Genomic DNA, 57,671 nt, shown 5'->3' on the forward strand with positions numbered 1-57,671 from the left:
GTGGAACCACACTGAACCCTTCCCGAACTCAGAGGTGAAACGCTGCTGCGGCCACGATAGTTTAGGGGTAGCCCTACGCAAAAATAGCTCGATGCCAGGTTTTATTTTAAAAACAAAAGCCTCCTCATAAATCAGGAGGCTTTTGTTTTTGAAAAACTTCTAGGCAGGCGTGGAAAATTTGCAGTAATGGATAACGCCAAATTGCACATACCCTGCTACATATTGCAGAAAAGTAAGGAATGTCATTTAATGTGATTAAATATGCTGTTGATATATTATTGGCATATGTTTTGGTGACTTGGTGAGAATACTTATTGTGTTTATTTACTTTAATATTTCTTTTACATTTTATTGTTAATTACTGCCCTAAAAGTAGCTAAACTTCATATTTGAGAATATAACCTATATTTTCACTATTGCTTAGAAAAACGTAATATCTTGCTTCATGATTACTTAATTCAAATGTCATTACTTATACCATTGTAGTAGCAGCTTAAAAGACTGATATTAGAGAAGTAATTTAAAAATATAGCTGGTTTGTCTACTACATGAATAAAAAATGGGCTGCTAAACGACTTACAATCAATCTCACATCAGGTGAGGCACAAAAGCTTGAACATTACTGTTCAATGACGGGGAGACCAGCAACGGACGTGATTCGGGAGTTAATTCGCTCTCTTTCTACTCAAGAGGAAAAAGTGTCTCAAACCTAGTAAATCATACTGGACAAAAAACAAAATCATGATAAGCACATCTCAATTCCTGAGTAAAATATAGTGTTTCACAGTTATCAGTGATGTTTATTTAGTCATGCACAATATGGATGGCTTTGAGCTATAGTTCAGCTACAAGCATCTGCTAATCTGTTCTATTTTCATCGTCTTTAGTGCCAACGTATTCTAGGAAAATCACTAGCGGAGTTTAGGGGCAGGAGCAACAGCATTCCTGCCCAAACCCCTTCAGCTCGACGAATTACTCAATAAGCTGCGATCGCTTTTGGGAGTGGATGTATGCTCAATCTCTATCTCAGCAGTCCGGTCAATTTGCGTTTTCCATGCTACTTTCTACCCTTCTCCGTCAGGAGAAGGGTAGAAAGTAGCATATTACCCGCCCAAAGTAGCGATCGCCACCCTGGAAATAACCATAAAAAGTTTTATGTCAGTTGGGGGACACAACATTATTTACATTGTCCATCCCATAGATCAGTGATGGCTTTGTCAGAACCTACCCTTTAGATTTACATACAGGAGTGTAGCGATCACCTCTTCGATAGCTAAAAATCTAATGAGAGAGTGCGTAAGCGTAGGTTACCGTAGATATTACTTCTTTTCAATCGCGACGGAAATTTCTTTTACGTTGTTTGTGCCTTGCGACTTCTTTGCGCTTGTGTTTTTCCAAAGGTGTTTCAAAGTGACGATGCTTTCTCATGTCTGGAAAAATACCTGCTTTAGAAACTTCCCTTTTAAAGCGACGTAAGGCTGACTCAATCCCTTCATTTTCGCCCACAAATACTTGGGTCATTTTCATCTCCTACTTAATTGGTACTGGGCAATTTCAAGCCATCCAGTAGACCGGAGAGCAAAAAGGGCAGATAATGATTCTGCCCTTAAGACGTTAAAACTTAATTTTTAATCTTAAAGCTTAGTAGCGTCCTCGAGAGTATCCACCACCACCACCGCCGCGACGGTCACCACCAAAGGAACCACCTCTATCTTCCTTGGGTTTAGCCTTGTTAACTTTGAGATCACGTCCCATCCACTCAGCACCATCAAGAGCTTCAATGGCAGCTGTTTCTTCAGCTTCTGTACCCATTTCTACGAAAGCAAAACCGCGTGGACGGCCTGTTTCACGGTCAGTAGGTAACTGAACCCGTTTTACAGAACCATGTTCGGCAAAAACAGAGGTGAGGTCTTCTTGTGTGACCTCGTAGGATAGATTACCTACATAAATTGACATGCGTTATCTCCAAAATCATAGGTGTGTAGAGATTTAGATTTCGGAGACAAGCTTGTTAAGACCAAAAGGGAAAAGCCTGTCAATACTAAAAACAAACGCTGTAACCGAATTTTATTCTCACTTAATTACCTTAGCACATCATTCAGTTCTTAACCTATCCTAAAAAGGAAGTAATAAGAGTCAGTGATCGCCTTACAGGCTTCTCAAACATATTCTAGGTGATAAATTCATAGGCAGTTCCGACATTGAGTAGCAGATATTCCCCAAATAATTGCAAAATAAATGCAGTTCGTCATTGTTACTACCTGGAAATGCCGAGTACACTTGCTGACGCACAAAATTTAATTTCTGACCTGATCGCCCGCTACTCAAAGCGTGTAGATTATCTAATGATCCGCCTTGAAGAAGCAGAAGGAACTGATATCTTGTTGCGTGGCGACAAGGTAGAAACCCTTAGTGAAGGCATCTCCATTGGTGGACATATTCGCGCCTGTTATAAAGGTGGGTGGGGTTTGAGCTGCTTTAACCAGCTAGCGACAATTAAGGATCGGATAGAAGAAGCGATCGCGGCTGCGCGGATGGTTGGTGATGAAGAAACTTTACTTGCACCTATTGACCCGGTGCAAGCAGTATGCATTCTACCCCTAAAAGGCACCGATCCCCGAAAAATCCCACTGTCGAAGAAAAAACAATTGTGCGATCGCTATACTGAATTGCTCAAAAGCGTTGATCGCCGGATTACTACTACTTCGGTGCGTTACGGTGACAGCGCCCAAAAAGTGATCATTGCTACCTCCGAAGGCACTTTGATCGAGCAATCTTGGGTGGATATGGAAATGCGCTTTGCGGCTACCGCCAAAAATGGCGAAACCGTGCAAACTGGACGGGAAACTACTGGCTCTCGCAAAGCTTACGAAGATTTAACTGATTTAGATGAACAGGTCAAAAGTGCAGCTCAAAGAGCGATCGCAGCTTTATCTCTGCCATCGGTGAAAGGCAATACTTATACCGTAGTCATTGATCCAATTTTAACGGGTTTGTTTGTCCACGAAGCTTTTGGACATCTTTCTGAGGCCGATATGGCTTACGAAAACCCCGATCTGTTGGAAGTTATGACCATTGGGCGGCGGTTTGGCCCAGAAGAACTCCAAATTTTGGATGGTGCTGCTCCAGAGGGACATCGCGGAAGCTATTTTTACGATGATGAAGGCACGCCTGGTACTACTACTCAATTAATTAAAGATGGAGTTTTAGTTGGACGTTTACATTCTCGTGAAACTGCTGGCAAATTGGAGGAAGCGCCTACAGGTAACGCTCGCTGCCTCAACTATCACTTTACTCCCATTGTGCGGATGACAAATACCTGGATTGAACGGGGTAAAACACCAGTCAAAGATTTATTCACCGATATTAAAGAAGGAGTGTATGCCCGCAATTGGTTAGGTGGGATGACGAATGGAGAAATGTTCACCTTTAGTGCTGGGGAAGCGTGGATGATTAGAAACGGCAAAATTGCTGAACCTGTACGAGATGTAACGCTTTCGGGAAATGTATTCCAAACATTAGCGGATATTGAGGCAATTGGTGATGATTTTTACTGGGATGAATCCGGTGGTTGTGGAAAAGGAGGGCAAAACGGTTTGTCAGTAGGTTGTGGTGGCCCTAGTCTACGAATTCGAGATGTAGTGGTTGGTGGAGAAACGTAAACACCCGCCGCGATACCCAATATTTTGGGTATCGCGGCAATTAATCAAAAAAATCAATTTGCTAGCCAGAAAGTGAAGAATACGAATTGGTTTTGCCATAACCTCTGCCAGATGAACACCACAATTGAGTATAGTGATCGCTTTGCACTATTGCTTAAATTTTTAAATTCCTCAACATCCCTCCTAAGTATGAAAATAAATCACAACTCTAGATAGTAGCGCTGGTAGTTGAGGATGGCTAATCTAGACAAAAGTGATTCGATATTCACTCCGGTTTGATTCACTACACGAATCCTCTGTGGCGCGTGCTGGGGATTTACTGCCTGTCTGAGTAAGCTGAATAACCTCAATTAAACGTTCCTTAACACAGCGACAGATATGAAAGTAGATCAACTCCTGAAAAACTATGCCGCAGGTGTCAGAGACTTTACTGGTGTCAACTTGAGCGAGGTAAACTTAAGGCAAGCCAATCTCAGTGGCGTAATTTTAGATAGAGCAATTTTAGATGGAGCTAATCTGAGTCACGCTAATTTAGCCCAAGCTAGTTTGATTGAAGCAGACTTGAATGGAGCAGATTTGAGCAATGCTAACCTCGGTGGTAGCAACTTAAGGGGAGCTATCTTGGATGGAGCTATCTTGGATGGAGCCATCTTGGATGGAGCTAATTTGAGTCAGGCTGATTTGACGGTTGCTAAACTGATTGAAACTAACTTGAGTGAAGCAGATTTGCAAGAAGCTAGTTTGATAGGAGCGAATTTAGATGGAGCCGATTTGAGCGGTGCAGACTTAACTGTAGCCGACTTATCCCAAGCAAACCTCACCCAAGCAGATTTAAACCAGACAAATTTGAGCGGAGCAAATTTGTCTGGAGCCAATATAGAAGGAACAATTCTGGATGAGAATGTGTAATATTCCCCGTCGCTAAATGAAGTATCGGCTATAACGACGGGATATAAGCTCGACTTTATCTAAAATTAAAAGCTATGCGTTACCCACATCTTTCTTTACAATCTTGAAACCCTGATTTTATAACTATTTTCAAAACTGAGGGGTTAGGCATACTTGACAAATTTGTGTTTAATACTTTCGCTCAAACTGCGTTTTTATTGAGAATCAATAACGAACGAATAGGGTTATAAAAACCTGAGTGAAGCTTTCGCAAATCTTAAGAAAGATCCAGGTAATGGATAGCCTGCTAGCGTTGGGGAGTAAGCCTTAAAGTCTTTCTTTTAGAAGGAGAGAGGCTTTGAGGTAGGTGAATATTTATTGCATCTATTTCTATAAAGCAGGGCCGGAAGCTCTAAAAGTTCCAACTTCTTTGGAGCGCAGGTTTCTGTCTATCAGGAATTCTCCTTAAGAGCGGGACGCCGCGCTAACGGGAGTAGTCTTGTCATTAAACATCGCTCTTTGCTAAGGGAATGACTGTGTGGCTAAGACAGCGCCCTAAAAAAATATTTGGATTGTTCTGAAAACTTGGAACTTCAAACTTAGAACTTGGAACGCCGAGATCAAAATATATAACTTGTGTGTATAGATTATCTGCTTACAAGAAAAAGTAATGTGGATATATTTTTATAGACAAAAATACTACTTTGAAAAAGTTTGCTACAAGTAGTGTTATTTATGATTGTCATAATTAAAAAAATTGACTCTCAACTATCAATGGTGAACTCTACCCTCGTCGTCACACTCTATGTCAACCCTATGACAGGGAATGATACCAATACTGGTTCACGGTTGAGTCCGTTTAAAACCCTCACCCGTGCTTTAAAAGTAACCAGAATACTTACGAGAATTCATCTTGAATCGGGGACTTACAGCGCTGCTAATGGTGAGGTGTTCCCACTGATCGTCCCTGAAGGGGCGACAGTGGTGGGTAACGAAGCGAACAAAGGTATAGAGATTGTAATTTCCGGAAGTGGCGAGTATCAAAGCCCCAGCTTTGGTATGCAAAATATCACGCTTCTCTTACTAAATAATGCCAGTGTTTTGGGTGTAACTGTCATGAATAACTCAGCCAAAGGTACTGGTATCTGGATTGAATCGGCTGCACCTACTTTAGCTAACAATACTTTGAAGGACTGTGGGCGGGAAGGTGTATTTACCGCCGGCACTGCCAAATCGGTAATTTTAGATAACATATTTGTACAAAATACTGCAAGTGGGTTAGTAATGGCAGGTCATAGCCAGGGAGAAGTACTGCGGAATCTATTTGAAAGAAACCCTTTAGGCATAGTAATTAGTGACTTTGCCGCCCCTGCGATCGCAAATAACAAATTATCAGAAAATCGTACCGCGATCGCACTTTCTCGCAACGCCCAACCTGTACTGCGTCAAAATCTGATTGCTAAAAATACCCAAGGTGGCCTATTAGTCAATGGCAATGCGATCCCTGACTTAGGTAATACCGAAGATCCCGCCGATAATATTTTTCGTGATAATAATGAATTTGATTTATACAATGCCACTACACAAAAGCTAGTTTCCGTAGGTAATCAATTAAATCCTGCTTTAGTCAAAGGCTTAGTCGAATTGATCCCAAGCAATGAAGTAGCGGTTAACACCAATTCCTGTGATAATCCAACAAAATCCCCATCGCAAAAACTCCCCACGTCTCTTCAACTAGATGGACATTGGGCAGAACCATTTATTCAGGCATTAGTCAGCATGGATTTAACTCATGCTTTTGCCGATGGAAGCTACCAGCTAGATAAACCTATGACTCGCGCCCAGTATGCAACTCTAGTAACGATCGCTTTTAACCCATTTCCCAAAATTCCAGCACCTGATTTTACCGACGTACCTAAAGATTTTTGGGCTTATAGCGCTATCCAAATCGCGGCTAGTGGTGGCTTTGTTGGCGGATTTAGCGATCGTACTTTTCGCCCTGACCAAAATGTGCAACGACTACAGGTGATTGTCTCCCTCGTAAACGGTTTGGGACTACCAGCTGTTGAGAGCGATGTTTTAGAAGTATATAGCGATCGCCATACCATTCCCGACTATGCCCGAAAAGCTGTTGCCACTGCCACACAAGGAGGAATAGTTGCCAACTATCCAGATCCCCAACTACTTGCACCTTCATGTCCAGCAACACGCGCCGAAGTTGCAGCAATGGTTTATCAGGCATTAGTCGCCATTGGGCGAACATCTGCGATTAAATCAGCCTATGTGGGGTTGCATTCTAGGAGTTGACAAGTAAAATAGGAAACACTGCCTATTGGCTTACTAACTCGTGGAAAAAACCATGTAGTTAAAAGCACGCTAGGCTAATATGCGATGGGTGACAAAATCTTAGACCTATTGCCTAAAGCTAATAGTTCCATGTTAACAACACTTCCAGACACCTCTGCCAACTTAGCGATCGCCTTATTAATTAACTATAGTTTCGATCTCAGTGGCTATACTGCCAATGAGCTAGTTGAGCGTTGGCAAACGCAATACCCGCTTAATTGGCTACACCTGGCAGTGATTGAGGCACTATATCAAGGTCGCTATAAAGCTGTTTCCGTGCAGCAAATTTTAGTATTTTGGCAGCGCCGGGATCAGGCTACATATCATTTCAACATGGAATTTGAACGGATGATTTGTAGCAAGTTTCCCCAAAGTTTAACCTCATCGCCTGCTCCAGTCTTACCGCTAGCCAAGAAAAACCCTATTGTAGAAAAAGTTACGAGTCCTGAATTACCACCTGCTAAGATTGGCAACGGCTATCAAAGAAACAATACTGCAACTCTACAACTGAAAAGTTACGAACAAAAAACATCTTTAGGTGAAGAAGGTAAGGAGGAAGCTAGGGACAATAAAACTGTCCTGAAGTCTCCCCTTTCTGGAAAATTTGCTTCTTCAACAACGCTTCAGTTATCGTCTGCTGTCAGCCAAAGGCAAGCTTCACAAGAAATACCGCCTTCACCATCACCAATTCCTCATCAACGAAAGCCAAAACTGCTCCCACCTGCTCCTATTCATGCCCCAATCGGGCAGTTTACTCCAGAAAAAAGCGGTAGCTCTGAGTCTTTTACATCTAAACTCAAAGCGATGTCTGGCGAACGGAATACGCCAGTTGGGGGGACTGGGGAGTAGGGAGCAGGGGGACAAGGGGACAAGAAGAATAACAATGCCCAATGCCCAATTAGGTTTTTATTCCGCAACTAACTGCTTGAAACGCTCATCATCGGCAATATCATCAAAATCTAGGTCAGTTGCTGCGTCTTCTTTATACCTGGGATTAAGTTCAATTGCTTGTTGTAGAGTTAGCAGAGATAGTTCAACTTGTCTTTGCAGTGCGTAACAGGCTGCTTTGTTGTAATAGGCACTGGCATAATCTGGCTTAATTTCTAACGCTTTGTTAAAACTAGCGATCGCTTCATCATCGCGTCCCAATCTCACCAAAGTATAACCGCGTTTATCCCAGATTTTGGGAGAGTTGGGTTGGAATTCCAAGGCTTTATCAAAAGAAGCTATTGCCTCTTCGTATTGTTCCAATGTTACTAAAGAAAGACCGCGATTCAACCAAGCAATTGCATCATCAGGCTTGATTTGTGTAGCTTTGTCAAATGAGGTAAAGGCTTGCTGATGCTGTTGTAAGTTCCCAAAAGCAACGCCGCGATCGCACCAAGCTTGATGATAATCTGGTTGAATCTTAATAGCTCTATCATAAGAAGCGATCGCATCTTTGTAACGTTTCAACCTTCCGAGAGTTAGACCTCGTTTTAACCAAGCCACAGGTTCATCAGGTTGAATTTTAAGCGCTTGGTTGTAAGCTGCGATCGCATCTTCATAGCGCCTTACAGAAAACAGTTCATCTCCCTGTTTTACATACTCATCAGCAGTGAATTCAGGTTGTTGTGGCTGTTCCTGTATTTCTTCCTCAACTTCATGATTCACCGCCTGTAAGATAGATTCAGGTGTTATTTCAGTTAGTTCTTGAAGTATGAGATCCTTTCTTTCTTGGGCATCCAATTGTAACTCAGAGAGTTGAGAGACAAACTCAGTTTCTAATCTTTCTAACTTCTCCAAAATGAGAATTTTTTGTTGTTGAGCATTCCATTGTAAATCTGAGAATTGCGAACTAAACTCAGAACCAGATTTTTCTAAATTCTCAATAATTAACTCTTTGCGCTTTTGAGCATCTACTTGTAATTCCGACAGTTGTTCAGCAAAGTCTGACTGTAATGCGGCTAAACTTTCAACAATTTTATTCTTTTGCTCTTGAGCATCTACCTGGAATTTAGATAATTGAGATTTAAATTCTTTATTTAATATTCCAAAGTTCTCAAATGCAATCTCTTTTTCTTTTTGAGCATCTCTCTGGAATTCAGATACTTTTTCAGCAAATTCTAACTGCAACTTTGTTAGATTTTCAATAGCTATATCCTTTTGGCTTTGAGCATCAGACTGCCATTCAGAAAGTTGAGATGTGAACTCAGACCTTGATACTTCTAAATCAGTAACAGCTAGTTCTTGCTGTTGCTGCACGCCTAAACTTAACTTAGAAAGTTCCTCTGCCATCACAGATGCTAATTTTCCTAGATTTTCTAGTGCTATATCTTTTTGTTGTTGAGCATCAAACTCTAACTTAGATAGCCCAGAAGCAAATTTTGATTCTAAATTTTCTATATTTTCTTGAGATTTTTTGAGTTCAGTTTCTAATGTACTTAATACTTGTGCTTTAGCTATAGCTAGCTCAGAAGTAAGGATGGATACATTTTCTTCTTGTTCATTTTTAATTTTTTGTTGTAAAGCAGTCTTTTCCTGCTCTAATTCATGATTAATTTTTTTAGCTTCTTGAATAACATTTTCAGCCTCTTGCTTAACAGTGGTTAGCTGATTTTGTAGATTTTCCATTCCGTGTATTTGTTGCATTGCACTATCAACAATTTCACGGATTACCACCCGTCGCAGAAGCCAAAATAAAGCAATGATTGCGACTGGAAATAGACTTAATATAACTAGCCAGATATTCATTAGAATAGTTGTACGGTTAAAAGCCCTCCTTAAATCAGATTGAACTTGCTTTTCGGCTCGTAATCGCGTCAATTCTTCCCGTTCTTGATTCGATAAGACTGGAGTAGGGCTTAGTGTTGGGGGGGCTAATGGTGCAGATTTCCCACTGGCAATAGTAGCAGGTAGCACTAAAGGGAAAAAGACAATAGTGCTTTTTACAATTAATGCGAAAATAGCTTGATTTTTGCTCTTCATAACAACCATCTGAGTCTGTTGGTCAGTTTTTGAAGCGGCGTGCCTCTTTCCAATCTATAACAGAATTAAGTAGTTAAATGTTGTAGAGGCAGTGAAAAATGCTTAATAATCCTTAACTAATGCGTTCCCTCGCCTCTTAGTGTACGTAAAACTTCAGTGATGGAATGCAGTCAATTTTTTAACATTCTTTTTGTGAGATATTATTATAACATTGCTAAGTTGTAGCTACTGCCAAAGACTTCAAAAACCAAGCAGCACAAATAAAACTTATCAACCTGTGGATGACAGATTACAGAAACATCGACGCTTTCTTAAACTATTCACTGAATTAGGTTCTGGGTTTGTTCCTACAGATGACAGTATGCAAAGTGCAAGTTTGCTTACTTCGCACTAACATTAGATTATCTATGGTAATCAGATTACTTGTTGTAAAATTTACTTAACAAAGGTGGTAAAAAATGGGTCGCATAAATCCTTATACACTACAATTGCAGATTACCCGAATGTTTGAGCAAGGGCAATCATTTTTTGCCACAACCAAGGTACAGGAATGGTTGAAAGAACGCAAACATAATCCAGAAGATTATGAGATTATTTTCCATAAAAAGCCCGCGCCTCCTGGTTCAAAAGAAGTAATGGTAGTAGAAATTGAATTACGCCGTAAAGATGGGCAACCTGTAGATCCTTGGTTGCAGGAACAAGCAAATCTCCATGCGTGATTTTAGCAACTAGTACCGCAAGGACGTTCGGCGAAGCTCAGTTGAGCCGAGGAAGTCAAAAATCACACATAATTGTATTCCAAGCTCTTGAGGCAATAGGGAATAGGGAAATAGGCAACACACAGAAGCAAGTGTGTGGAGCAAATTCATATATTCACCCAGCAATGCCTCTTTTCTGGAAAAGTGTTTATTTAGGAATAGATATTATCTGTGCGATTGCCCATATCAAAAACATTAAACTCAATCCCGTCTAACTTCAGCCTCAAAGCCTCTAATAAAAGATTTACTCTTTCTTCAATAAAAAGGGTTAGAGCGTTTTCAGGAAGTGCATCGGCTCTTGACCATTCAAGAATAATTGTCGGTATAAGATGAGAGTGTAGCACCGCCTCTAAACCAGGTTCGTCATATTCTTTCAGATAATCTAATGGATTTTTATCGCTAATTTTCAAATTAGTTATTTGAGACAGATAGGCAATATTCATCAAGCTGTCACATTCTATTTGACTAGCAATACCACTTTGTTTAATAAAGTTAACCGGAAATATGTGGTGCAAGTTAGGCTTATCTGTTAGTAGATAATAAATATCAGACAAAACATCTCTATGAGGTTTTGCCCAATCCTGCGGTTTGTGGTTTGCATAAAGTGATAGTATTGCTCTGGATAAACGACCTCTATAACTGTAAAAAGATTTTCTTATCGAATTCTTATCAATATCAAATTGATTGAACGAGTAAGTACTATTAGCCTTTTGTTGATTAACAAAGTATATATGTTCCCAGAGGTGAGTAGTGTTTGTTATTAACTCTGCATTATGAAAACTATAATACCAAAAATACTTAGTTAAAAAACTATAATCTGGTTTATCATTACGATAAAAGTATGCTGTGATAGTCAGGTATAAATATCGGTAAGGGATTAATCTTCCACCTTTAATATGCAAGATATTATCAAAGAAATCAAAAGTTTTAGCAACGGCTATTTTAAAATTAGACCATACAGCTTCAATATGTTCTGTTTTTAGCTTATTAAGATACATATCAGTAATATTTTGTATCCCAGCTTCGGGAAATTCAAGTTTTACCACTACAGCTAGCATCTGGAGCAATGTCCAATTATCAATACTGGCATATTGACTACTAGAAATAGTTTTTTTAAATTTATCAAATAATTCCCTAAGATAGAACCCAGAGATATTATTTGTCTTATTTTCAGAACGAAAGGTCTTAGCTACCACAATATCAAAGATATTCAAAAGTTTGCCAGCTTGATTAATCCGCTCAAATATTTGGCATACCTCTGCAACTTCAATACCTCGTAACTCAATAAAGGAAATTTTGTAATTAGCCAAAACTTCCCTGATTCTCCTAAATTGTTGCATATAAGGATGATCGAATTGTCCATTAACACTTACATAAATATTTCTTTCTATTTCCCCACGGTCTTTAATTATATCTATTAAGCTGACAATTAGTTTATCTTGATAACGTTGTTTTTTACCAATATTTGCTTTTAGCTGACCATCCCTATCATCGATTTCGTCCCAAAATAAAAACCTTTTTGCATAGCTTGTGTCATCAGTTGCATCAGTAAGTTCAATAGTCAAATCTATATATAGTGTTGGATCAAAATTTTCGTTATTAGCAATTTTACCTCCATGTATTGATGTTAATAAAGAAGTTGTTCTTTGTTGTCCATCTAAAATGTACTGATACTCATTAGAGTAAAAATTATCAGCAAATTTTATACCACCTATTTCTCTATGACTTTCTAGCTTTGTATTAGTTTTCCAAATTAGAATACTTCCTAAAGGATAAAACTTATAAATACTATCCCAAAGTTTTTTTACATTCTCTTTCTCCCAGACAACATCTCGTTGAAAGGTTGGAATTTGATACTTATGTGAGAGAAGATTTTCCAAATAGAGAGGAATACTCTGAGCATCCGGCTTAATGCGTTCAGTAGATGTAAACATTGAGTTAACCTTACCTAACGTTGAGTAAATATCAAGATTGGTGTGTGAATTTAACTTGTTTTAGTAAAATTCCATACAAAGGTAACTGATATTTAATTAAGTGGCAACTTAGATTTGAGAAAATCTCTGCAACCTTTCTTCCATGCCAATGTTGCCCTGTAAACCGCCTGTGTGTACTAGTAACAAGCGATCGCCTTTACAAAAAAATCCCTGCTTTAGTAAATCCATCACTCCGTAAAACATTTTGGCGGTATATACGTAATCGAGGGGTACGCCATGTTGCTCTGTGAACTGCTGGCTGAATAGTAGTAACTCATTGTTCACCTTTGCATAGCCGCCGAAGTGGTAATCACATACCAATTCCCAGGAAGCGGGAGAACTATATGGTGAGGGTAAACCAAAAGCGAGGTAATTTGTCAATAAACTTTCGATTTGTGGTGCAAGAAATGCGCCATTTTTCAATACTGGAAAAGCGATCGCTCTTTGTCCTTCATGCAACGAAAGCGCAATACCTGCTAGTGTGGTGGCTGTACCGCAGGCTACGCATATATGATCAAATGCGTAGGTGTAGCCAGCACTTCGACAAAGCTCAGTGACCACCGTAGGCATCGCATCAGCAATTATCTCTGTACAGCCGCGCACACCATTTAAATTACCCCCACCTTCGGGAATAATAAATACCTCGCCGAAACGTTGTTGCAGATATTCCTCTAACGCTGGTGTGTTGCGCTGTCGATACATCTCACGGTTTAGGTATACAATCTGCATACCCTGTTGTACAGCAAAACTCAGCGTAGGATTCAACGGTAGCCTCTCCTCGCCACGAATTACGCCGATGGTGCGAAAACCGAAAAGATTACCAGCCGCCGCAGTTGCATAGATGTGATTGGAATAAGCGCCGCCAAAGGTTAGCAGCGTTGTGAAATTTTTCTCTTTAGCGTCCAAAAGATTGTATTTCAGCTTGAACCACTTGTTGCCGTTAACGAACGGGTGCATGAGATCGAGGCGTAGTACATACAGATCAACACCTGCGTTACGGGCGATTTTGCTGTTGATTTGTTGTATGGGAGGAGCAATAAAGGTTAACGACACGTGTCAACATTCTAACTTATAATTTACATTCTCTCACGCTCATTAGTGAACATAAAAGTAATGATAAACATTGAGTAATTCAATGGTAAATCAATCAAAATGAGCAATAAATCTTTCTGATGATTAGCTTTAGAAATTGGCATTTTACTAATTGAGTATTTCAGGTAAATATAAGGAACATAACACTCGCTCCAGATAATATTCTTTTTGGAGAAAAGAAATGGTTGCACTCACACAGCTTGCTCAAGTTATTCCCAATCCAGGACGTTTGACAATTGAAACTGTTGAAATTGCTCCTCAAACTACAGCTATCCGTTGTCTCGACTGGGATCGAGAACGTTTTGATATCGAGTTTGGTTTACGGAATGGTACAACCTATAATTCTTTCTTAATTCAGGGAGAAAAAGTTGCTTTAGTTGACACATCTCACCGCAAGTTTGAGGAATTATATCTTGAGGTAGTGGCGGGATTAATTGATCCGGCTAAAATAGACTATTTGATTATCAGCCACACGGAACCAGACCACAGTGGCTTAGTGAAAGATATTTTGCAATTAGCTCCCTCAATTACTGTTGTCGGTGCAAAGGTGGCTATTCAATTTTTAGAAAATATGGTTCACCAGCCTTTTAAATCAATGCAGGTGAAAAGTGGAGAGCGCTTAGATTTAGGCAACGGACACGAATTAGAATTTATCTCTGCACCTAATTTACACTGGCCTGACACAATCTTGACTTATGATCACAAAACTTGCACTCTCTACACTTGCGATGTGTTTGGAATGCACTACTGTGATGACCACACCTATGATGAAAATATTACTTTAATAGAGGAAGATTTTCACTATTACTATGATTGTCTCATGGGCCCAAATGCCCGATCTGTCTTGGCAGCTTTAAAGCGGATTGAAAAGTTAGATATAAGAACAGTTGCCACAGGGCATGGCCCTTTATTACAACATTATATCTCCGAATGGCTCGGACGCTATCAAAACTGGAGTTTAGAACAAGCAAAAACAGAGACATTAGTGGCTCTATTTTATGTTGAAGATTACGGGTATAGCGAGCATTTAGTCCGTTCCATAGCACATGGATGCACGAAAACAGGTGTGGCAATAGAATTAGTAGACCTCAATAGTGCGGAGCCTCAAGAAGTTCGAGAATTAGTTGCACAAGCCTCTGGTCTAGTAATTGCAATGCCACCCCAATCTTCGGTGATGATTCAAGCTGCTTTAAGTACAATTTTAGCTGCTGTTCACAAGAAGCAGGCAATTGGTTTATTAGAGTCGGGAGGTGGAGAAGATGAACCTGTTTATCCTTTACGTAATAAATTTCAAGAACTAGGATTAACTGAAGCTTTTCCTCCTATCTTAGTTAAAGAAACTCCTACACAAGCAACGGAACAACTTTGTGATGAAGCGGGGACAGATATGGGCCAATGGTTAACCCGCGATCGCACCATTAAACAAATCAAATCTATCAATACCGAGCTAGAAAAAGCTTTAGGGCGGATTAGCACAGGATTGTATATTATCACCGCCAAAAAAGGAGAAATTCAGAGCGCAATGTTTGCTTCTTGGTTGACACAAGCGAGTCTTGAGCCTTTAGGAGTAGCGATCGCAGTATCCAAAGATCGGGCAATTGAATCCTTGATGCACGTTGGCGATCGCTTTGTTTTAAACGTTTTAGAAGAAGGCAAATATCAAGGATTAATGAAACATTTCCTGAAACGTTTTGCTCCTGGTGCAGACCGTTTTGCTGGAGTGAAAACATATCCAGCGAAAAATGAATCGCCCGTTTTAGCTGAAGCTTTGGCTTACATGGAATGTGAAATTACTAGCCGCATGGATTGTGGAGATCATTGGGTAATTTATAGCACAGTCCAAACTGGAAGAGTTGCCAACCTACATGCACTTACTGCCGCTCATCACCGCAAAATTGGTAATCATTACTAAATTGTCATTTGTCATTGGTCATTGGTCATTATTTTCCCCTTTCTCCCCACTCCCTAACTCCCAACTCCCCACTCCCTACAAATATGTATAAATCTGTTGAAAATACCCCGATTACCATGTACGAAATTAATCGTGGGCGCGTCGTGCGAACCTTGGAATTTATCCAAGATGTGATTGTAATTTCTTTGTGTATCGGTTTATTTAGCTTCATGGTGCTTCAGGTGAGAGATATGTTTCTCTCCTTACTTCCGCCTCTAGATTTTCATGCTGTTACTGCCGATATTCTCTTTTTACTTATCTTAGTTGAGCTATTCCGACTACTGATTATTTACTTACAGGAACATCGAGTATCTATTGGGGTAGCTGTTGAAGTTTCCATCGTTTCCGCCTTGCGAGAAGTAATTGTTAAAGGTGTTCTAGAAACAAGTTGGAGTCAAGTTTTAGCAACTTGTGCCTTTTTATTAGTCCTGGGAGTACTACTGTTCCTCCGAGTTTGGCTACCCCCTACCTTTGAAGGTATCGATCCCGAACAAGAAGTATCTAAACGCTATAGAAGCCGAGCCAAGTCTGAATTAATACAAAACAATGGTCATTAAAAAGAGGGAATGGGGAGTGGGGAAGAAGCAGGGGTGCAGGGAGCAAGGGAGAAGAATTTTCCCCCTCAGCAAGAGCAGCACCCCGCCCCTCTGCCTCTTTTCAATGCCCAATGCCCAATTCCCCATTCCCAATTCGCAATTCCCAATTCCCCACTATTAACAGAGGTTATTATGTCTGCTGCCACATTAACACCCAACCATAGCAGAGATGTACAAGTTGTTGAAATTGGTAAAAATACTCTGATTCTGCGATCGCGGACTTGGGACAGATTAAAATTTGAGGTGGAGTATTCCCGCCAACGGGGAACTACAGCGAATTCTTATCTAATTCAAGCTGATAAAAAGGCTTTAATTGACCCTCCTGGTGAATCTTTTACCGAAATTTACCTTCAGCAACTTGCACAACATTTAGACTTCACTACCTTAGATTACATTGTTCTCAGCCATGTCAACCCAAACCGCAGCGCAACTCTGCAAGTATTGCTCTCTCAAGTTCCTCAAGCCACTATAATTTGTTCTCGCCCCGCCGCCAATGCTCTCAAAACTGCCTTTCCCGAATTGGAGTCACGTATTCAAGTGGTGCGATCGGGGGATACTTTAGATTTAGGACAAGGACATCTTCTATCATTTATCACTGTACCAACTCCCCGGTGGGCAGATGGACTTTGTACTTATGATTCTGCAACAAAAATTCTCTACACAGATAAACTTTTTGGCGCTCATATTTGCGAAGATACTTTATTTGATGAAGATTGGAAGGGATTAGATGCGGAACGTCGTTACTATTTTGAATGTCTCCATGCACCCCAAGCTAAACAAGTTGAAGTAGCCTTAGATAAATTGTCAGTTTTGGGAGCCAGATGTTATGCTCCAGCACACGGGCCAGTTGTCCGTTACAGCCTCAGCCGTTTTACTTATGATTACCGTCAATGGTGTCAAGGGCAAAAATCTCAAGAATTGAGTGTCGCTTTGCTTTATGCTTCTGCTTATGGAAATACGGCAATTATGGCGAATGCGATCGCTCAAGGTTTGATCCAAAATGGAGTTAATGTAGAATCAATCAATTGTGAACTAGCCGATTCTGCGGAGATTAACCGCATTGTAGAAACTTGCGATGGCTTGATTATCGGTTCGCCCACTTTAGGCGGCCATGCACCAACTCAAATTCAAACTGCTTTAGGAATAGTTCTCTCGGTGGCGGCTAAAACTAAGTTAGCTGGGGTGTTTGGTTCTTACGGTTGGAGTGGTGAGGCAATAGATTTAATCGAAAGCAAGCTCAAAGATGCTAATTATCAACTAGGATTTGAAACACTTCGGGTGCGTTTCAGTCCTACTCCTGAGATTCTTCAGCAGTGTCAAGAAGCAGGCGCTTTGTTTGCCCAAAACTTGAAGAAAACTAAAAAACTGCGTTCTTCCCGCCAGGTTGTGACAGAAACCCATGTAGATCGTACTGAACAAGCTGTGGGGCGGATCATTGGTTCTTTGTGTGTTGTGACAACTCGTGATGAAGAAACTCACAAAGGGGTTTTAACTTCTTGGGTATCGCAGGCAACTTTTAACCCGCCAGGAATTATGATTGCGATCGCTAACGAGCAGAATGCAGATTTAATGCATCATCCTGGTGATAAATTTGTGCTGAATATCCTTAAAGAAGGAAGAAATGTCCGACGGTATTTTTCTCGTCACAGCACTTTAGGCGATAATCCTTTTGCGAATCTTGACACAAAAACTGCTCTTAATGGTTGTTTGATTTTAAATGAGGCATTAGCCTATTTAGAATGTACAGTGCAAAATCAGCTTGAATGTGGCGATCGATGGTTAATTTATGCCGTCATCGATCACGGTGAAGTGTTGGAAAATGAAGGTGTCACTGCTTTAGAACATCGTAAATCAGGCAGCTATTATTAATCTGATTTTTCACAGTATGTGGAAAACCTCTCTCCTAAGAGGCTACGGTGTACACACAAGTGCTTTCGTTCAGAACACGAGGGTTTTCGTTCAGAACACGAAGGCTTTCGTTCAGAACACGAGGGCTTTCGTTCAGAACACGAGGGCTTTCGTTCAGAACGCGAGGGCTTTGGTTCAGAACACAAGTCTTTTTTGAGCTTTTGAGGGAATGAAACAGCCCTGCCCTTTTTAAGGGGGATTTAGGGGGATCTAAAACTTTTGATACCGACAATAGGACTTTTCAAAGATCCTCTTAAAAAGGGGGGCTAAGAGTCTATTGCATCACTTGACTATTTTTATGAATTATCCAAAATTTAGCTGATTATCTTTGAAAACATCCTTTCTTAATTTTACTAAAAATAAAAGGTCTCTCAAAATATTCTCCTAACCTAGCCTTGCAAGCAGGTAGCCCTAGTTTGGCGCGAAATTCGTCGTCATATACTGCTTCTTGCCAATTTTCTGCCGATTTAATCTGCTCGATCGTTAGATTTTTAGCATGACGAAAATCTGCTCTATCTACATTACTTTGAGTCAAGTCAACATCACGGAGGTTAGCACCTCTTAAATCTACTCCATTTAATTTTGCGACATTTAATCTAACACCACTTAAATTTATATCTCTTAAGTCTGAGAAGGTTAATTCACTATAGGTGAAATCAGCATTTTGTAAGTTTGCTGATTGAAGATTGACATTATGAAAGCTGACATAAGATAAATTAGCATTATTTAGATTTGCTCCCGCTAAATCTACATCTGAAAGGTAGATACTTTTTAAGTTAGCACTACTTAAATTCGCAGCACGGAGATTACTATCAGAAATAAATAAACCAGACAGATTAGTATTAGATAAGTTAGCCAATTGTAAGTTAACGTTATTTAACGAAACTTGATAGTTTGCATTACAACTAAAATCAATATCACCAATTTCTGAAAATCCCGATTCTCCATGATCTTCAGATATCACAATCCATCGCATCTCTGCTTGGCGTAGATCAGCACCTTGTAAATTTGCACCATCTAATTTAGCATCTGTCAGTTCAGCTTCTCTTAAATCTGCTCCAGCTAAATCAGCATTTTTTAAATCTGCACCACCTAAATCACACTTAGGACATTTTTTAGTTGTCAGCAACTGCTTTATTTGATTGAGATTTGCAGTTCTTTTAGCCTCACAATCTGTACAACCAGAAAGAAAACTAATTAATATAACTGATGCAATTAGTTTTTTTAATTTCATATAGATATTCAATTATGAATTATCAATTATTTTGATACAAAGAGATTTTTCAGGAACTTTACCCATTATCGGCGAATCTTAGTGCCAGTCCCCCATACCCAATATCGTGATCTAAGATTGTTGGGTATTCTATAAATTGCGATCGCCACTATACCGATGATCGAAGTTGAGCATCTAAGTAAAATATACGGTTCCACCCCAGCGATTACCGATGTCACTTTTAGCGTCGAACCTGGGGAAATTTTAGGGTTGTTGGGCCCCAATGGCGCTGGTAAAACCACAACCATGAGAATTCTGGCTGGTTATCTACCGGCAACTAATGGAAACGCCCGAATTGCTGGTTATGATGTCCATGAAAATTCTCTGGCTGTACGCCAACGCATTGGTTATTTACCGGAAACACCGCCGTTATATCCAGACATGACGGTGGAAGGATTTTTGCATTTTGTCGCCCGAATTAAGGGAGTATCAGCAGGCGATCGCCCCAACAAGGTAACAGCCGCTATCGAACGCTGCAACTTAGAAGATAAGCGGCGGGTGATTATTCGCAAACTCTCTAAAGGATACCGCCAAAGAGTAGGAATTGCTCAAGCAATCGTCCACGATCCACCAGCAATCATTCTCGATGAACCCACCGTTGGACTCGATCCTCGACAAATAATTGAGGTGCGGAATTTAATCAAAAGCCTTGCTGGTACTCACACAATTATTCTTTCTACGCACATTTTGCCAGAAGTGAGCATGACTTGTAGCCGCGTCGCCATCATCAATCGCGGCAAAGTTGTGGCCACTAATACACCAGAAAACTTGATGACTCAGTTGACAGGTGGTTCAGGGTATGAGTTGGAAATAGAAGGAGAAGCTGCCCTAGCGAAACAAGTATTGCAAAATGTCGCGGGTGTGAGTCTGATAGAATCAATTCCGACAACTGGAGGCCATCAACCCCAGGAAAACCGCGCTTATTTGCGGGTAATATCGCAACCGGGAAAAGAACCAGGAAAGGATATTGTTGCAACATTAGTGCGTGCAGGCTTTGGCTTACATGAATTGAAGCGAGTTAACGCTACCTTAGAGGATGTATTCTTGCAACTAACCACAGAAGAAAAGAATTTCGAGACTGAGGTAGACTTAGCAGCAGACAAAGAAGGAGAAGCAGCATAAATGGGTGTAGTGCTGAGTAATATTATTGCCATTTATCGCCGAGAGTTACAGAGTTATTTTGTATCGCCTTTAGCTTATGCGATCGCAGGCATATTTTGGTTCATCGCCGGGTTATTCTTCGTGATGATTTTGCTAGGGCCAGATGGCATTTTGCTAGGAGTCGCGGCAATAGATGCACAAGGGCAACAACTGGGAGTGCCAACACCGCCGATAGATGTCCCCTACGAATTTATCCGGGCATTCTTGGATCGCATGGGTTGGCTATTGTTATTTATCCTGCCAATTCTCTCGATGGGACTCTATGCCGAAGAACGTAAGCGCGGCACTTTAGAACTATTAGCCACTTCACCAATCACCAATTGGGCGGTAGCTGTAGGTAAGTTATTGGGCGTGCTAACATTTTTTACCACGATGGTTTTACCCATGTTAGTGTTAGAAGCGATCGCAATCAGTGGATCAAATCCACCAATAGCGTTCTCAATTCCCTTGCTGGGTCATTTTGGATTAATCTTGCTAGCAGCAGCAATTTTATCTGTAGGAATGTTTATTTCTTCTTTAACAGACAGCACAATTCTGTCTGCCGTCTTCACCTTTGCAGTAATTTTATTATTGTTATTGATTGATTTAATCGCCAAAATTGTCCCTGGCCCCGTGGGCGAAGCATTAGGTTATCTGTCGTTACTGAAACATTACAACACTTTAATTCAAGGTATTTTTGATACCAGCGCCTTAATTTTATTCGCCAGTTACATTTTTTTGGGCATTTTTCTCACTGCTCAATCAATTGATGCACTGCGCTTTCAAAGGCAATAGTACCACATGGCGGAAGTCAAAAGGAGCCAGTGCGTTGGGCGGCTCTGCCGACTTGAAGCAACTGGCGTTCAAAATTCAAAAGTCAAAAAGCTTATAGGGCAGACTTTTTGACCATTTGAAATGGGTGGTTTATTTACGCTGTAGTGTAGTAGTTATATAAGTTATGAATAAAAAGTTAGGAGAGAGGAGTTCAAACTTATAACTCATAATTCCTAACTCCTGACTCCTCACTTTAGTCTAATAATATGAAGATAGTTGCAAAAAATAAACTGTGGAAATATCTGTTTTGGTTAGGTCCATTCCTAATTGCTGTCGGCTTAACAATTGGGTTAGTCTCTGAACAGTGGGGACTAATTACATTAGCATTTTTGATTACAGGAATTGTGATCAGTGGATTGGGGATAATATGGCAAAGCTACAAGAGTAGTTGGTGGAAACGTCGTTCTACACAAGCTGGGACTAATGCCTTGGTGGCAACTCTGGCAGTGTTGGCAATTTTAGGATTGATTAACTTTTTGGGAACTCGTTATCACTTGCGGGCAGACTTAACAGAAAGTCAATTGTTTACTCTTGCGCCCCAGTCACGGGAACTAGTGAGGGCTTTGCCACAGGCAGTTAAAGTGTGGGTGTTTGATATTAACCAAAATCCCCAAGACCGAGAACTGCTTGAAAATTATCAGAGACAAAGCTCAAAATTTCAATTTGAGTACATCGACCCGCAAGCTAGACCAGGACTTGCAGAAAAGTTTGGTGTCAAAGATTACGGAGAAGTTTACTTAGAATCTGGCGATAAACGGCAATTAGTGCAAACAGTAAATCAAAATGAGCGCTTGTCAGAAATTAGATTAACTAGTCGCCTGCAACAACTAACAAGTTCAACCACAGCCAAAGCTTATTTACTTCAAGGTCACGGCGAACGTCAACTTTCTGCTGGTAAAGGTGCAATATCACAAGCTGTTCAGGGATTAGGCGACAAAAATTTCACAACATCACCGTTAAATTTAGGAGAAACTTCTAAAGTTCCTCAAGATGCGGCTGTAGTGATAGTGGCTGGCCCCAAGCGAGGGCTGTTTGAAGGCGAAGTTAAAGCTTTGCAAGAGTATCTTAATCGCGGTGGTAATTTACTGCTGATGATTGATCCTAATACCGATCCCAAAGTTGACAGCTTGCTACAAGAGTGGGGTGTTCGTCTAGATAATCGTTTAGCAGTTGATATCTCTGGCGAAAGCGTGGTTGGACTTGGCCCTGCTGCACCCTTAGTCACAGAATATGGAGAACATCCGATTACCAAAGATTTCGGTAACGGTAATTCTTTTTATCCGATTGCCCGACCACTGGAAATTACCTCTGTGCCTGGTGTTGAGGCTACTCCTTTGCTACGAACTAAACCCTACCCCAACAGTTGGGCAGAAAGCGACCTCCAAAGCGAAAAGTTGGAGTTTAATGAGGGTAAAGACCTCAAAGGGCCTTTAACCTTGGGCGTTGCCTTAACAAGAAAACAAGCAGCTAAATCTGCTTCCACTCCTCAAGCTACACCGACACCTTCACCCCTACGATTACCAACCACTCAAAGCAAGGCTTCCCCCACTCCCCCTGCCTCCCCTGCCCCGACTCCTTCCCCTACTTCCTCATCTCAAACAGCCATCGAGTCCCGTTTAGTGGTTTTAGGAAATTCTGATTTCGCCACCGATGGCTTGTTTCAACAGCAATTAAATGGAGATGTATTCCTCAACTCAGTTACTTGGCTGAGTCAACAGGATCAGCAACCCCTTTCCATTCGCCCCAAAGAACCAAAAAACCGTCGGATAACCCTGACAACCACACAAGGCAATCTTCTAATATTGTCATCTCTGTTGCTTTTACCTTTAATTGGGTTTGCGATCGCAGTTATTATTTGGTGGAAACGACGATAAGAAAAAAGTTAGGGATTAGGAGTTATGAATACTAACTCTTTACCAATGACAAATGACAAATGACTAAAAAATGAAATTGCCGAAAACGACTTTAATTTTGATACTGCTAACGCTGGGTTTAGGTGGTTTTGTTTACTTCTATGAAATTCGGGGTGCAACTGTGCGAGAAGAAACCAAAGAGCAAAAGCAGAAAATTTTCTCTTTTGGGGAAGATAATGTACAGTCTTTAACAGTCACGACAAAAAAACTCACTCTGAATCTGGAACGTAACCCTGAATCTAGTAACCCTAAGTGGCTAATCAAATCTCCGGTATCGGGCCCAGCAAATGATGCTATTGTTTCTTATTTAATGGATTTGTTGGTCAAAGGTAATAGCGATCAAACCTTATCAACTCCAGCAAAAGAGCTTAAAGAATTCGCCCTAGATCAACCCCAAGCAACCATCAATATCACCTTGAAAAACCGACAAAGCCATCAGTTGCTATTGGGTAAATCTAACTTTAATGGTCGTTTCTTGTATGCTCAAGCTGACCCGACTGCTAAACCCGATGGAAATATAAATGTGCTGTTGGTATCTACAGATTTTGCAAATGCCGTAAATCGGGAACTATCAGAGTGGAAACAATCTGTAGATAATAGTCAGAAACTTCCTCCACTCACTATTCTTAAACCGACTCCGACAAACAGCAAATAATTAATTCAAAATCTGGCAATATTATTATGACAAATCCAACAGCAACATTGCTGATTTCTTGCCCTGATCAACGGGGATTGGTGGCGAAATTTGCCAATTTCATCTATTCTAATGGTGGTAATATTATCCATGCAGATCAGCATACAGATTTTGCTGCTGGGTTATTCCTTACGCGTATTGAATGGCAGTTAGATGGGTTTAATTTGCCACGAGAATTTATTGCTCCTGCATTTAATGCGATTGCTCAACCATTAGGCGCGAAGTGGGAAATACATTTTTCTGACACAGTACCACGCATTGCTATTTGGGTAAGTCGGCAAGACCATTGTCTATTTGACTTAATTTGGCGACAACGTGCTAAAGAATTTATTGCTGAAATTCCTTTAATTATTAGTAACCATTCTAATTTAAAGGTAGTTGCAGAGCAATTTAATATTGACTTCCAGCATATTCCTATTAATAAAGATAATAAAGCAGAACAAGAAACCCAACAATTAGAATTATTACGCAAGTACAAAATAGATTTAGTTGTATTGGCTAAATATATGCAGATTGTTAGTGCAGATTTTATTAGTCAATTTCCGCAAATTATTAACATACATCATTCATTTTTACCAGCTTTTATCGGAGCAAATCCTTATCATCGAGCTTTTGAACGCGGTGTGAAAATTATTGGTGCAACTGCTCATTATGCTACTGCTGATTTAGATGCAGGCCCAATTATTGAACAGGATGTGGTGCGAGTTAGTCACCGTGATGAAGTTGATGATTTGGTGAGAAAAGGCAAAGATTTGGAGAGAGTTGTATTAGCAAGAGCGGTGCGATCGCACTTGCAAAATCGTGTATTAGTCTATGGTAATAGAACAGTAGTATTTGAGTAATCTGCTAAAGCCGCAAAATACGTCGGTAAGGGCAGGCATTGCCGTGCCCGTACAGCATGGTCTATTTACGTAGTTTACCGCCGTAGGCATCGCAAGAGAATTAAGAAAAGCCTGAAAACTTCCTCAAGCTCGTTAATTCACATTACAATGCATTTGTACAGTGCCTAAGTCGTAATTTAGAAGCAATTAGGAATCAAACTATACTAATATCGCTTGATAGCTAAAGTTAGTCCATCGGCGATGGGGACGAGAGAGAGAGTAACCCGTTCGTCATGATGTAACTTCTCGTTGAGTGCCCGAATTGATTGGGTACTTTCATCTTGATTTTGCGGATCAGCAACTTGTCCTGACCATAAAACATTATCAATAGCAATCAATCCACCTGGACGAATTAATTTCAGCGATCGCTCATAATATCCATCATAATTTTCTTTATCAGCATCAATAAAAGCAAAATCAAATGTCTCGGCTTGGCCAGTTGCTAATAGATGATCTAAAGTTTCTAAAGCTGGTGCCAATCGCAGATCGATTTTATCGGCAACCCCGGCTTGCTGCCAATAGCGGCGTGCGATCGCAGTAAATTCTTCACTCACATCAGCAGCGATAATCTTGCCATCATCAGGAAGCACTAAGGCAACTGAGAGTGAGCTATAACCAGTAAATACACCAACTTCCAAGGTTTTCTTCGCTCCAATGAGCTGTACCAGCAGTCTCATAAACTGCCCTTGTTCTGGTGAAATCTGCATTGTGCCTCTGGGATGGCTGGCGGTTTCTTGGCGCAATTTCAAAAGAATCTCCGGTTCTCGTAGCGAAACGGACAAAAGGTAATTATAGAGTTGGTTATCAAGACCTATAGACTGTTTTGGCATGGTAAATGACAGACTTGGAAGAATCTACAGTTATACTATCGCCAAATACTAGTACCGTAAGGCGGAAGTCAAAAGTATTATGGAATAAGCTGTTTAGCACTTTTTAATAGTCTGCCTATTTCCCCCGTCCTGTACTACCTACGATCTCAATTAACAAAACTTGAGGCTTAAGCTAAAAACAAAGGGAATTAGGGACTGGACAAGAAAAATTTTCATGTATTCTGGTGTATAAAGTTCATGAGCAATTAGGAAGTTTAAAAACCTGCCAAAATGGCAACCCGACTCTGATTAACCAAGTTAAATTGTACAAAGATAAACGACTTCAAGGGTTTTGTTATCAGGGGCTACCACCTAAGTAAATTCCTCTTGTAAAACACTATCTATTAAGTGATTTACAAAAATAACTATTTCTACTAATTATTAGCAGAGGATTTTTTTATGGAAATAAATATTAATAATTAGGTTTGGCATTTGCTGCAACAGGAATATTAAATGCGTATGGGCGTTGTTGAAGTACGCATTAGCCCCCAAATAATGGGCAACGTCTGTATACATTCCTGTTCACTTCAGTAGCAAATGGCAGAGTGGGAGTTTGAAAGCTGACTGATATGCTTCCTCCCACTCTCTTTTTATAAAAAGGCGTTGGAAAAACCCACTCTTTTTAAAGATGGATGAGAAACGCCCCGATGTGGTTGACGGTTAACAGTCTTTCGTGTTATCCCATCCCTTTTTAGGGATGGGATGAGCTTAACAATCAGTATCTCGCAGTATCTCGTAAAAACTCAAGAATCGCTGCATTCAACACTTCAAAAGCACCAGTTGACGCATCATGGTAGCAGTTAGACAAAATTTGTAATCTAGAATTGGGGATATGCTGATGTAATTTTTCACCATGACTAACAGGAAACCAACTATCTTGCTCACCCCACAATATTAGTGTAGGGCACTTAATTGCACTCAGGTTATTTTGAATTTTGGTGAGCATATTTGGCTTCTTTTCTTGCCAATTATCAATTTCTCGCGCTGCTATTTGTAAGTCTTCGGCGACTTTCGCAACCGTACCAGGAAATTCAATAAACGGGTAAGTTATCCAATAAACATCTTCCTGTGTCAAAATTGACGGATCAAATAATACCCCACGCCTTTCTATTGCCATAATTTCTCTCAATAGAGGTGCAAACAAATATGCCAAACGTAGATAGTCAATTGTATGGATTATTTCCAAAGGCGTTTGGGCAAGTACCCACATAGCCCAATGGGGTAGACGTTCGGCAAAAACAGGTACGTTTACTACTACAAGCTGCTCGACTAACTGCGGGTTTTCTTGAGCAAGGGCAAGGGCAATTAATCCCCCCAAAGATTCAGCCACAATCACTGCGGGTTCATCACATAATGCCTCAATAACTCTTTGAAACTCAATAACTTGATGACCGTTATGTTCTCTACGAGACAATGGTTTTTCGGAAAAACCAAAACCTTTGGCATCAAAACAAATTACCCGAAAATATTTAGATAATGGTGTTATACTATTGCGCCAATTATAGCTCCAACTACCCATCCCATGTAGTAAAATTAGCGGTTTACCTTTACCTTTTTCGCCATAAGCAATTTGTACAGGATATCCTTTAGCATCAGTAATAACTAGACTTTGCCGCCCTTTAGGGAAAGTAGCTTGCCACCAATCTTTCATTCTGTTATCAATAAATAATTGAACTAATTCTAGAGGTTTAAGTAAAGACCAACTAACAAGCAGCAAGCTTTGTGCCGGAGTCTAAATCCGAGTTGCAAAACTTAATTATGAATTATATCAAATCCGTTTATATCAAAATTATTCCTCTTTACCCTCCCTCAGCGTTTCTGTGGTTTTTTAATCATTCGGATGCTACCGAATTTGATATTACAAATTACGTAGCTTGCTTCTCGCCGGAGGCGAGTATTACAAATTATTTTAACCGCCTGTTAAAAAATTCCACAGCATTCTAATTAGTAATACTGGCAATGCTACTAAAACAATGGCAATCAGCAACAATCCAACTAAAACGGCAAAGATAAACCACTTATTCGCACTCTTTTGCTGGCTAGGAAACTTTAAGTAGTCTTCTAATAGCTTGATATTATTAGTGTTAGCTTTCCAGGCAAAATCAAAAAAGTCTCCTAAAACTGGAACAGCGCCTACCAAGCCATCAATAATCACATTCAGAACCATTTTGCCTAAAGTGGCTTTAGATACACCTAGCCGTGCTGCTTCTAAAATGATGTAGCTAGAAAACATGATTCCTAAAAAATCACCACCAATAGGTATAAGTCCGACAATTGGATCTAGACCAAAACCAATCTGCGTACCAGGAATGGTAATAACATTATCCAGCAGCCGACTTAACTGACGCAGACGCTTCAAGGTGGGTGCTTTGGCATCAGGTTCAATCATCGAAAAGCGAGAAGGAGAATCAGGCATCAAAGCGATCGCTAACTTTGTATTGAATCGTTAGACATTCTACTCCCCTACTGAACTTTTGCAAAAATTTCCTCAGGGATTTATAACGATATTTACAATTTAATATTTTTTATCAGATTCTGACTGTGCTTTTGCCGCATATCTTCGCCGACAGTCACGTTCAGCTGATCGCCAATTAATAGAACAGCAGCGCTCATTGACAGCCAAAGCATTAAAACTATCACAGCCCCTACTGCACCATAGACTTTATTATAATTGCCAAAATTCGCCACATAAAGCCGAAATAGGGCAGACAATATTGCCCAGAAAACAGCTGCTAAAATTGCTCCAGGCATCATTGGCGTGCCTGGGTTCCACTGGCTAGGACCATAGCGATAGACAAAGCTAAAAGCAACAGCAACAATACTTAAAGCTAAGGGCCAGCGTAACAACTGCCAAAGATGCAACAAGAAGATCAAAGAATCATTTTCGCGCACTACCATTCCCAACAGTAGGTCACTAATAAACACTAAGAAAGAAGCCAAAACTAAAAGCAACATAGTACCGACTGTTAATCCCAAAGAGACAAGTTTGGCTTTCCAAAAGGGACGGATCTCTTCTGGAGGAATTTGATGGATTTGGTCGAAGGCGGTCATAGCGGTACTCACCGCCCCAGAAGCAGTCCAAATTGCTAATATAAAGCTCAGAGAAAATAAACCACTGTTTCTAGAATTGGTAATTTCTGTGGTAGCAAAATCACGAATTAGAATCAGGGCTTCTTCAGGTAAAACTTGACTGAGTTGTGCCGCTAGCTGTTTAAAGGTAGCTTGTAAAGATTCTACCAATAAGCCAATGGCTGTGAGGACAGCAAGAATTGCTGGAAACAGCGATAATATAGCATTGAAGGCAATTTCCGAGGCAAGTCCCATCAATCGCCTTTCGATTGTTCTGGCAAAAGTTTTTTTGAGTGTGCGCCAATTGAGGTGGCGAAAGAAACGGAAAAAACGAGGCTTTGGCATAACTCAAGAGTTAAAACTGGTTAGTTTATTAACTACTGTGCCAAATTTTGTATAGCGATCGCATTTATCTTTTTAACACAACAACACCGAGTGGGGAGTCTAATGGCTCTTGACTAATGACTAATCACTAATGACCATTGACTAATAACTAATGACTATTAACTTATGAATCAAAATTTAACACAACAGTGGTTAACAGAAATTCAAACACTCAAAGAGCAGATGGCGGGACTTCAGAGCGATCGCGATGTAGCTTGGGAAAGTGCCCAAAAATGGCGTCAGCTTTACAACACAGAAGCAGAACAACGTCGCACAGATGCCCAACTGTCCCAACAGGCGATCGCATCCCTCAAGGCAGACTTGCATAAACTCCGGGGACTGGAGGTTGAGACACTGGCTGCTGGGACACCAGCAACAGCGATCAAACAAGAAATAGAACAACTAAAATCTGTGGAGGACTTACAAGCTAAACTCATCGTTGTAATCAAAGAACGCGATCGCCTCTTGCAAGCTTTGAAAACTGAGCAGGATAACCACGCTCAAACCCGCAATAGCCTTACTACTGCCTTGGGTGATGCTATTGATAGCTTGACACAGGAACGAGCCAGAAAAGAAAAAGAGAGTAAATAAAGAGTTTGTAGTAAATTCCTTAACCGACAAAAAAAGGATACAGAGCAACTAAATTTATTTATGAGGATTATTAATTTTGAATTTTAAATTTTGAATTCAAAGCAAAGCGACGTGATGCTATCCTTGTATTGGCTGAATGCCGGATGCAATTAATCTCTCTATCGACTTGCTATCTAGGGGTTGGGAGAAAAAATATCCCTGTGCATATTTACATTTCATTGCTCTAAGTTGTGCCAGTTGCTCTACTGTTTCTATGCCTTCTGCTATTACATCTATATTTAGACTTTGTGCTAGGGTGATGATCGCTTGGACAATTTCCAAGTTTTCCCCATTAACACCAATCTTAGTAACAAAAGAACGATCAATTTTCAAGGCATTACTTGGAAAGCGGTGCAGGTAACTCAAGGATGAATAGCCTATACCAAAATCATCTAAATGTAATTGAATATTCATCTTTTGCAGTTGCAATAGCATAAAAGTTACTGATTCAATATTTTCCATCAGTACACTTTCGGTAATCTCCAGCTTTAAATTACTGCCTTCTAGACCAGTCTCTTGGATAATTTGGTTAATTTGTTCAATTAGCTTAGGTTGTGAAAATTGTTTAGTGGAAAGATTTACACTGATTGTCAAGGGTGGGTCAGTAGGAAATTGTATTTGCCAAGCACGCATCTGACGACAAGCCTCGCCTAGTACCCAATAACCAATAGGGATAATCAACCCAGTTTCTTCTGCTAGTGGAATAAAGTTGTCTGGAGTAACTAATCCCAGTTGTGGGTGCTGCCAGCGAACGAGAGCCTCGAAGCCAATAATTTTGTAAGTTTCTAACAAAACAATTGGCTGGTAGTAAACCTGAAACTCCTGGCGTTCAACTGCCCGCCGTAGATCCATCTCTAACTCTAATAGCTTTGTTTGTTGGCTGTACATGGTTGAGTCAAATATCTCATGGCGTGCCTTACCCGATGCTTTAGCACGATACATTGCTATGTCAGCATCGCGCAGGAGTTCCTCTGGTAGGCTGTAACTACCCGTGCTTACGGTGATGCCAATACTAACGGTAGTAAATACCTCATATCCACTGAGTTGGAATGCAGATGTTAGAGCTTCGTGTATTCGCTCCACTACGTTTGTTACGTCATTGATGTTGTTGAGATCATCAAGCAAAATTGTAAACTCATCTCCCCCTAGACGGGCAACTGTATCTCCAGCACGCAGACAGTTCTCTAGTCTGCGTGCAAGGGCAGTTAACAGTTGATCACCAATCATGTGGCCAAGACTGTCGTTGATAACCTTGAAGCGATCTAGGTCTAGAAACAGAACAGCAAATGTATAGTCTGGACGTCGTTTTGCCAGCATAAGCGCACGTTCTAGCCGTTCCATAAATAAAGCGCGATTTGGCAGACCGGTTAGTACATCATGAAAGGCGTCATAAATTAATTGCGCCTCTGCAAGTTTTAGAGCAGTAATATTGCGAGAAATACTTAAAACAAAATATACTGAACCATCGCTAGCTAATTCAGGCACAAGACGGGTATGGTAATATCTTGTTTTGGAAGCGATCGCTAAACTGCATTCAAACTCGGTTTCTTGCTTAGTTTCAAAAACTTGCCCAAGCTTGCGATCGCATATCCAGCAAAATTCTTCTGGCAAATTTAACTCTGCATTTGTTTTGCCGATAAATATTTCGGCTGATATCCCTGTAATCTTTTCAATAGCTGGATTAACGTAAACGTAGCGTAATTGAGTGTCAAATCTGGAAATAATATCAGGCGCATTTTCAACTAGTGCTTTGAATTCTTGTTGACGACGCGCTAGTGCCTCCAATATCAGCTTACGCTCAGTGATATCCTGAAAGACACAAACTGCACCTGTGATGTTACCGTTATCATCTTTAATCGCTGCAATACTATCATCAATTGGTATTTCTACACCATTTTTAGTAATAAGTATTGTTTCTTCTGGTAGACCAACAGTAACACCCGATTTAAGGACTTGTGCTATCGGACTTTCAATTATTGTACGACTTTTTTCATGAGCAATATTGAATACTTCTGTTGTTTCTTTACCAAATGCATCTGAATAATTCCAACCCGTCAGTTCCTCTGCAATCGGATTCATAAAAGTCACAGATCCAGATGCGTCGCTAGTAATTACAGCATCTCCAATACTTTTTAGTACAGTCGTAAGCCATCGTTCATTCTGCTTTAATTTTTTTTCCGTCCGATGTTTAGAAAGAGTAATTTCAATAGCGAACTTTAATTCTTTTTCCTTGAAAGGCTTGAGAATATAGCCAAACGGCTCTGTTCCCTTTGCTCGTTCTAATGTTGATTCATCTGCATTAGCAGTCAGATATATTACTGGAATATTAAAAAAACTATGAATTATCTGAGCAGCCTCCACACCGTCCATCTTTCCTTTGAGGTGAATATCCATTAAAACTAAGTCTAGAGAATTATCTGCTGCTTTCTTAATTGCTTCTTCTCCAGAGTCGGCCATCCCCAGAACAGTGTATCCAAATTTTCGTAGCCGATTTTGTATATCCATTGCTACGATGATTTCATCTTCAACAACTAATATATTTACTGGGTTCATGAGTTTTTGAATTTATAACTTTAAGAAATTTTAGTCGGAAATATAATTTTATACTTCACTCCGTTATTGATAGTAAAATCGATATTGCCTTGTAACTGATGTGTTAAACCTTTTACTAATCGCAGACCTAATGATTCTGTAGCTTGAAAGTCAAAATCTTGGGCAAAACCGACTCCATTATCACCGATAGTAAGTGTAAATGAATTTGCTTCTATGGAGAAAAAATCAATACAAATTTCTCCCGGTTGTTTTTCAGGAAATGCATATTTTAGGGAATTTGAAATAAGTTCATTGATAATTAAGCCGCAAGGAATCGCTGCATCAATGGCTAGAAAAACCTCCTCAACGTTCATTTTCAAGGTAATAGCGCTGGAATTAACGTTGTATGAATAAAATAAATTAGTTACTAAATCTTGGATATAGTCAGCAAAATTTATTCTTGCCAGGTCTTGAGATTGATATAGTTTCTCGTGGATTAAAGCCATTGATTCAATCCGGTTCTGGCTATCTTTGAATACCTCAATGGCTTGATTGTCCTTGAGATACTCTGCTTGCAGGTTGAGTAGACTAGAAATAATCTGCAAATTATTTTTTACCCGATGATGGATTTCTTTCAATAGCACTTCTTTTTCTTGAAGCGACGCTTTAATCTGCTCCTCTGCTTGTCTACGTTCCAGTCTCATCTGCGCTTCACGCAACTCGCGGGCAACAGCAGGAATAAGTCGCGCTAGATTGCCTTTAATGATGTAGTCATGGGCACCAGCTTTCATCGCGGCTACTGCAGTATCTTCACCAATAGTGCCTGAGACAATAATAAATGGCAGGTCAAGTTCGCTTTCCTTGACCTGCTTCAATGCAGCAGGGGCGCTAAAAGTGGGCATGGAATAATCGCAGATGACAATATCCCATGTTTGTCCTGCGATCGCAGCTTTCATGGCTGTGGGTGTATCAATCCGTTCAGAGGTTACTTCATAGCCACCACGTTGCAGTTCACGCAGCACCAAAAAAGCGTCATCTTCTGAATCTTCTACAAGTAATACGCGCAGAGGTGTACCCATACCCATCTAAAACTATACTCTCGGCGGTGATTCATTTAAAACAAACCAGTACAACCCTAGTTGTCGCACTGATTCACTAAATTGGGAAAAATCCACTGGTTTGCGAACATAGCTGTTGGCACCCAAGCTGTAACCTTTGATTAAGTCTTGCTCCTCCTTAGACGAGGTCAGAATGACTACTGGAAGGATTTTTGTTCTGTCGTCGGCCCGCAGGTGTCGCAAAACTTCCAGACCATCCATTTTAGGCAACTTCAAATCTAAGAGGATGAGATGGGGCATAACGCTCATGTCGCGATCGGCGTACGCACCTTTACCGAAGAGATAATCTAGGGCTTCTACCCCATCGCGTGCCACCACCACGTCGTTCATAATATTGTTTTTCTTGAGTGCGCGTAAGGTTAGCGCTTCATCGTCGGGATTGTCTTCTACAAGTAAAATCATGTTGTATAGCGTTTCCTATAGTTAGAGGGTGAAGTAAAATGTTGCGCCTTGCTCTACTGCACTTTCGGCCCAGACACGGCCACCATGACGGTGAATAATTCGCTGTACAGTAGCTAGCCCAATGCCAGTGCCTTCAAACTCAGTCATAGCATGCAGGCGCTGGAAAGCACCGAAGAGTTTCTCAACATAGGCCATATCAAAGCCTGTGCCATCATCACGGACAAAATACACATGGGTGTCATCTTGCTGCAAAAGCCCAAATTCTATGCGTGCTTTTTGATGTTTTCCTGTAAACTTCCACGCATTACCCAGCAGGTTTTCTAGCACGATCCGTAACAGATGAGTATCACCATTGGTAACTAATCCCGGTGTAATAGCAAACTCTACTTGGCGTTCTGGTTGTATTTTGTGCAACTCTGTAGCGATCGTCTCTACCAGTGCGCTCAGATCAACCTCTTCGTAACGCATCTCACTGCGCGTTAGTCGTGATAGATTAAGTAAATCGTCGATTAGTTGTGCCATTCGCTGGGTAGCTGCACGGACTCTCTGGAGGTAGTTTTGACCTAGCGCGTCTAGCTTGTCACTATAATCTTCTAGTAGCGCTTGGCTAAAGCCGTCGATGCTCCGTAAGGGGGCCCGTAGATCGTGAGACACAGAATAACTAAATGCTTCCATCTCTTTGTTAGTAGCTTCGAGTTGTGCTGTGCGTTCTGCGACTCGCCCCTCAAGCTGGACGTTCAGGCGCAGAATCTCTGACTCCGCCTTTTTGCGCTCATTAATTTCAGCTTGTAATTCTTCGTTAGTGTTTCTAAGTTCGGCAGTCCGTTTGTTAACCTCTATTTCTAACTCATCACGAGCCTTTTGCAAATAATTTTCCATCCGCTTACGTTTGACGAGTTCCTGATTGGTGATTATGGCTGCTAAACCGACGATCGCAGAAGCTAGAATGCTGCCAAAAATAGTCAGTAAAGTTGTTTGATGAGCGCTGGCGTTCGCCTCTATTGACCGCTTTTTCAACAACTCATTCTCTTCCTTCTCCATAGCTGTAGTGAGCATTCGGATATCTTCCATGCTCTGCTGACCCTGATCTGTCTGAATTATTTGCAGCGCGGACTCTAAATCTTTACTCCTGGCTTTAATCGCTTGTTCCATCAAAACCAGTTTTTTGGCAATCAAGGGTTCAAGGTTATTGAGCCGCCGCTGTTGATTGGGGTTATCCGCAGTCAATTGGCGCAGAGCCTTGAGTTTTTGATCAATCTCGCCAGTTGCGCTGCGATAGGGTTCCAGATACTTTTCTTTTCCCGTGAGAAGATAGCCCCGTTGTCCAGTCTCTGCATCTTTGACTTGTGACATTACTTCTTTAGTCTTTTCAAGCACCTCGCGTGTATGTGTGACCCATTGAGCGTTTTGTCTATACTGAAGCAAACTAAGATACGAGACTGCGCCAACACCAGCCATAATTACGACTGCTATTACAAAACTGCCCGTATTCTTTTTGTAAATAGCCCATTCCATTTTTTACCTTCCTAATTGAAAAAGTAGCCGCTGACTAAAGTGGTAAAAACGGTGAGCCAGCCCTGTAGACGGTTAACAGCGTTAGCGTCTTTGTTCACCGCCCCGTATGCAAGCAAAAGGGTAACTAGCAGCCCCAGTCCAAGCGGCTATATCTTCGTTCCACCAAACAATACCCATGAAAAACTTTTGGTATTCTTAAATAAGAAGTATGAAAATGATTTTGTTTAATGTCAAAACCCATATAGAGACGCGAGATATCGCGTCTCTATATTTGTATTCATACTTGAAATCAGTAATACCAAAAGTTTTTCACCGTACTACTTGTCATAGCCTTGGGAACTGATACCAAGTTTCTTAACTTCAAGAGCAAATTAGCTCTAATAAAGGATATCTATAATTAGTTAATTATTGTGAGCGTATATTTTCTGACTCATAAAAAGGCAAATAATAAATTTTGTTCAATTATTCAGTATATTTCCCCACCCATCTTCAAGAGATTTTCGCTTGCATGAATTATGTCAATGTGATATATAACCTCAGCAATTGCACTATAAAACTTTTATTTATTAGCTTGATATTAAATTGATACATTAAATACGTAGATTAAATGGAGACATACTAAATACGTAGACTAGATAGAGACATAAAATTACTTTTGCGCCCATTCCGGCCATTTAGTTTCCATAGTTTTTCCCTATTTAATGTAGAGACGTTAAAACAATTCGCAATTCGCAATGGGCTTCTCTGCGAGACGCTAAAAGCGAACGCCCCGCTACGCTAACGCAATTACGTTTTGTGTTAGCGCAGCGTAAAGCCTTCTCTTCGAGAGGCTGCGCCAACGGCATGGCTTCGCTTAGAGCGAGTCTGCGAGCGAGCGTCCGGGGATTTAGCTTAGGCATCAAAGCGCGCTGCTTGATAGAAGCAGGGGACTTAAACCCCCACCACTTGTTAAATGTAACGTTTCTACATACAGCAGATTGCAATTAAAGGAGGTACAAAAAAAATGCAGGACTCACGGATCTAGATATAAAGAGTTTCTATCTCCTGCCTCCTGCCTTCTGCCTCCAAACCCGTAGCTTTGTACTTCATGCAAAAAAACTGCTGTAATTCTAAAGATGGCTATTAAGCATCATCTAAAGCCGCAATTCCAGGCAATACCTTGCCTTCAAGCAACTCCAAGCTAGCGCCGCCGCCGGTAGAGATGTGGCTCATTTGGTCGGCTAAACCAACTTTTTCCACAGCCGCTACTGAGTCGCCGCCGCCAATGATGGTGGTTGTGCCAGTTTTACCAATTTCGGCAAGGGTATGAGCGATCGCTTCGGTACCTACCGCAAATTTATCAAACTCAAACACACCCATTGGCCCGTTCCAAATTACCGTTTTGGTATCTGCAAGAGCTTCTTGGAAAACTTTCACTGAGTCTGGCCCAATATCTAAACCCATCCAACCATCTGGGATATTCTCAATGCTAACGGTTTGAGAATTGGCATCAGGGGCAAAGTTATCTGCCACTACCACATCTGTGGGAAGCAATAAAGCAACGCCTCGTTCTTTAGCCTTAGCTTCTAAAGACTTCGCTAGTTCTAGCTTGTCTTCTTCTACCAACGATTTACCGACATTCAAACCACGAGCTTTGTAGAAGGTGAAAATCATTCCACCACCGATGATTAGCTTGTCGCATTTCTCTAGCAGTGTTTCAATTACACCAATTTTGCTGGAAACCTTGGAACCGCCAATAATCGCCGCCAAAGGACGTTGGGGATTTTCAATGGCATTTTGCAGATATTGCAATTCCTTCTCGACTAAATATCCAGCCACAGAAGGACTGAGGAATTTTGTCACGCCTTCAGTAGAAGCGTGGGCGCGGTGTGCAGTACCAAAAGCATCATTTACATAAAAATCAGCATTAGCTGCCAATTTTTTCGCAAATTCTGGGTCGTTTTTCTCTTCTTCTTTGTAAAAACGGACATTTTCTAGCAACAGCACTTGGCCATTTTGCAACGCACCAACTTTAGCTGCAACTTCATCGCCAATAGAGTCATCAGTTTTAATGACTTCTTGCCCCAGTAACTCAGATAGACGCTTGGCAACGGGAGTTAGGCGTAACTTATCATCCACACCCTTGGGACGACCAAAATGGCTGGTGAGAATGACCTTAGCTCCCTTCTGCGTCAAATCTTTAATGGTTGGTAAAGCGGCGCGAATGCGAGTATCGTCGGTAATATTGCCTTGATCATCCACAGGCACATTAAAGTCAACCCGCACTAAAGCACGTTTCCCAGAGATATCAGCCGAAGATAAACTTGCTAAACTTTTTTTGGACACACCAAACTCTCCTGATTGCCTTTTTGTTATTGTTTTGAAAGTAGAACCATCAAGATTTTACCGGAGTCAGGGGTACCCAAGTGACAGAGATATTTAAGACAGTACTATTTCCTATTGATCAAAGCCGGGAAACGCGGGAAGCTGCTGATGTAGTTACCAACGTAGTCAAAAAGTACAGCAGTCGCTTGGTGCTGCTGTCTGTAGTGGAAGAAGCGCCAAAAGACGCGCCTAGTACAGATGATCCGATGGTGTCACCAGAGGTAGTTGCCAAGCTGCTAGAAAATGCTCAATCTTTATTTTCTGGACAAGGAATTCAATCCGAAATCCTGGAAAGGCAAGGTAAACCAGCTTTTACTATCTGCGATGTCGCTGATGAAATCGGCGCCGATTTAATCATCATGGGATGTCGGGGACTAGGCTTGACTGAAGAGGGGGCAGATGATAGTGTTACCACTCGCGTGATTAATCTTTCCCCTTGCCCAGTGCTGATTGTGCCCTAGCAGTGACCGCAAGGCGGAAGTCAAAAATCAAAAGGAGCCAGTGCGTTGGGCGGCTCTGCCGACTTAAAGCAACTGGCGTTCAAAAGTCAAAAGTATTATGGAATAAGCTTTTTAGGGATTTTAAATGCTTCCTCTATTTCCGCCGTGGCGTACTAGTAACCCAAGGCGGAAGTCAAAAGTCAAAAGTATTATAAATTTTCCTTACGAAATTAAGATGTGTTTGCTGTGTATTAGCCCCTCTGGGCGATGCGCTGCTGGAAGATCACGACCATAAGTAGAAAGCCACCGCGAAGCACTAGCTGCCACCACGGAGTAATAGTCCCTTCGAGATTCAGAAGGTTGTACATCATTCCTAAGAGAAGGACACCGACCAGCGTCGGAAACACGCTCCCCTGCCCCCCTGCAAGAAACGTTCCTCCCATGACGGTCGCGGCGATCGCATCTGTCTCCCAGCCAAAGGCAGCTACAGGCTGACCTGCCCCTAAACGACCTGCGAGAACAACACCGGCAAGCCCTGAAAGCAGACCGCTGAGGGTGTAGACCGCAAGCTTGACTCGGTTTGGGTTCACGCCCATGAGCCGGGAAGCCTCCTCGTTGTCACCAACAGCGAATATATGCAACCCTAATCGGCTCCTGTGCAGCATAAACCAAGCTGCAAAATATAAGAGCGCAACCATAATCACGGGGATAGGGACAGAAGCAATGAACCCCCTACCAAGCCAAACAAGTCCCGATGCTGCCGATGATATGGCAATTGACTTTTCCTCGGTGATACTTAACGCCAGCCCGCGTGCAGCGCTGGCAGTAAATAATGTAACAACGAACGGCTGGAGACGCGCACGCGACACAAGAAGACCATTTACCAGACCGAGCAACGTGGTGCTAGCAATGCCGCCAACGATTGCCACGAAACTTCCTTGCCCGGCGAGCATTGCTGCGACTACACCGCCTAGAGCGACGAGAGAACCCACGGAGAGATCGATTCCTCCACTCACGATTACGACAGTCATGCCCAGTGCGACGATCGCGAGCATACTGTTCTGTCGCATGATGTTCATGAGATTAAGAGGTGTCAGGAAGGTTTCATAACGAAAAGATGCGAAAACAGCCAAACTAAGGAGTATGAGCAGCAAGCCCTGCGAGGTGAGGAGCTTGGCGAAACGCTTGCTGGCAAGCGCAAGTGACCTTGTAGCAGCCATGACGCGTTAAACCTCCTTAGGACGCTGTAAAAAAATGGCGAAAAGAATGATTACGGATTTTAAAACTAATGACCAGGTGAAGGGAATCAGGAGCATATTGAAACTCGTGGAGATCACCTGCATCAGCAAGGCTCCTACAACAGTTCCGAGGACATTGGCACGGCCACCGGAGAACGGCGTGCCGCCAACAACAACAGCTGCGATCGCATCGAATTCGGCGTTGACACCAACCTTACTAGGATCGCCCATACCGAGCCTCGCTGTCTCGACCAGTCCGGCTAGCCCCGCAAGCAGGGCACTAATTATATAGACGATGTATTTCACCCGTTCCGCACGGATGCCTGCAAGGCGTGCCGCCTCTTCGTTGCCGCCAACTGCAACAATATGACGCCCAAAAAGCGTAGAGCGGATACAGAAGAAGGCCCCTGCAATGACGACTGCGGCAATTACAACCTGAATTGGTATAAAACCGAGATAACCCTTTCCGAGCGCTTCAAAGGTGGGATGTACAAAGGGAACAAGCTTACCGTCTCCGACTACCTGAGCGACCCCACGCCATAAGATCAGAGCCGCCAAGGTAGTGATGAGGGCGTCAAGTTTCAAGCGTGAGATCAGAAAGCCATTGAGAAGACCAACCAACAGAGCAACACACAAGGCAAACGAGATGGCAACAGTTATCCCATACTTAATAAACAATGCCACAATGACTGAAACCAATGCCATAGTAGAGCCGACCGTGAGATCGATTCCACGCGAGGCAATCACAAATGTCATCCCAACGGCAATAAACATTGTCGTGGATACTTGGAGCAACATATTCAGGGTGTTGCTAACTGTAGCGAAACGTGGGGTGAAGACGGCGTTCGCAACATAGAGAATTAAAAGCGCCGCAGATGCACCGAAGTTTGGGTTCCACAGGTTTCCCCAACCCCGATCAGACTTCTTGCTATCCATTTTTGTCTTATTCTGTTTCACACTATCTATCGACGGCTTCCTGACGATCTGCACCTTCCGCCATTACGTGCAGAATTGTCTTGATGTTCTTCTGTTCGCCACTGAGTTGGGCGATTGACTGCCCGTCACGGAGAACGACCACACGTTGCGAACCTTCAACTAGCTCCTCCACTTCCGACGAAATCATCAGAACCCCCAGCCCTTGCTTTGCTAGTTCGGCGATCAGCCGTTGGATCTCGCTCTTTGCACCAACGTCTATACCACGAGTTGGCTCGTCAAGGAGAAGAAGTTTTGTATTCTTGCACAGCCATCGTGCCAGAAGAACCTTCTGCTGATTGCCGCCCGATAGTTCGTGGATCTTCTGTTCGGTACTGGTCGCCTTAATTCCAAGGCGCTGCATGAAACGATCAACTAGTTCGTTCTGTCGTTTCCGGGAAACGATGCCCCATTGTGTAAGGTTCGGTAGTGCAGCGAGTGTGAGGTTTTCTCGCACCGAAAGCTCAGGGATAATGCCGTCCGCTTTCCGATCCTCTGAAAGGAAAGCTATCCCAGCGTCAATGGCATCATGAGGATCACGCAGGGACAAAAGACTACCTTCAAATTTTACGGTTCCATCTTCAAGCGGTTCAGCCCCGAACAGAGCACGCAGCGTTTCACTTCGACCAGAGCCGAGCAAACCCGCAAGCCCGACGATTTCGCCATGTCGGATTTCAATCGATACACCATCAAGCCGTTTCTTATATTTGAGAGCTTCCGCTTGCAGCAACACTGGCCGACCTACCGCATTTTGCGATCGCCCTGCAAACGCCGTGACTCCTTTGCTCACCTCTTCTGGTTCGCGGCCGAGCATATGACAGACGAGTTCCAGGCGATTGAGCATGGTCAGCGATCGCGTTACAATGTTGCGCCCATCACGTAGAACCGTCACGCGATCGCACACGGTATAGAGTTCTTCAAAACGGTGGCTGACGTAAACGATGGCTGTGCCTTCCGACTTTAGCCGCCGCATGACATCAAAAAGAACGGAAACCTCTGTTTCAGTAAGCGAACTCGTGGGTTCATCGAGAATAAGCACCCGCGCACCAAAAGATATGGCACGCGCGATCGCTACCATTTGCCGATGGGCAATATTTAGCGAACCAACTACCAAGCGCGGGTCGATATGCAACCCCAGGCGCTCCAATATCTCGGACGCCTCGGTATTCATCCGCCGTCTGTCAATAATCCCAAAGCGCTGCGGCTCTCTGCCAAGAAAAATATTCTCAGCAACAGTTCGGAAACCCACGAGTTGGATCTCCTGGTAGACGGCTACGATGCCAACCGCCTGCGCTTCGTTTGGGTTTTGGAATGCGACAGGAGTCTCGTTATAATCTATAACACCGGAGTCCCGCCGATATGCTCCCGTCATAATCTTAATGAGTGTCGATTTGCCAGCACCGTTCTCTCCAACCAGTGCATGGATTTCCCCTGCCTTTAGATCAAAATCGACCCCCTGGAGCGCCGAAACGCCAGAAAAACTTTTCTTTATGCCCCTCATACACAAGACACTTCGGGTTGCCTGAGTCATCGGCTTTACCTCAATACGGTTCAGTTAAGCATTTTTTCCATCTCTCTATGTTCTCTGCGCCTCTGCGATCGCCTGCGGCTACGTTAAAAAAATTGACTTTGACAAGGAGTTTTAACCTTAACTCAACCGTATTAGGATTTACCTAATTTTTGTCCTGATAGCCCATAGTGGAAATCCTTTATTTTGCACCATAGTCATCCTCTTTATTCATCGTCGAGGTTCAGCATATTTCCTAGCTATCTTTTTTTATTTATAAGACAGAGACTACTTAGTATAGATCGGAAAAAATAAGCGACTTCCGTGGGGACTCAGACCCATGTTCCCCCCTTCATTACACGGCAGGGGGCATTTCCCCCCGCTCCCTGCCCCCTGCCTCTTTGTTGACTTCCGCCTTGCGATACTAGTATGCTTCATCCACAAAATCTTTGGCGTTTGTCACATCGAAGAGTCTGTCCTCAAGAATTATTCTAGGAGGAATCTTTTTGCCGGCAAAATACTTCTCCATCGTAGCGAAAACAAGTGGGCCAAAACGCGGGTTTGACTCTACACTCACACCAAGTTCGCCGCGAATAATCGCCTCAAGGGCGGCTTTTTGACCGTCGATTGAAACGACGATCACATCCTTACCAGGCTTTATGCTTGCTGACTTGAGAGCCTGGATGGCACCCAATGCCATTTCATCATTGTGAGCATACACTGCGGTAATATCAGAACCCTTAGCCTGAATGATGTTTTCCATTACACGCACAGCCGCAGCCCGCGAAAAATCTGCCGTCTGTGTGGCGATGATCTTCATATTAGGATAACTGGCGATCGCACCACGAAATCCCTTTGCCCGATCAATTGCGACCGATGATCCGGCTGTTCCGGTGAGTTCCACGATAAACGCTTTGCCATCAGTAGCTTGAGCCAGCCATTTGCCAACGCGGCGACCTTGGACGATAAAATCCGATCCAAGAAAGCTGACGAAATGCTCACCTGGTTTTCCCGCAGCTTCACGGTCGATGAGAAATACCGGTATTTTTGCCGCTCTCGCTGCTTCAAGAGCAGGTGTAAGACCCTCATATTCGCGTGGCGCAAGAAATATGGCATCGACTTGTCTTGCAATCAAATCTTCGATATCAGAAAATTGCTTCGATGTCTGCCCTTGGGCATCGGTCATCAAGAAATCGTAAGTTTCCTTACGTTTGGCGGCCTCTTCTTTGATGCTATTCGTTTCGGCGATGCGCCACGGGCCGATGTTTTCCGTCTGCGAAAATCCGACAATTTTTTTCGTTTTCTCGCGTACACAGCCAGACAGCGAGAAAGCCGCAACAGTAATCACAGCGTAGGCGCTAAATACCAGAAATCTTGAAATATAGACTTGGACACCTGAGTATCTAAAACAGGTTTCATTCTTCATCTAAAACTGACGGTTAACGGTTAACTGTTAACTGTTAACTGTTAACAGTCAACAGTCTTTCGTGTTATCCCATCCCCTAAAAGGAGATGGGATCAGCTTAATAGGCTGTCAATAATTGCCGGATTAACCTGGCTACAGCCTTTTGTGTGAAGCGGTTAGCAATTTGTTGACCCAAACGTTGCACATCTGAATTTACCAATAACTGGGCAATTTGCGGCGCAAGTTGCACTGGGTCAAAGCCTCGTGTTTCTCTAAGAATACCTAATATACGTTTGATATGCTCTAAGGTTTGTTGTTGCTCAACTGTCGCCGCTGGAGTTTCATTAACTGCTGTCAACCCAACGCGTTCCCGCAGCAAATAGGTGAAGTTATGCAAAACATTTTTACCTAAAGCATCGAGTCCGTTAACAGATTCATCTACTAGCTTGTCACGAATAAAAGCACCGCGTTCAGATGCCAGAAATTCTATCCCCTGATTCAGCACTAAATTAAAGTCGTAGTCTTGACTATTACGCGCATTTTTTAACAAGTTTTCTAAGCGGTTCCAACGAAATCTGCCATCTTTAAAGAGCAAATCTTGCAATGATGCTCTTAATTGCGGCGCTGGATCGGTTAACAGGCGTTTAGAAACGTAGGGATAAGCTTCGCTGAGAACTTTAAAGTTAGGATCTATATATATTGCAATACCTTCCAGCGTCACCAAGGAGCGGATAATTAAAGCGTAGTAGGGTGGTACACGGAAAGGATACTCATACATCAAAGCCGATAGTTCATCGGTGATACTTTTAATGTTAAGTTCGGCAACACTGGCTCCTTGGGCATCAGCAAAGACTCTGGCAAAAGCTGGAATAATTGGTGTTAAATCGGTTTCTGGTGATAAGAAATCTAACTTAACGTAGTCTTTTGCTAATCCTTCAAAGTCGCGGTTAACGACGTGGACGATCGCTTCAATCAAACCATAACGCTGTGGTGGCTTAATCTCGCTCATCATCCCAAAGTCGAGATAAGCTAACTTACCATCGGTTGTTGCTAACAAATTACCAGGGTGGGGATCTGCGTGGAAAAATCCATGTTCTAGCAGCTGGCGCAGGGAACACTGCACACCCACTTCAATTAGATAACGAGCATCTATACCTTGGGCGCTAATTTCTTCTGTCTGGGTTAATTTAGTACCGTTAATCCACTCCATCGTCAAGACGCGACGATTGGTATATTCCCAGTAAATTTTCGGTACATATACGTCTTTCATGTGACCGTATAACTGGAAAAATCGCTCGGCATTTTCACCCTCGTGGATGTAATCCATCTCTTCAAAAATGCGATCACCTAATTCATCCAGAATCCCAACTAAGTCACTTCTTACCCGTTTAACCTTTTTCTGTACCCAAGCAGCGAGATTACGCAAGATATATAAGTCAATGGTAATCCCCTCTCTTAAGTCGGGGCGTTGGACTTTAACGGCGACTTCTTCACCAGTTTTTAGCTTACCTTTATAAACTTGCCCCAAAGAAGCCGCAGCAATTGGCTGGGCTGAAAGTTCCGCGTAAACCTCTTCTGGAGGCGCACCTAGTTCTTCTTTGATAAACTGGTAAGCAAGTTCGTTCGGAAAAGGCGGTAATTGGTCTTGTAGCTTAGTTAATTCTTCTAGGTATACGGGAGGAACTAGATCCGGTCTGGTAGATAAAGCTTGCCCAATTTTGATGTAAGCAGGCCCCAGTTGGGTCAGCAATACTCGTAGCTGGGTGGCTCGGCGGCGGTCATTTTTGACGACAATTCCCCGTTTACTATCCGACCACAACCCAAAAGCAAAGGATAGAGCTGGCCCCAACACGGCGAAAATCCGCCGTAAAACTTGCATTTTTCTGTTTTGGTAATGCGCCGCTATGCCTACGGGATCGTAAAGAATCTCAGGTTGAGCTGTTGTTCTCAACTGTTGGGCTGCTAAGAGTCTTGGCGAGCGCACAACTAAGCTTGGTGTACCATTTTCTGGCACTACATCAATAACGTCCAGTTCGCCTCGGCTATTTGTGCCGTTGCGACTGTCCTCCTGAATCGGTCGGGAACTAGGGGGAAGTGTCTTAACAATCATGAAGAAGGCCACCAGTCAGAACGATCACATTAAGGATTGTAACAATATGTTGAAGAATTGGACATAGGCCATTAGTCATTGAGCATTAGAATTAAAATAATTCTTTTTCAGTACCCAATCGCCAGTACCCAGTGGTTTGCTACACTTAAATGGGCATACTAGTTCAATAGTAGTAGGTATTGCTAGTTGCTAAAAGATGAGACTTATTATCCTGTAAGTTGGAAGTATTTGGCATCTGCCCTCATGGAGAATTTGGCTTGATGTTGCTTTGCCTGCGAATTGAAAACTTTGCCCTAATTGACCAACTGGAATTAGAATTCGGCGCGGGACTAAATGTGTTGACAGGTGAAACTGGCGCTGGAAAATCGATTATCTTGGATGCCATTGATGCGGTTTTGGGCGGTAAAGTCTCTAGTCGAGTCATTCGCACAGGGACAAGTAGGGCATTGGTAGAAGCTACTTTCACCTCAAACGCCCCTCTAGCAGCTTGGTTGACCGAACAAGAAATAGATTTGCTTGATGAAAATTCCGTAGTCATTAGCCGAGAAATTACAGCCACTGCTACTAATATCCGTAGTCGATCGCGGGTGAATGGCGTGTTGGTAAATCGGCAGATTATGGGAGGAATGCGCGATCGCTTGGTGGAAATCACAGCCCAAGGCCAAACGGTACAAGTGGGACAATCTGCCCAAGTCCGCGACTGGTTAGATTTATATGGGGGTGACTCTCTGATGCAGCAGCGTCATCGGGTCGCTACGAGCTTCAGTAGTTACCAACAGGCGCATTTAGCACTAGAAAAACGCCGGACATCGGAACGGGAACGGTTGCAACAACTCGATTTGCTCACTTATCAAGTGCAAGAATTGGGAGCAGCAAATCTGGGCGAACCTGATGAATTGGAACAATTGGGACAAGAACGGGAACGCCTAAATCATGTCGTTGATTTGCAACAGATGAGTTACAAGGTTTATCAGGCTTTGTATCAAAACGATAATGAAACTCCCGCCGCAGGTGATTTATTGGGAGACAGTGAGGCGATATTAAATGACATGGTGGAATATGATACGCAATTGCAACCCCTATTGGAATTGGTGAGGGACGCGCAAGCTGCGGTAATGGAAGTGGGAAGGCAGATTAATGCCTATGGGGATGGATTGGAAGCTGATCCGCATCGGTTGGAAGAGGTGGAAGAACGGATTCAGGAATTAAAGCAAATTTGCCGCAAATATGGGCCGACACTTACAGAAGCGATCGCTTATTACCAACGTATTCAAGGGGAATTAGCCCAACTTAACGACAGCGAACAATCTATCGAAAACCTAGAACAGCAAGAAAAGGCGTGTTTTGAAAAACTCACCCAAGCAACTAATCAGTTAACTCAACTACGGAGTAAAGCGGCTGCTAATTTAGAATCACGTTTGATAGCTGAACTCAAGCCCCTAGCGATGGAAAAGGTGAAGTTTCAGGTTGAGATAGTGCCTGCTTTCCCAACTGCTATGGGAGCAGATAAAATTACCTTTATGTTTAGTCCCAACCCTGGAGAACCACTGCAACCTTTAATGGAAATTGCCTCTGGCGGGGAAATGAGCCGCTTTTTATTGGCGCTGAAAGCTTGTTTTTCTCAGGTTGATGCAGCTGGGACAATGGTATTTGATGAAATTGATGTCGGGGTTTCGGGAAGGGTAGCTCAAGCGATCGCGGAAAAATTACACCAGCTAAGTCAACGTAACCAAGTATTGTGTGTTACTCACCAGCCTTTAGTTGCGGCAATGGCTGATCGGCATTTCCGCGTCGATAAGCAAACTGTCAATCAAGGTAAAGGGAAAAAAGCCAACAATGGTAACACTGAGCAGCGTACTGTTGTGCGAGTTACTACATTAGATAATTTAAATACTCGCCGGGAAGAACTAGCACAGTTAGCTGGTGGTAAATCTGCAAGTGATGCGATCGCTTTTGCAGAATCTCTGTTATTACAAGCTGCTGACCACCGTCGCGGGGAGCAAACTTAACCAGTTTAGGTAACTCTATAAGCTTTGATCAAAAGCATCCGAGGAAAGCGATCGCATCGTGTATTTCAAAAATTTATTTCTCAATAGTGTTAGCTCTGTACTCACCACTGATTTAACAAGTGATGGGGATTTAGACCCCGACTAACATACGCGCTACGTGGTCTAGTATTGGCATTACTGAAAACATCAAATTCCATGACTTTTACCAATTACCCAATTACGCCGGAAAAACCGGGCTAAAGCTGATTCTTCTAAAGATAAATAAATTGGTCGTCCGTGGGGACAGGTGCGAGGGTTGCGAGTACGTTGCCAATTATCTAAAAGTGTCTGCATTTCTTGTTGGTTCATAGGTGTACCATTACGAATGGCACTGCGACAGGCAACAGCTACTTGGGCTGTTTGTAAGTCGCCTCCCCAACTAAGTTCTAAAATTGCTTCTGCACAGTTGTCTCGTTGTTGCAAAGGTGCGGGTATGTTTCGCACTGCCCAAAGTTGTTCGCCAAAGGGGTCTATTTCTAAACCGATGCGTTGCAATTGCGATACTTGCGCTGGCGATAATTGATAAAGAATAATTGGTGGTTCGACGGGAACAAGTTGCCAATCATCACACAATTGCTCATACAAAACTCGCTCATGGGCAATGTGCTGTTCTACTAACCACATTCCCCCAGAGTGTTCCGCCACAATATAAGTGTTACTAACTTGAGCAACAGCTTTCAAGGTGTTAGGAGTTTTGTGATTTTCGTTGGGATTTTGAGGATTGAAATTGTAGCCGCCTTTTGCTTCTGCAACTTTGAGTAATTTACTAACTCGTGTTGTGTGGACAGCTTCATTGAGATTGTTAGAAGAGATGCTGAGTGCTTGGTTAATTGCTTGGGTAATTTGCTCTTGCCAATAAATGATTTCGTTGAGGTAAATTTCTGTTTTTGCTGGATTGCGATTCCAATTAATTTGCTCAGGGGAAATCGCAAGATGTAACAAACAAATTGGATAGCGATCGCGTGGTAATGTTTTATGAAATGCTGATAATATTGTTTGCTCTAGTTCTGGTGTCTTAACCATCCTGCCGTTGATGGCTACACGCACCCAATCTGGACGATGACGATGACAGCGATCAGGTAATCCTACCACTAAATTGAGTGCTGAGTGGGGAGTGGGGAGTGGGGAGTTATGCGGGTTGGGTATTTCGAGTTTCACTTCTTGCAAATCACCTTGTCGCACCTGGGGTAAAATCTGCGGTAGCAGCTGCCCAGTTGTCTTAGCAGGAGAGATGGTGAACCATTGACGGTCATTTTGGCAAACTTGCCAGGTGACTTGGGGATGACATAAAGCAATTTGTTGAATTGTGGCTTGCACGGCTTTCATTTGCTGTGCGATTGTGGGCAATCCTTGACGACGAGATGAGCAATTACCGAAAAGATGAGAAACTGTCACCACTGTACCAGGTGCGATCGCAGTTACTTCAACTTGCACAACTTCCCCGCCATTGCCATAGCTAATCCGCCATCCTAATTTTCCATCCACAGGACGACTCAAAATTTCCAAATCTGCCAGAGTCGTTAAGCTGTGTAACGCCTCACCACGAAACCCCAAACTGTTAATTTTCCATAAATCGGCACTAGAGCGAATTTTACTAGTGCTGTGGGCTGTGGCTGCTTGCTGCAAATCATCTAGGTTCATTCCACAACCATTATCTGCCACACGAATTCGCCATTGCTGCGGCCATAAAGAAACCACAATGCGCGTTGCACCTGCGTCTAAGGAATTTTCTACCAATTCCCGCACCACAGAAGCAAAACAGTCGATTACCTCACCAGCTGTAATGAGATATACGACTTCTGTTGGTAGAGCTTGAATAGTAGATGCCATAAATTCTAGTTTATAGCTTCCGGGTGCAAGAGAAGTGGGGAGGAGTGAGGAAGTTGAGCGAGATGAGGAGACAAATTTACAAGAAATTTTTCTCGCTGACGTGGTAGCATCTATGGCGAACTACGAATTACAAATTGCTATTCTATGCTTACTTGCTAGAAATTTCAAATTTTCAGAAAGGCAAGTTTGTTTACATCCACTTGTCTAATACAGCAAATTGTTCATCCTCAATTTATAGTTCAACAGGTTAAAAATATTCTCAGCAATTGACTAAATATTCTCTTATATGCTGATTCATTAAGATGGTATTTTGTCAAGATAATTTAGATGCGCTTACCCTGCTTCCAGACACCGCAGAGAACTCCAGAACCAAGAACTAACGCAACACTATTGAGTGTATGTGTAATTGGGATTTATTTTATGTTACCTAGATGTTACCCTTAAGCTACTGGGTGAATTATGATATTCACAAATAATCTTAACAAAATATTATTCGTGGGATAGGTTTAGCAAAAATCAGAATCAGCGAAAAGAGAACCACAGATAAACACCGACAAATTAAGCTGATGCGCGTCTAAACTATATAAACACTCTTGATGGTCGTTAACTGTTGAGTGTTAACCGTCATCAGTCATTAGTCATCAGGTAAATGTACAAATTAAATGCGTAACACCTTATCTGTGTGCATCTGTGGTTTAATCTTTAAAACATTGACTTTTGTAAGGTATCTACTGTGCATTACAGCTTTCTCTACAGCATCATCAAAACTAACTGATTGCAACATTAGTTAACATTAAATCATCTTACTTTCTGCTTACCTCTAGGTGATGGTTAATTATTATCCTTTGTTGCCAAAACTTTAGGCGGTTCAGGTTTCAGTAAACCGTTCAAAAGGGATGCGGGACGTTGACTGTAAGGCCAAGCAAAAGCATGACGGAAAGCTGCATCCTGACAAGCTTGTAGTTGTGCAAAACTGATAATGTTGTAAGTCAAGAGATTCTCATACTCAAATGGCAGACGCACATTGTGCAACCCAGCATTATCGGTACAAATAGCGATATCTACCCCAGCTTCAAAACAACGGTCAAAAACTAATTTGAGTTGACGGATATCTTGCAGAGTACCAGTTTTCAGGTAAGTTGTGGGGCAAACCTCTAAACACTGTCCGCGTCTTGCGACATCCTTAAGTAACTCTGGATATAGTAGGGGAATTTGAATCCCGTGACCGATTCGCATGAGATAGGGTAAGAGTTCGGGGTAACAGCCAGCAGTCGTTTCATATAGATGTCCGGTGGTTTTAACGCCCTGCGATCGCGCATAATCATATAAGCTAATCCATTCTTCTAAGCGATCGGCATAATAGCTATCACCCCCCGCTACATCTACTGCACAGACATACTGCTTATTTTGCGCCGCCAAATCAACAATCGCCTTGTTCACCTCATAAGGTAGGCGCGTGTGCATACAGAGAATTTGGTTAGTAACAATCGGATATTCTGGCTGGTGGCTGGCAAGCCCTACGACTTGTACAATTTCTGCCATCTTGTCAATTCTTTCTGATTGACTCAGATGCTCAGGTGTCCGCAAATAGGGAGTGTAGCGCAGCTCCAGATAAGCCAAATTTTCAAAAATGTAAGCGCCCCGCACCAAGCGATAGATAAAGTAAGGCAAAGTCTCCACAGTTTGCACACTTTCTACCAGAGTGTGTAATTCTAGATACTCATCCAGGGTGTTGCGTGGACGGGTGTAAAAATCTTCGAATTGTGAATAGTCATCAAAGCGGGAAATCAACTCCGAAGAATGTCGCTCGAAATATCGCCATAGAACTCTTGGTACGACCGAGCCGCCCAAGTGCCTATGTAATTCAGCATATAAAGCCATAGTGGTATTTTTATGTAAAAATTTCATCGATTGTAACAAAAACATAGAAGGAAAAAATTTGGACTCGAAAAAATTTAGCTCTAAATTCTCTGGAGCGGAAGTTTCCCACCATCTGGATTTTTCAGATGAGGCTTCCGGCCTAGAGGCTGCGCGAAGGTCAGGATTTTATCCTTATTTTCTGAAAATCCAGCATTTATATAGTGTTTTGAGCATAAATAAACTTGACATTATCAAGATTAAATTGATAAGATTAAAAAATTTAATTTTTGTGTTATACTTAAAGAAACATTGCTATTGTTAAAAAAAGTGAAATATAACAATATATTTTTCCTTTAACGAAGCAAATTCCTGGCAAGGTTGGTATTAATTGAAAATTCAAGCGTTGGAAGTCAAGGCTGGCGATCGCATTATTGCTTACTGCAACAACAAAATGCAAACCTGCAAGGTAAAACGCATTTTAGATCCCGGTCAAGCTAATATCACACTATCAGTATTCACCTCTGAGAATTATCGCGGTTGCTCAGTTTCATCTATAGTCCGCTTTCAGAGCAACGCCTTAGTTGATTTAGTAAGTTAAAAATCAAGTAAACATTCAATCTCAAAAATATTTATAGCTATTGTCCAGCCTCAGCTGGATATAGTTATTTTAAAGGTGCGATGCCTGGGTTGGGCTACGCCTACGCACAGACAAATTTGTTAATTGTGGCTGGATAATTTTGCAGAAAAACGCCCTCAGACTATAGCAGTGCAGGCGGAAGTTTTTGAGCAAACTGATACCAATATTGTTGAGGGTGTTGGCTTCCCCTGCCCTATGCCCCACTGCACGGAATATGGTTAAAGCTTGGTTGTAATGTTTGAGCGCTTCTTGTTTTTCTCCTAAATCAGAGTAGACAGCGCCAATGCTAAGTCGGGGATCTGATTGAGAAATATTCGCTCTATAAAATTTATCTTTATGTCAACCCTAATTGAGATGATCTTACCCTGGCAAAGCGATGACTACGGCGAGCTTTTCTACGAAACGCTCCGCGTAGCTTGCTTCCACGGAGTGGTACGCTAAGGCATTACTAAGATCATCATCCAATTAATTGCTTTTGTTAGTTCTTTTTCACATCACGAGCCATATTGAGGAAATAGTCATCAATTTTGGCATTAGAACGACGGCGGGTAGTGGCGGAAATTTTAGGAGTGTTATCCTGATTCGTTTCAATTTGCTCTTTTGCAGAAGCTTGTTTTATACCTTGCTGCTGATCAGATTCCAAGAAATAACCAGAGCTATTGAATCCAAACAGGTTGCCAAAAAAACCAAAGAAATTTCCGAAAAAATTGGAACCATTTTGGAATAAAACACCAAAGAAGCCTTGAATCCGAATGAACAAGTTCCGAACAGTTTGAGTTAGACGAAACATAACAGCACCCTCTATGATTGCCTATTATCATTGTGACTTAATTCCAATAGGAGGCATGGTGCTATGCAAAAAATCTACCAGGCGTAGGCGTGAGAGCAGCGAAAATATATTACAAGTTACATTTGAAACTTTTATACTTGGCACCACTAACCCTATAACTGCGTCAACTATCTTGCAGCTAAATTACTGTATCAGTTTTCCTGGTGTAAGAATTTAACCTTGATATGGCATGAATATATAACCAATTAACCTCATTTAGTAAGCAGAAGTAATGACAACTCAGTTCTGGAAAAAAAGCATAAAAATTAATGCTACTTTAACTAACTTATTGTTTAAGCCTGTGCGTAGAGGCTTACTCCTATGTCGCAGTAAGTTACGCAAAGCGTCTGGTATTGCAGCTAGTCGCCAGACATCGCCTTTCATTCATCAAGGTTGGTGGTTTTTAAGGAAGCGTCTGCTGCCATTATTATGTCTGATATCATTCGTTGCGGTCTTGCTACTCAACAGCTTTGCCCCTGCTGTTGCCCAACTACCTCCTCAACCACGTCAGGAAATTCGGGGGGTGTGGCTGAGTGGTAACGATTTTAGTGTTTTTAGAAATCGCTCAAAGGTGCAAGCAGCTATGAGCCAACTGCGGCAGCTAAACTTTAACACTGTTTATCCCGTAGTTTGGAACGATGGCTATACACATTATCCCAGTGCCATCATGCAAAAAAAAGGTATTCCCTTCTTCTTTAAGGGAATAGATGGACAAGATGTGATTGCAGACATTATCAGCCAGGCCCGCAGAGAAGGGCTACTAGCAATACCTTGGTTTGAATTTGGTTTCATGGTTCCCCTAAGTTCGGAACTCGCATCTCAGCATCCAGATTGGCTGACACAAAAGCCAGATGGGACTCAAACTTCAATTAGTGCTGCGGGTGAAGTAGCGTGGTTGAATCCCTTTCACCCGGAAGTGCAAAAGTTTATCACCGAACTCGTGACGGAAGTCATTACTCAATACGATGCTGATGGCGTTCAATTTGACGACCACATGAGTTTACCTGTGGATTTTGGTTACGATAAATACACGATTAGTTTATATACTCAAGAAACTGGTAATCCTCCCCCAACTAATCCTCAAGCTCAAGCATGGATAAAATGGCGGGCAGATAAAATCACTGCATTCATGGTACACCTCTACCAAACCGTGAAAGCCAGAAAACCGAATGCTATTTTCTCGGTTTCTCCTAATTATTATGATTTTGCCTACAAGTTGCAACTGCAAGACTGGCTCAACTGGGTACGGTTGGGTATTGTTGATGAGTTAGTCATGCAGGTATACCGTAATGATTTAGAAAGTTTTATCGCTCAAATTACCCGCCCAGAAATTTTAGAAACCCAAAAAGTCATCCCAACTGGTATCGGTATTATGGCGGGGTTACGAAATCGCCCAGTTTCCATGCCACAAATCCAATCCCAGGTAGAAGCAGCACAGCAACGCGGTTTAGGTACTGGCTTTTTCTACTACGAAAGCCTTTGGGATATTGCGCCTGAACCAGCAGCGCAACGACAGTCAGCATTTGCGGCTCTCTTCCCAAATCCAGCGTTGCGGGACATCTCTCAAAATACACCCCGCAAGCCAACTTTTGATACTATATCCCTACCTTTATATACAAAACCTTCTCTCGGTCAACGTGTTCGCGGCTATTTTCTGGAAATGGCGATCGCAAATGGTCAGCCAAAGCGTATCTTATTAGATACAGGTTCAGCAGGGCTGCGAGTTCCCAAAGAGTTTTTAGGTAATGCTCCTATCCGCAGAACAGGACAAAATATCAAGGAAGTATTGAGTGATGGCACTATCCTAGAAGGAGAATTAGTTTATACTAATGTCCGGTTTGGTTTACTTCCCGCCGCAGAACCTGTTCCGGTACAGATTGTTACTAGTCGCCAATGTATTCCCCAAAAGCCTAATTGTTCAGTAAAGAGTGGTGTACCATTTTCCGGTATTATCGGTGTCAACTATTTTGAAAAGTCACTCCTCTATAATCCGTTGAGAAAATTACCAGGCAATCTGAGTAACGGATTTATTGTCAATGGAAATGGTGGTAGTAATAAGAATGGCAGTTTAATCCTTGGTTTGACTGCTGATAATCAAGCAGGTTTCAAAATGGCTGCTTGGAGTAAACAAAGCGAAATCAATGGTGTACCTGGTAATAGATGGGACTCTCAACTGAGCAAAGTTTGTCTAACTCTTGCTGGGAGTTCTGCTAAAAATTCTTGTAATGGCAAAATGCTCACTGATACTGGAGCTATTAATGGTTTAACTGAATTCAAGTCAGCTTCTACAGCAGGTAAACTCAAACCAGGAGTGTTACGTTCAGCAAATGCTCTGAAAGTAGCAATTAATGGCATTTTTGATTACACCCTAACACCAGGAACCCGCGACGGATTTAATCGCTGGAATTTGAGTATCTCACCACAGGCAGAACTTCCTGTATTTATAAATACTGGCATCGCCTTTTTTGATAAATACGATGTACTTTTTGACCCAGTTAATGGAAGACAGGGTTTTCGCAGCCGACGGTAAGAGAAAAATAAAGACTTCCTCTCTCAAAATTAATGATACAGACCACTAGTAAAGCATGGCGTAAATAAACATACCATTTCAAATGGTGCAAGAAGCTCGGAATACAATTTTTTTGAATTTTGACTTTTGACTTCCGCGTTGCGGTGCTAGTTTTCCTGAACCAGCAAAACTGATTTTACGGGACGCTTGATAGGATTTCCCTCTAAATCAACCTTCCCGTAAAAGGTTTTGCCATTGTAATAAAGTGAAGACGAACTTCCCCCATCCAGATTCATCGCTTTATCAGCACCAAGAGTTTTCATAAAATCGGCTAGTGCTGGCAAGGATACTCCAGAGTTAGCAGAAGCCGAGGGTTTTTGAGCCACCATAACTAAAACAACGCTGCCATCACGGGTAATACCCACGGCAGTTCTGGCGTTGGGTTGGTTGCTGCCAAGTGCATCTCGTTTATTGGCATTATCTACAAACCCTTCTTTTTCTAAAGTAAGTTTTGGTAACAGGCTTGGGCCTGCACCTATAGCATCGACTAACCGACAACCTGCTGGCTGTGACGCATTGTGCAGGGCAATATCATAGCGAACAGTCTGTCCACATGAGTAACGGCGGAATTCTGTGCGATTGAAAATTTGACTCAAATAAGATTTTAAGTTGGGATTGTTCACCAGGCGATCGTTTTCCTTGGGGTTAGCTACCAACTTCCCTTGGAGGATGACATAGGATGTAGATTTTTGGTTGGCTGGGTCAAAAAAGCCTGCGTTCAAAATAGCTAAGGCTTGATGCTTCTCGGCAAATTCTTCTACTGTGGCTACCTTTTGTGATAGTGCAGGAGTTACCAAAAATCTGCTATTAGCTGGAATTAAGAGAATGTGAGCGATGCTTTGGGGCAAAGTGCGCTTGAAGTAGCGGATAGTTTTTGGTGGTGAAGATGCAACAGTCGATATTGACGGTGTTGAGAAACGGAAATTCAACCACAACACCATTGCCAAACTAATTAATACCAAACCCAGTAGTTTAATTTTTCTCACATTTTAACCTTAGCTATCCAATGAACTCAGATGCCGTTAATGCTATCAGGACGTTACGTGATCGCGGCGAACAATATTGCACATTCTAGATTTAGAAACTAGCGTAATATCATGATAGGGTAGGTTGCGAAACCATTTCCTTTACAGGGATTGAAACCCTTGAAACTTACTAGATCCCTATTTGGGATTGAAATTAAGACCATGTTAGAAACTACAAACCTGAGAAATATCTCCAAAAAATTCGCTATAGCCAGAAATTCTGCTTCTTTCAAAGAAAATGAGGCAATGAGAGCTATTGCATATAGCATGGATTTACTACTACCTGGTTTGTATATATGGCTATTTGGTTTTAGTTTTCGCATTGGTGGGAACGTACCAGATGATATTCCCTATAAATATCCCAGTAAAATTCACACTAACACTGGAATTGCTTTAGTATTACCAGGATATAGAATTGATACGACTTATCAGGGTAGCTATGACCCTAAACAGACATCAAATACAGGGAGTAACAGCTTTTAATTGTACGCTTCTTGACTCAAATACTTTTGAAACCTTATTTTTATAATTTAAATGACTACTCAAGAAATTTATTGTGATGAGTCTGGATTCACAGGCAATAATCTTTTGGATAAAGATAATCCTTATTTTGCATATACTACTGTTGCTATTAGTTATGAGGAAGCTAAAGATTTCGTTACAAAAATAATTAAAGATAATAAGATTCAAAATGAATTAAAATTTAGCAGTCTTATTAAAAACAGTAAAGGCAAACAAATAATCACACAAATACTCTCTACATTTCACGACAATACTAAAATTAGTATACATCATAAAAAATATAGTTTAGCCTGTAAGTTTTTTGAATATGTTTTTGAGCCTACCATATCAAGTAACAATAAGTTATTTTATGAACTTAATTTTCACAAATACGTTAGCAATATTTTATACTTTGAATTTGAGCATTTAAATAAATATGCAGAGGAAATATTTGAAGAGTTTTATAAATTTATACTCAATCAAAGTGATGATGATTTATTTTCCAGGTTTAGTTCTATAGAGCTAGATGGAATTTCACCATATCTTAAAGCAATTAGAGATTTTTGTCTTTTTAATAGAGATATAGTTAAGAAAGAATTAGAATCTTTAAAAGGTTCTGGAGTAGAAAAATGGATTTTAGATGCTAGTAACAGTGCGCTTCATCTTCTTTTAGCTCAATGGGGACTTAAATATAAACAGTTAAAAGTTTTTTGCGATAGGTCTAAACCTTTACAAGAACAGTCTATTTTTTTTAATCCCATGATTAATAATGAAACCCAAGCATTCTGGGAGCTTAATAATCAAGCAACTCCTATAAGTTATAATTTAGCAGATAACATTGAATTTGTTGATTCTCGGCAATATCACGGAATACAATTAGCAGATATATTTTCAGGAGTTTCTACATTTATACTAAAAGAAAATCAAAAAGGTAAATACGC

General features: G+C 41.8%; 46 protein-coding genes (1 of these 46 running past the window's edge). 21 read left to right on the forward strand and 25 right to left on the reverse strand.

All coding sequences use genetic code 11. From position 1 onward, the window contains the following. The first annotated feature begins 548 nt into the window (after positions 1–548). A complete protein-coding gene (locus H6G26_RS17550) occupies positions 549–713 on the forward strand; it encodes a CopG family transcriptional regulator (RefSeq protein ID WP_190730470.1) in 165 nt (54 codons plus the stop codon). Positions 714–1,329: 616 nt separating this feature from the next. On the opposite strand, the gene rpsU is transcribed toward H6G26_RS17550, so the two are convergent. Together rpsU and H6G26_RS17560 are read right to left on the reverse strand one after the other, a co-directional pair. After that, positions 1,330–1,521, reverse strand: a complete 192-nt coding sequence (gene rpsU, locus H6G26_RS17555; protein WP_190730471.1) for a 30S ribosomal protein S21 — start codon at positions 1,519–1,521, stop codon at positions 1,330–1,332. A 120-nt stretch (positions 1,522–1,641) separates the two neighbouring features. Next, positions 1,642–1,956, reverse strand: a complete 315-nt coding sequence (locus tag H6G26_RS17560) for an RNA-binding protein (RefSeq protein WP_190730472.1) — start codon at positions 1,954–1,956, stop codon at positions 1,642–1,644. A 311-nt stretch (positions 1,957–2,267) separates the two neighbouring features. Here H6G26_RS17560 and H6G26_RS17565 point away from each other — a divergent pair, with 311 nt between their 5' ends. The 4 genes from H6G26_RS17565 (at position 2,268) to H6G26_RS17580 (ending at position 7,745) form a co-directional block, all read left to right on the forward strand. Then, positions 2,268–3,662 (forward strand): TldD/PmbA family protein, encoded by a 1,395-nt coding sequence (locus H6G26_RS17565; RefSeq protein ID WP_190730473.1) that lies wholly within the window; start codon positions 2,268–2,270, stop codon positions 3,660–3,662. Positions 3,663–4,040: 378 nt separating this feature from the next. Then, positions 4,041–4,571 (forward strand): pentapeptide repeat-containing protein, encoded by a 531-nt coding sequence (locus H6G26_RS17570; protein WP_190730474.1) that lies wholly within the window; start codon positions 4,041–4,043, stop codon positions 4,569–4,571. Between the two features lie 753 nt (positions 4,572–5,324). Further along, positions 5,325–6,857, forward strand: a complete 1,533-nt coding sequence (locus tag H6G26_RS17575; protein ID WP_190730544.1) for a DUF1565 domain-containing protein — start codon at positions 5,325–5,327, stop codon at positions 6,855–6,857. Positions 6,858–6,941: 84 nt separating this feature from the next. Further along, positions 6,942–7,745, forward strand: a complete 804-nt coding sequence (locus tag H6G26_RS17580; protein WP_242053776.1) for a hypothetical protein — start codon at positions 6,942–6,944, stop codon at positions 7,743–7,745. A 57-nt stretch (positions 7,746–7,802) separates the two neighbouring features. Here the strand turns inward: H6G26_RS17580 and H6G26_RS17585 are convergent, their stop codons facing one another. Further along, positions 7,803–9,863, reverse strand: coding sequence for a tetratricopeptide repeat protein (locus H6G26_RS17585; protein ID WP_190730475.1), 2,061 nt, complete (start codon positions 9,861–9,863; stop codon positions 7,803–7,805). Positions 9,864–10,321: 458 nt separating this feature from the next. On the opposite strand from H6G26_RS17585, the gene H6G26_RS17590 reads away from it, so the two are divergent. Next, positions 10,322–10,582: a hypothetical protein gene (locus H6G26_RS17590; RefSeq protein ID WP_190730476.1), complete on the forward strand. Its 261-nt coding sequence runs from the start codon at positions 10,322–10,324 to the stop codon at positions 10,580–10,582. Positions 10,583–10,773: 191 nt separating this feature from the next. On the opposite strand, the gene H6G26_RS17595 is transcribed toward H6G26_RS17590, so the two are convergent. Continuing rightward, entirely contained in the window at positions 10,774–12,555 is a 1,782-nt protein-coding gene (locus H6G26_RS17595; protein WP_190730477.1) for a DUF262 domain-containing protein, read from the reverse strand. A 108-nt stretch (positions 12,556–12,663) separates the two neighbouring features. Then, entirely contained in the window at positions 12,664–13,647 is a 984-nt protein-coding gene (locus H6G26_RS17600; protein ID WP_190730478.1) for a pyridoxal-phosphate dependent enzyme, read from the reverse strand. A 220-nt stretch (positions 13,648–13,867) separates the two neighbouring features. On the opposite strand from H6G26_RS17600, the gene H6G26_RS17605 reads away from it, so the two are divergent. From H6G26_RS17605 to H6G26_RS17615, 3 genes are all read left to right on the forward strand, one after another. Then, complete coding sequence (locus H6G26_RS17605) at positions 13,868–15,598, forward strand: diflavin flavoprotein (RefSeq protein WP_190730479.1); 1,731 nt, start codon at positions 13,868–13,870, stop codon at positions 15,596–15,598. Positions 15,599–15,681: 83 nt separating this feature from the next. Beyond that, on the forward strand, positions 15,682–16,194 hold the full coding sequence (locus H6G26_RS17610; RefSeq protein ID WP_190730480.1) for a phosphate-starvation-inducible PsiE family protein: 513 nt from the start codon (positions 15,682–15,684) through the stop codon (positions 16,192–16,194). Positions 16,195–16,365: 171 nt separating this feature from the next. Next, positions 16,366–18,102 carry a diflavin flavoprotein gene (locus H6G26_RS17615; protein WP_190730481.1) on the forward strand — a complete coding sequence of 579 codons (1,737 nt, stop codon included), beginning with the start codon at positions 16,366–16,368 and terminating at the stop codon, positions 18,100–18,102. A 361-nt stretch (positions 18,103–18,463) separates the two neighbouring features. Here H6G26_RS17615 and H6G26_RS17620 read toward each other — a convergent pair whose 3' ends face one another. Then, positions 18,464–19,375, reverse strand: coding sequence for a pentapeptide repeat-containing protein (locus H6G26_RS17620; RefSeq protein WP_190730482.1), 912 nt, complete (start codon positions 19,373–19,375; stop codon positions 18,464–18,466). Positions 19,376–19,531: 156 nt separating this feature from the next. On the opposite strand from H6G26_RS17620, the gene H6G26_RS17625 reads away from it, so the two are divergent. The 5 genes from H6G26_RS17625 (at position 19,532) to purU (ending at position 24,837) form a co-directional block, all read left to right on the forward strand. Next, a complete protein-coding gene (locus H6G26_RS17625; RefSeq protein ID WP_190730483.1) occupies positions 19,532–20,536 on the forward strand; it encodes an ABC transporter ATP-binding protein in 1,005 nt (334 codons plus the stop codon). After that, on the forward strand, positions 20,537–21,349 hold the full coding sequence (locus tag H6G26_RS17630) for an ABC transporter permease (RefSeq protein ID WP_190730484.1): 813 nt from the start codon (positions 20,537–20,539) through the stop codon (positions 21,347–21,349). A 245-nt stretch (positions 21,350–21,594) separates the two neighbouring features. Continuing rightward, the gene (locus tag H6G26_RS17635; protein WP_190730485.1) at positions 21,595–23,262 is read left to right on the forward strand and encodes a Gldg family protein; all 1,668 of its coding nucleotides are present in this window, start codon (positions 21,595–21,597) and stop codon (positions 23,260–23,262) included. A 70-nt stretch (positions 23,263–23,332) separates the two neighbouring features. After that, a complete protein-coding gene (locus H6G26_RS17640) occupies positions 23,333–23,956 on the forward strand; it encodes a DUF4340 domain-containing protein (RefSeq protein WP_190730486.1) in 624 nt (207 codons plus the stop codon). 26 nt (positions 23,957–23,982) lie between these two features. Next, positions 23,983–24,837 carry a formyltetrahydrofolate deformylase gene (gene purU, locus H6G26_RS17645; RefSeq protein WP_190730487.1) on the forward strand — a complete coding sequence of 285 codons (855 nt, stop codon included), beginning with the start codon at positions 23,983–23,985 and terminating at the stop codon, positions 24,835–24,837. Positions 24,838–25,040: 203 nt separating this feature from the next. Here the strand turns inward: purU and H6G26_RS17650 are convergent, their stop codons facing one another. The 4 genes from H6G26_RS17650 to H6G26_RS17665 all read right to left on the reverse strand — a co-directional run bounded on the left by H6G26_RS17650 (position 25,041) and on the right by H6G26_RS17665 (position 29,159). Further along, positions 25,041–25,706, reverse strand: coding sequence for a class I SAM-dependent methyltransferase (locus H6G26_RS17650; RefSeq protein ID WP_190730488.1), 666 nt, complete (start codon positions 25,704–25,706; stop codon positions 25,041–25,043). Between the two features lie 754 nt (positions 25,707–26,460). After that, positions 26,461–27,396, reverse strand: a complete 936-nt coding sequence (locus H6G26_RS17655) for an alpha/beta hydrolase (RefSeq protein WP_190730489.1) — start codon at positions 27,394–27,396, stop codon at positions 26,461–26,463. A gap of 258 nt (positions 27,397–27,654) precedes the next feature. Next, positions 27,655–28,161 carry a DUF4112 domain-containing protein gene (locus tag H6G26_RS17660; RefSeq protein WP_190730490.1) on the reverse strand — a complete coding sequence of 169 codons (507 nt, stop codon included), beginning with the start codon at positions 28,159–28,161 and terminating at the stop codon, positions 27,655–27,657. Between the two features lie 92 nt (positions 28,162–28,253). Continuing rightward, entirely contained in the window at positions 28,254–29,159 is a 906-nt protein-coding gene (locus H6G26_RS17665) for a YihY/virulence factor BrkB family protein (protein WP_190730491.1), read from the reverse strand. A gap of 165 nt (positions 29,160–29,324) precedes the next feature. Here H6G26_RS17665 and H6G26_RS17670 point away from each other — a divergent pair, with 165 nt between their 5' ends. Beyond that, entirely contained in the window at positions 29,325–29,789 is a 465-nt protein-coding gene (locus H6G26_RS17670) for a hypothetical protein (RefSeq protein ID WP_190730492.1), read from the forward strand. 117 nt (positions 29,790–29,906) lie between these two features. On the opposite strand, the gene H6G26_RS17675 is transcribed toward H6G26_RS17670, so the two are convergent. The 5 genes from H6G26_RS17675 to H6G26_RS17695 all read right to left on the reverse strand — a co-directional run bounded on the left by H6G26_RS17675 (position 29,907) and on the right by H6G26_RS17695 (position 37,720). Beyond that, entirely contained in the window at positions 29,907–32,381 is a 2,475-nt protein-coding gene (locus tag H6G26_RS17675; RefSeq protein ID WP_190730493.1) for an EAL domain-containing protein, read from the reverse strand. A 20-nt stretch (positions 32,382–32,401) separates the two neighbouring features. Continuing rightward, complete coding sequence (locus H6G26_RS17680; RefSeq protein ID WP_199326952.1) at positions 32,402–33,439, reverse strand: histidine kinase dimerization/phosphoacceptor domain -containing protein; 1,038 nt, start codon at positions 33,437–33,439, stop codon at positions 32,402–32,404. A 12-nt stretch (positions 33,440–33,451) separates the two neighbouring features. After that, entirely contained in the window at positions 33,452–33,880 is a 429-nt protein-coding gene (locus H6G26_RS17685; RefSeq protein WP_190730494.1) for a response regulator, read from the reverse strand. Positions 33,881–33,901: 21 nt separating this feature from the next. Then, positions 33,902–35,395 carry a CHASE3 domain-containing protein gene (locus H6G26_RS17690; RefSeq protein ID WP_242053778.1) on the reverse strand — a complete coding sequence of 498 codons (1,494 nt, stop codon included), beginning with the start codon at positions 35,393–35,395 and terminating at the stop codon, positions 33,902–33,904. 1,122 nt (positions 35,396–36,517) lie between these two features. Continuing rightward, entirely contained in the window at positions 36,518–37,720 is a 1,203-nt protein-coding gene (locus tag H6G26_RS17695; RefSeq protein ID WP_190730495.1) for a phosphoglycerate kinase, read from the reverse strand. Between the two features lie 89 nt (positions 37,721–37,809). Here H6G26_RS17695 and H6G26_RS17700 point away from each other — a divergent pair, with 89 nt between their 5' ends. Further along, positions 37,810–38,220, forward strand: a complete 411-nt coding sequence (locus H6G26_RS17700; RefSeq protein WP_190730548.1) for a universal stress protein — start codon at positions 37,810–37,812, stop codon at positions 38,218–38,220. Positions 38,221–38,450: 230 nt separating this feature from the next. Here the strand turns inward: H6G26_RS17700 and H6G26_RS17705 are convergent, their stop codons facing one another. The 5 genes from H6G26_RS17705 to H6G26_RS17725 all read right to left on the reverse strand — a co-directional run bounded on the left by H6G26_RS17705 (position 38,451) and on the right by H6G26_RS17725 (position 45,431). Then, on the reverse strand, positions 38,451–39,419 hold the full coding sequence (locus tag H6G26_RS17705; RefSeq protein WP_190730496.1) for an ABC transporter permease: 969 nt from the start codon (positions 39,417–39,419) through the stop codon (positions 38,451–38,453). Positions 39,420–39,425: 6 nt separating this feature from the next. Beyond that, positions 39,426–40,373 (reverse strand): ABC transporter permease, encoded by a 948-nt coding sequence (locus H6G26_RS17710; protein ID WP_190730497.1) that lies wholly within the window; start codon positions 40,371–40,373, stop codon positions 39,426–39,428. A 22-nt stretch (positions 40,374–40,395) separates the two neighbouring features. Beyond that, the gene (locus H6G26_RS17715) at positions 40,396–41,940 is read right to left on the reverse strand and encodes a sugar ABC transporter ATP-binding protein (RefSeq protein ID WP_190730498.1); all 1,545 of its coding nucleotides are present in this window, start codon (positions 41,938–41,940) and stop codon (positions 40,396–40,398) included. A gap of 400 nt (positions 41,941–42,340) precedes the next feature. After that, positions 42,341–43,342, reverse strand: a complete 1,002-nt coding sequence (locus H6G26_RS17720; RefSeq protein ID WP_190730499.1) for an ABC transporter substrate-binding protein — start codon at positions 43,340–43,342, stop codon at positions 42,341–42,343. A 97-nt stretch (positions 43,343–43,439) separates the two neighbouring features. Next, complete coding sequence (locus H6G26_RS17725; RefSeq protein ID WP_190730500.1) at positions 43,440–45,431, reverse strand: AarF/ABC1/UbiB kinase family protein; 1,992 nt, start codon at positions 45,429–45,431, stop codon at positions 43,440–43,442. Between the two features lie 260 nt (positions 45,432–45,691). On the opposite strand from H6G26_RS17725, the gene recN reads away from it, so the two are divergent. Next, complete coding sequence (gene recN / locus H6G26_RS17730) at positions 45,692–47,440, forward strand: DNA repair protein RecN (RefSeq protein WP_190730549.1); 1,749 nt, start codon at positions 45,692–45,694, stop codon at positions 47,438–47,440. A gap of 186 nt (positions 47,441–47,626) precedes the next feature. Here recN and mutL read toward each other — a convergent pair whose 3' ends face one another. Beyond that, positions 47,627–49,309 (reverse strand): DNA mismatch repair endonuclease MutL, encoded by a 1,683-nt coding sequence (gene mutL / locus H6G26_RS17735; protein ID WP_190730501.1) that lies wholly within the window; start codon positions 49,307–49,309, stop codon positions 47,627–47,629. An 831-nt stretch (positions 49,310–50,140) separates the two neighbouring features. After that, positions 50,141–51,190, reverse strand: coding sequence for an adenosine deaminase (locus H6G26_RS17740; protein WP_190730502.1), 1,050 nt, complete (start codon positions 51,188–51,190; stop codon positions 50,141–50,143). A 367-nt stretch (positions 51,191–51,557) separates the two neighbouring features. Here H6G26_RS17740 and H6G26_RS17745 point away from each other — a divergent pair, with 367 nt between their 5' ends. Next, complete coding sequence (locus H6G26_RS17745; RefSeq protein WP_094352741.1) at positions 51,558–51,767, forward strand: hypothetical protein; 210 nt, start codon at positions 51,558–51,560, stop codon at positions 51,765–51,767. A 69-nt stretch (positions 51,768–51,836) separates the two neighbouring features. Here the strand turns inward: H6G26_RS17745 and H6G26_RS17750 are convergent, their stop codons facing one another. Further along, the gene (locus tag H6G26_RS17750) at positions 51,837–52,118 is read right to left on the reverse strand and encodes a tetratricopeptide repeat protein (RefSeq protein WP_190730550.1); all 282 of its coding nucleotides are present in this window, start codon (positions 52,116–52,118) and stop codon (positions 51,837–51,839) included. A 166-nt stretch (positions 52,119–52,284) separates the two neighbouring features. Continuing rightward, complete coding sequence (locus tag H6G26_RS17755; RefSeq protein ID WP_190730503.1) at positions 52,285–52,596, reverse strand: threonine dehydratase; 312 nt, start codon at positions 52,594–52,596, stop codon at positions 52,285–52,287. Positions 52,597–52,867: 271 nt separating this feature from the next. Here H6G26_RS17755 and H6G26_RS17760 point away from each other — a divergent pair, with 271 nt between their 5' ends. Continuing rightward, complete coding sequence (locus H6G26_RS17760; RefSeq protein WP_199326953.1) at positions 52,868–55,165, forward strand: glycoside hydrolase family 10 protein; 2,298 nt, start codon at positions 52,868–52,870, stop codon at positions 55,163–55,165. A gap of 146 nt (positions 55,166–55,311) precedes the next feature. On the opposite strand, the gene H6G26_RS17765 is transcribed toward H6G26_RS17760, so the two are convergent. After that, positions 55,312–56,190, reverse strand: a complete 879-nt coding sequence (locus tag H6G26_RS17765; RefSeq protein ID WP_190730504.1) for a phosphodiester glycosidase family protein — start codon at positions 56,188–56,190, stop codon at positions 55,312–55,314. Positions 56,191–56,391: 201 nt separating this feature from the next. Between H6G26_RS17765 and H6G26_RS17770 the strand changes: the two genes are divergently transcribed. Together H6G26_RS17770 and H6G26_RS17775 are read left to right on the forward strand one after the other, a co-directional pair. Next, positions 56,392–56,712: a hypothetical protein gene (locus tag H6G26_RS17770; RefSeq protein WP_190730505.1), complete on the forward strand. Its 321-nt coding sequence runs from the start codon at positions 56,392–56,394 to the stop codon at positions 56,710–56,712. A gap of 51 nt (positions 56,713–56,763) precedes the next feature. Then, positions 56,764–57,671: the 5' portion of a DUF3800 domain-containing protein gene (locus tag H6G26_RS17775; protein ID WP_190730506.1), read on the forward strand. Its footprint extends 241 nt past the window's final position; the window shows 908 of its 1,149 coding nt (coding positions 1–908); its start codon is at positions 56,764–56,766; its stop codon lies off the right edge, out of view.

Origin of the sequence: Nostoc sp. FACHB-888, assembly GCF_014696655.1 — a bacterium.
In the GTDB taxonomy this organism is placed as follows: Bacteria; Cyanobacteriota; Cyanobacteriia; order Cyanobacteriales; family Nostocaceae; genus Nostoc.

What these genes read in the sequence shown, in the direction of transcription:
- H6G26_RS17550 (WP_190730470.1), top strand. Translation starts at nt 549, where the DNA reads ATGAATAAAAAATGGGCTGCTAAACGACTTACAATCAATCTCACATCA.
- rpsU (WP_190730471.1), bottom strand. Translation starts at nt 1,521, where the DNA reads ATGACCCAAGTATTTGTGGGCGAAAATGAAGGGATTGAGTCAGCCTTA.
- H6G26_RS17560 (WP_190730472.1), bottom strand. Translation starts at nt 1,956, where the DNA reads ATGTCAATTTATGTAGGTAATCTATCCTACGAGGTCACACAAGAAGAC.
- H6G26_RS17565 (WP_190730473.1), top strand. Translation starts at nt 2,268, where the DNA reads ATGCCGAGTACACTTGCTGACGCACAAAATTTAATTTCTGACCTGATC.
- H6G26_RS17570 (WP_190730474.1), top strand. Translation starts at nt 4,041, where the DNA reads ATGAAAGTAGATCAACTCCTGAAAAACTATGCCGCAGGTGTCAGAGAC.
- H6G26_RS17575 (WP_190730544.1), top strand. Translation starts at nt 5,325, where the DNA reads ATGGTGAACTCTACCCTCGTCGTCACACTCTATGTCAACCCTATGACA.
- H6G26_RS17580 (WP_242053776.1), top strand. Translation starts at nt 6,942, where the DNA reads ATGGGTGACAAAATCTTAGACCTATTGCCTAAAGCTAATAGTTCCATG.
- H6G26_RS17585 (WP_190730475.1), bottom strand. Translation starts at nt 9,863, where the DNA reads ATGAAGAGCAAAAATCAAGCTATTTTCGCATTAATTGTAAAAAGCACT.
- H6G26_RS17590 (WP_190730476.1), top strand. Translation starts at nt 10,322, where the DNA reads ATGGGTCGCATAAATCCTTATACACTACAATTGCAGATTACCCGAATG.
- H6G26_RS17595 (WP_190730477.1), bottom strand. Translation starts at nt 12,555, where the DNA reads ATGTTTACATCTACTGAACGCATTAAGCCGGATGCTCAGAGTATTCCT.
- H6G26_RS17605 (WP_190730479.1), top strand. Translation starts at nt 13,868, where the DNA reads ATGGTTGCACTCACACAGCTTGCTCAAGTTATTCCCAATCCAGGACGT.
- H6G26_RS17610 (WP_190730480.1), top strand. Translation starts at nt 15,682, where the DNA reads ATGTATAAATCTGTTGAAAATACCCCGATTACCATGTACGAAATTAAT.
- H6G26_RS17615 (WP_190730481.1), top strand. Translation starts at nt 16,366, where the DNA reads ATGTCTGCTGCCACATTAACACCCAACCATAGCAGAGATGTACAAGTT.
- H6G26_RS17620 (WP_190730482.1), bottom strand. Translation starts at nt 19,375, where the DNA reads ATGAAATTAAAAAAACTAATTGCATCAGTTATATTAATTAGTTTTCTT.
- H6G26_RS17625 (WP_190730483.1), top strand. Translation starts at nt 19,532, where the DNA reads ATGATCGAAGTTGAGCATCTAAGTAAAATATACGGTTCCACCCCAGCG.
- H6G26_RS17630 (WP_190730484.1), top strand. Translation starts at nt 20,537, where the DNA reads ATGGGTGTAGTGCTGAGTAATATTATTGCCATTTATCGCCGAGAGTTA.
- H6G26_RS17635 (WP_190730485.1), top strand. Translation starts at nt 21,595, where the DNA reads ATGAAGATAGTTGCAAAAAATAAACTGTGGAAATATCTGTTTTGGTTA.
- H6G26_RS17640 (WP_190730486.1), top strand. Translation starts at nt 23,333, where the DNA reads ATGAAATTGCCGAAAACGACTTTAATTTTGATACTGCTAACGCTGGGT.
- purU (WP_190730487.1), top strand. Translation starts at nt 23,983, where the DNA reads ATGACAAATCCAACAGCAACATTGCTGATTTCTTGCCCTGATCAACGG.
- H6G26_RS17650 (WP_190730488.1), bottom strand. Translation starts at nt 25,706, where the DNA reads ATGCCAAAACAGTCTATAGGTCTTGATAACCAACTCTATAATTACCTT.
- H6G26_RS17655 (WP_190730489.1), bottom strand. Translation starts at nt 27,396, where the DNA reads ATGAAAGATTGGTGGCAAGCTACTTTCCCTAAAGGGCGGCAAAGTCTA.
- H6G26_RS17660 (WP_190730490.1), bottom strand. Translation starts at nt 28,161, where the DNA reads ATGCCTGATTCTCCTTCTCGCTTTTCGATGATTGAACCTGATGCCAAA.
- H6G26_RS17665 (WP_190730491.1), bottom strand. Translation starts at nt 29,159, where the DNA reads ATGCCAAAGCCTCGTTTTTTCCGTTTCTTTCGCCACCTCAATTGGCGC.
- H6G26_RS17670 (WP_190730492.1), top strand. Translation starts at nt 29,325, where the DNA reads ATGAATCAAAATTTAACACAACAGTGGTTAACAGAAATTCAAACACTC.
- H6G26_RS17675 (WP_190730493.1), bottom strand. Translation starts at nt 32,381, where the DNA reads ATGAACCCAGTAAATATATTAGTTGTTGAAGATGAAATCATCGTAGCA.
- H6G26_RS17680 (WP_199326952.1), bottom strand. Translation starts at nt 33,439, where the DNA reads ATGGGTACACCTCTGCGCGTATTACTTGTAGAAGATTCAGAAGATGAC.
- H6G26_RS17685 (WP_190730494.1), bottom strand. Translation starts at nt 33,880, where the DNA reads ATGATTTTACTTGTAGAAGACAATCCCGACGATGAAGCGCTAACCTTA.
- H6G26_RS17690 (WP_242053778.1), bottom strand. Translation starts at nt 35,395, where the DNA reads ATGGAATGGGCTATTTACAAAAAGAATACGGGCAGTTTTGTAATAGCA.
- H6G26_RS17705 (WP_190730496.1), bottom strand. Translation starts at nt 39,419, where the DNA reads ATGGCTGCTACAAGGTCACTTGCGCTTGCCAGCAAGCGTTTCGCCAAG.
- H6G26_RS17710 (WP_190730497.1), bottom strand. Translation starts at nt 40,373, where the DNA reads ATGGATAGCAAGAAGTCTGATCGGGGTTGGGGAAACCTGTGGAACCCA.
- H6G26_RS17715 (WP_190730498.1), bottom strand. Translation starts at nt 41,940, where the DNA reads ATGACTCAGGCAACCCGAAGTGTCTTGTGTATGAGGGGCATAAAGAAA.
- H6G26_RS17720 (WP_190730499.1), bottom strand. Translation starts at nt 43,342, where the DNA reads ATGAAGAATGAAACCTGTTTTAGATACTCAGGTGTCCAAGTCTATATT.
- H6G26_RS17725 (WP_190730500.1), bottom strand. Translation starts at nt 45,431, where the DNA reads ATGATTGTTAAGACACTTCCCCCTAGTTCCCGACCGATTCAGGAGGAC.
- recN (WP_190730549.1), top strand. Translation starts at nt 45,692, where the DNA reads ATGTTGCTTTGCCTGCGAATTGAAAACTTTGCCCTAATTGACCAACTG.
- mutL (WP_190730501.1), bottom strand. Translation starts at nt 49,309, where the DNA reads ATGGCATCTACTATTCAAGCTCTACCAACAGAAGTCGTATATCTCATT.
- H6G26_RS17740 (WP_190730502.1), bottom strand. Translation starts at nt 51,190, where the DNA reads ATGGCTTTATATGCTGAATTACATAGGCACTTGGGCGGCTCGGTCGTA.
- H6G26_RS17755 (WP_190730503.1), bottom strand. Translation starts at nt 52,596, where the DNA reads ATGTTTCGTCTAACTCAAACTGTTCGGAACTTGTTCATTCGGATTCAA.
- H6G26_RS17760 (WP_199326953.1), top strand. Translation starts at nt 52,868, where the DNA reads ATGACAACTCAGTTCTGGAAAAAAAGCATAAAAATTAATGCTACTTTA.
- H6G26_RS17770 (WP_190730505.1), top strand. Translation starts at nt 56,392, where the DNA reads ATGTTAGAAACTACAAACCTGAGAAATATCTCCAAAAAATTCGCTATA.